The organism is Limnothrix sp. PR1529, from assembly GCF_002742025.1.
Classification (GTDB): domain Bacteria; phylum Cyanobacteriota; class Cyanobacteriia; order CACIAM-69d; family CACIAM-69d; genus CACIAM-69d.
On record NZ_LIRO01000036.1, the window covers coordinates 1 to 56,893 of the forward strand.

55 protein-coding genes (1 of these 55 cut by a window edge) are annotated in these 56,893 nt (G+C 54.5%); 29 read left to right on the forward strand and 26 right to left on the reverse strand.

Annotation, left to right across the window (positions count from 1 at the left end; all coding sequences use genetic code 11):
• Together AMR42_RS20265 and groL are read left to right on the forward strand one after the other, a co-directional pair.
• Positions 1-420 (forward strand): hypothetical protein (locus tag AMR42_RS20265; protein ID WP_099532485.1); only part of this gene is annotated, 420 nt, incomplete at its 5' end.
• 240 nt (positions 421-660) lie between these two features.
• Complete coding sequence (groL, locus tag AMR42_RS05625) at positions 661-2,367, forward strand: chaperonin GroEL (RefSeq protein WP_099532486.1); 1,707 nt, start codon at positions 661-663, stop codon at positions 2,365-2,367.
• Positions 2,368-2,712: 345 nt separating this feature from the next.
• Here groL and AMR42_RS05630 read toward each other — a convergent pair whose 3' ends face one another.
• Positions 2,713-3,474, reverse strand: coding sequence for a phycobilisome rod-core linker polypeptide (locus AMR42_RS05630; RefSeq protein ID WP_099532487.1), 762 nt, complete (start codon positions 3,472-3,474; stop codon positions 2,713-2,715).
• Between the two features lie 453 nt (positions 3,475-3,927).
• Positions 3,928-4,545, reverse strand: coding sequence for a phycobiliprotein lyase (locus AMR42_RS05635; protein WP_099532488.1), 618 nt, complete (start codon positions 4,543-4,545; stop codon positions 3,928-3,930).
• 305 nt (positions 4,546-4,850) lie between these two features.
• Between AMR42_RS05635 and AMR42_RS05645 the strand changes: the two genes are divergently transcribed.
• Positions 4,851-5,891 carry a hypothetical protein gene (locus tag AMR42_RS05645; protein WP_099532490.1) on the forward strand — a complete coding sequence of 347 codons (1,041 nt, stop codon included), beginning with the start codon at positions 4,851-4,853 and terminating at the stop codon, positions 5,889-5,891.
• A 154-nt stretch (positions 5,892-6,045) separates the two neighbouring features.
• Complete coding sequence (locus AMR42_RS05650) at positions 6,046-7,434, forward strand: LCP family protein (protein ID WP_099532491.1); 1,389 nt, start codon at positions 6,046-6,048, stop codon at positions 7,432-7,434.
• Positions 7,435-7,443: 9 nt separating this feature from the next.
• On the opposite strand, the gene AMR42_RS21575 is transcribed toward AMR42_RS05650, so the two are convergent.
• The 3 genes from AMR42_RS21575 to AMR42_RS05665 form a co-directional block, all read right to left on the reverse strand.
• The gene (locus AMR42_RS21575) at positions 7,444-7,731 is read right to left on the reverse strand and encodes a KGK domain-containing protein (RefSeq protein ID WP_158234375.1); all 288 of its coding nucleotides are present in this window, start codon (positions 7,729-7,731) and stop codon (positions 7,444-7,446) included.
• Between the two features lie 84 nt (positions 7,732-7,815).
• Positions 7,816-8,265 (reverse strand): KGK domain-containing protein, encoded by a 450-nt coding sequence (locus AMR42_RS05660; RefSeq protein WP_143472950.1) that lies wholly within the window; start codon positions 8,263-8,265, stop codon positions 7,816-7,818.
• Positions 8,266-8,309: 44 nt separating this feature from the next.
• A complete protein-coding gene (locus tag AMR42_RS05665; RefSeq protein WP_242027906.1) occupies positions 8,310-10,274 on the reverse strand; it encodes a DICT sensory domain-containing protein in 1,965 nt (654 codons plus the stop codon).
• A gap of 82 nt (positions 10,275-10,356) precedes the next feature.
• On the opposite strand from AMR42_RS05665, the gene AMR42_RS21350 reads away from it, so the two are divergent.
• Positions 10,357-10,482, forward strand: a complete 126-nt coding sequence (locus AMR42_RS21350; RefSeq protein ID WP_255407529.1) for a hypothetical protein — start codon at positions 10,357-10,359, stop codon at positions 10,480-10,482.
• A 115-nt stretch (positions 10,483-10,597) separates the two neighbouring features.
• Here AMR42_RS21350 and AMR42_RS05670 read toward each other — a convergent pair whose 3' ends face one another.
• From AMR42_RS05670 to AMR42_RS05680, 3 genes are all read right to left on the reverse strand, one after another.
• The gene (locus tag AMR42_RS05670; protein ID WP_099532574.1) at positions 10,598-11,473 is read right to left on the reverse strand and encodes a glycosyltransferase family 2 protein; all 876 of its coding nucleotides are present in this window, start codon (positions 11,471-11,473) and stop codon (positions 10,598-10,600) included.
• Between the two features lie 366 nt (positions 11,474-11,839).
• On the reverse strand, positions 11,840-12,613 hold the full coding sequence (locus tag AMR42_RS05675) for an HpsJ family protein (protein WP_099532494.1): 774 nt from the start codon (positions 12,611-12,613) through the stop codon (positions 11,840-11,842).
• 147 nt (positions 12,614-12,760) lie between these two features.
• Positions 12,761-13,573, reverse strand: a complete 813-nt coding sequence (locus tag AMR42_RS05680) for an HpsJ family protein (protein WP_143472951.1) — start codon at positions 13,571-13,573, stop codon at positions 12,761-12,763.
• A gap of 453 nt (positions 13,574-14,026) precedes the next feature.
• Between AMR42_RS05680 and pgl the strand changes: the two genes are divergently transcribed.
• From pgl to argH, 8 genes are all read left to right on the forward strand, one after another.
• Positions 14,027-14,908, forward strand: a complete 882-nt coding sequence (gene pgl, locus AMR42_RS05685) for a 6-phosphogluconolactonase (protein WP_099532496.1) — start codon at positions 14,027-14,029, stop codon at positions 14,906-14,908.
• A gap of 137 nt (positions 14,909-15,045) precedes the next feature.
• The gene (locus AMR42_RS05690; RefSeq protein WP_099532497.1) at positions 15,046-15,792 is read left to right on the forward strand and encodes an FHA domain-containing protein; all 747 of its coding nucleotides are present in this window, start codon (positions 15,046-15,048) and stop codon (positions 15,790-15,792) included.
• A gap of 155 nt (positions 15,793-15,947) precedes the next feature.
• Positions 15,948-16,325: a single-stranded DNA-binding protein gene (locus AMR42_RS05695; RefSeq protein ID WP_099532498.1), complete on the forward strand. Its 378-nt coding sequence runs from the start codon at positions 15,948-15,950 to the stop codon at positions 16,323-16,325.
• 612 nt (positions 16,326-16,937) lie between these two features.
• Positions 16,938-17,576, forward strand: a complete 639-nt coding sequence (gene nusB / locus AMR42_RS05700) for a transcription antitermination factor NusB (RefSeq protein WP_099532575.1) — start codon at positions 16,938-16,940, stop codon at positions 17,574-17,576.
• Positions 17,577-17,651: 75 nt separating this feature from the next.
• Positions 17,652-19,406, forward strand: a complete 1,755-nt coding sequence (gene ftsY, locus AMR42_RS05705; RefSeq protein WP_099532499.1) for a signal recognition particle-docking protein FtsY — start codon at positions 17,652-17,654, stop codon at positions 19,404-19,406.
• 195 nt (positions 19,407-19,601) lie between these two features.
• A complete protein-coding gene (locus tag AMR42_RS05710; RefSeq protein ID WP_099532500.1) occupies positions 19,602-21,110 on the forward strand; it encodes a PP2C family protein-serine/threonine phosphatase in 1,509 nt (502 codons plus the stop codon).
• Between the two features lie 235 nt (positions 21,111-21,345).
• On the forward strand, positions 21,346-21,693 hold the full coding sequence (locus AMR42_RS05715; RefSeq protein WP_143472952.1) for a hypothetical protein: 348 nt from the start codon (positions 21,346-21,348) through the stop codon (positions 21,691-21,693).
• 145 nt (positions 21,694-21,838) lie between these two features.
• Positions 21,839-23,254 (forward strand): argininosuccinate lyase, encoded by a 1,416-nt coding sequence (gene argH, locus AMR42_RS05720; protein ID WP_099532502.1) that lies wholly within the window; start codon positions 21,839-21,841, stop codon positions 23,252-23,254.
• A 33-nt stretch (positions 23,255-23,287) separates the two neighbouring features.
• Here argH and AMR42_RS05725 read toward each other — a convergent pair whose 3' ends face one another.
• Positions 23,288-23,761 (reverse strand): DUF4079 domain-containing protein, encoded by a 474-nt coding sequence (locus tag AMR42_RS05725; RefSeq protein WP_099532503.1) that lies wholly within the window; start codon positions 23,759-23,761, stop codon positions 23,288-23,290.
• Between the two features lie 298 nt (positions 23,762-24,059).
• Positions 24,060-24,419, reverse strand: coding sequence for a DUF1830 domain-containing protein (locus AMR42_RS05730; RefSeq protein WP_099532504.1), 360 nt, complete (start codon positions 24,417-24,419; stop codon positions 24,060-24,062).
• Positions 24,420-25,100: 681 nt separating this feature from the next.
• On the opposite strand from AMR42_RS05730, the gene AMR42_RS05735 reads away from it, so the two are divergent.
• Both AMR42_RS05735 and AMR42_RS05740 read left to right on the forward strand, forming a co-directional pair.
• A complete protein-coding gene (locus AMR42_RS05735) occupies positions 25,101-26,678 on the forward strand; it encodes a photosystem II high light acclimation radical SAM protein (RefSeq protein WP_099532576.1) in 1,578 nt (525 codons plus the stop codon).
• A gap of 42 nt (positions 26,679-26,720) precedes the next feature.
• Positions 26,721-27,101 (forward strand): hypothetical protein, encoded by a 381-nt coding sequence (locus tag AMR42_RS05740; RefSeq protein ID WP_199858098.1) that lies wholly within the window; start codon positions 26,721-26,723, stop codon positions 27,099-27,101.
• Positions 27,102-27,237: 136 nt separating this feature from the next.
• Here AMR42_RS05740 and AMR42_RS05745 read toward each other — a convergent pair whose 3' ends face one another.
• A complete protein-coding gene (locus AMR42_RS05745; RefSeq protein ID WP_143472953.1) occupies positions 27,238-27,933 on the reverse strand; it encodes a DUF3747 domain-containing protein in 696 nt (231 codons plus the stop codon).
• A 143-nt stretch (positions 27,934-28,076) separates the two neighbouring features.
• Here AMR42_RS05745 and AMR42_RS19755 point away from each other — a divergent pair, with 143 nt between their 5' ends.
• Positions 28,077-28,340, forward strand: coding sequence for a hypothetical protein (locus tag AMR42_RS19755; protein ID WP_143472954.1), 264 nt, complete (start codon positions 28,077-28,079; stop codon positions 28,338-28,340).
• Here AMR42_RS19755 and AMR42_RS05755 read toward each other — a convergent pair.
• The 3 genes from AMR42_RS05755 to AMR42_RS05765 all read right to left on the reverse strand — a co-directional run bounded on the left by AMR42_RS05755 (position 28,337) and on the right by AMR42_RS05765 (position 29,895).
• On the reverse strand, positions 28,337-28,822 hold the full coding sequence (locus AMR42_RS05755) for a glutathione peroxidase (RefSeq protein WP_347278330.1): 486 nt from the start codon (positions 28,820-28,822) through the stop codon (positions 28,337-28,339). The two genes, AMR42_RS19755 and AMR42_RS05755, sit on opposite strands and share 4 nt — an antisense overlap.
• An 85-nt stretch (positions 28,823-28,907) precedes the next feature.
• Positions 28,908-29,363 carry a peroxiredoxin gene (locus AMR42_RS05760; protein ID WP_099532508.1) on the reverse strand — a complete coding sequence of 152 codons (456 nt, stop codon included), beginning with the start codon at positions 29,361-29,363 and terminating at the stop codon, positions 28,908-28,910.
• Positions 29,364-29,481: 118 nt separating this feature from the next.
• Positions 29,482-29,895: a hypothetical protein gene (locus AMR42_RS05765; RefSeq protein WP_143472955.1), complete on the reverse strand. Its 414-nt coding sequence runs from the start codon at positions 29,893-29,895 to the stop codon at positions 29,482-29,484.
• A 1,666-nt stretch (positions 29,896-31,561) separates the two neighbouring features.
• Here AMR42_RS05765 and psbM point away from each other — a divergent pair.
• Both psbM and AMR42_RS05775 read left to right on the forward strand, forming a co-directional pair.
• Positions 31,562-31,675: a photosystem II reaction center protein PsbM gene (gene psbM / locus AMR42_RS05770; RefSeq protein WP_099532510.1), complete on the forward strand. Its 114-nt coding sequence runs from the start codon at positions 31,562-31,564 to the stop codon at positions 31,673-31,675.
• Positions 31,676-31,837: 162 nt separating this feature from the next.
• On the forward strand, positions 31,838-32,047 hold the full coding sequence (locus AMR42_RS05775; protein WP_143472956.1) for a hypothetical protein: 210 nt from the start codon (positions 31,838-31,840) through the stop codon (positions 32,045-32,047).
• Positions 32,048-32,097: 50 nt separating this feature from the next.
• Here AMR42_RS05775 and AMR42_RS19760 read toward each other — a convergent pair whose 3' ends face one another.
• Complete coding sequence (locus tag AMR42_RS19760) at positions 32,098-32,298, reverse strand: hypothetical protein (RefSeq protein WP_143472957.1); 201 nt, start codon at positions 32,296-32,298, stop codon at positions 32,098-32,100.
• 8 nt (positions 32,299-32,306) lie between these two features.
• Here AMR42_RS19760 and AMR42_RS05780 point away from each other — a divergent pair, with 8 nt between their 5' ends.
• The 6 genes from AMR42_RS05780 (at position 32,307) to AMR42_RS05805 (ending at position 40,921) form a co-directional block, all read left to right on the forward strand.
• Positions 32,307-33,452: an alanine--glyoxylate aminotransferase family protein gene (locus tag AMR42_RS05780; RefSeq protein ID WP_099532512.1), complete on the forward strand. Its 1,146-nt coding sequence runs from the start codon at positions 32,307-32,309 to the stop codon at positions 33,450-33,452.
• A gap of 156 nt (positions 33,453-33,608) precedes the next feature.
• Entirely contained in the window at positions 33,609-35,732 is a 2,124-nt protein-coding gene (locus AMR42_RS05785; RefSeq protein ID WP_158234377.1) for an alpha/beta fold hydrolase, read from the forward strand.
• Between the two features lie 64 nt (positions 35,733-35,796).
• On the forward strand, positions 35,797-36,750 hold the full coding sequence (locus AMR42_RS05790) for a polysaccharide pyruvyl transferase family protein (protein WP_099532514.1): 954 nt from the start codon (positions 35,797-35,799) through the stop codon (positions 36,748-36,750).
• Positions 36,751-36,816: 66 nt separating this feature from the next.
• The gene (gene alaS, locus AMR42_RS05795) at positions 36,817-39,453 is read left to right on the forward strand and encodes an alanine--tRNA ligase (RefSeq protein WP_099532515.1); all 2,637 of its coding nucleotides are present in this window, start codon (positions 36,817-36,819) and stop codon (positions 39,451-39,453) included.
• 157 nt (positions 39,454-39,610) lie between these two features.
• Positions 39,611-40,066 carry a hypothetical protein gene (locus AMR42_RS05800; protein ID WP_099532516.1) on the forward strand — a complete coding sequence of 152 codons (456 nt, stop codon included), beginning with the start codon at positions 39,611-39,613 and terminating at the stop codon, positions 40,064-40,066.
• Between the two features lie 195 nt (positions 40,067-40,261).
• Complete coding sequence (locus AMR42_RS05805) at positions 40,262-40,921, forward strand: Uma2 family endonuclease (RefSeq protein WP_099532517.1); 660 nt, start codon at positions 40,262-40,264, stop codon at positions 40,919-40,921.
• 71 nt (positions 40,922-40,992) lie between these two features.
• Here the strand turns inward: AMR42_RS05805 and dmeF are convergent, their stop codons facing one another.
• Entirely contained in the window at positions 40,993-41,934 is a 942-nt protein-coding gene (gene dmeF / locus AMR42_RS05810) for a CDF family Co(II)/Ni(II) efflux transporter DmeF (RefSeq protein WP_099532518.1), read from the reverse strand.
• 142 nt (positions 41,935-42,076) lie between these two features.
• Positions 42,077-42,595, reverse strand: coding sequence for a DUF2199 domain-containing protein (locus AMR42_RS05815; RefSeq protein WP_099532519.1), 519 nt, complete (start codon positions 42,593-42,595; stop codon positions 42,077-42,079).
• A 114-nt stretch (positions 42,596-42,709) separates the two neighbouring features.
• Between AMR42_RS05815 and AMR42_RS05820 the strand changes: the two genes are divergently transcribed.
• Positions 42,710-42,967 (forward strand): hypothetical protein, encoded by a 258-nt coding sequence (locus AMR42_RS05820; RefSeq protein ID WP_143472958.1) that lies wholly within the window; start codon positions 42,710-42,712, stop codon positions 42,965-42,967.
• Positions 42,968-43,001: 34 nt separating this feature from the next.
• On the opposite strand, the gene AMR42_RS05825 is transcribed toward AMR42_RS05820, so the two are convergent.
• The 8 genes from AMR42_RS05825 to AMR42_RS05860 all read right to left on the reverse strand — a co-directional run bounded on the left by AMR42_RS05825 (position 43,002) and on the right by AMR42_RS05860 (position 52,126).
• On the reverse strand, positions 43,002-43,280 hold the full coding sequence (locus AMR42_RS05825; protein WP_234406670.1) for a DUF86 domain-containing protein: 279 nt from the start codon (positions 43,278-43,280) through the stop codon (positions 43,002-43,004).
• Between the two features lie 19 nt (positions 43,281-43,299).
• Positions 43,300-43,635 carry a nucleotidyltransferase family protein gene (locus tag AMR42_RS05830; protein ID WP_099532522.1) on the reverse strand — a complete coding sequence of 112 codons (336 nt, stop codon included), beginning with the start codon at positions 43,633-43,635 and terminating at the stop codon, positions 43,300-43,302.
• Between the two features lie 184 nt (positions 43,636-43,819).
• Positions 43,820-44,803, reverse strand: coding sequence for a PIN domain-containing protein (locus AMR42_RS05835; RefSeq protein ID WP_099532523.1), 984 nt, complete (start codon positions 44,801-44,803; stop codon positions 43,820-43,822).
• A gap of 190 nt (positions 44,804-44,993) precedes the next feature.
• Positions 44,994-46,925 (reverse strand): tRNA uridine-5-carboxymethylaminomethyl(34) synthesis enzyme MnmG, encoded by a 1,932-nt coding sequence (mnmG, locus tag AMR42_RS05840; protein ID WP_099532524.1) that lies wholly within the window; start codon positions 46,923-46,925, stop codon positions 44,994-44,996.
• 174 nt (positions 46,926-47,099) lie between these two features.
• Positions 47,100-47,981, reverse strand: a complete 882-nt coding sequence (locus tag AMR42_RS05845) for a CPBP family intramembrane glutamic endopeptidase (protein ID WP_099532525.1) — start codon at positions 47,979-47,981, stop codon at positions 47,100-47,102.
• A gap of 940 nt (positions 47,982-48,921) precedes the next feature.
• Positions 48,922-49,662 carry a calcium-binding protein gene (locus tag AMR42_RS05850; RefSeq protein WP_099532526.1) on the reverse strand — a complete coding sequence of 247 codons (741 nt, stop codon included), beginning with the start codon at positions 49,660-49,662 and terminating at the stop codon, positions 48,922-48,924.
• Between the two features lie 216 nt (positions 49,663-49,878).
• Positions 49,879-50,841, reverse strand: a complete 963-nt coding sequence (locus AMR42_RS05855) for a glycosyltransferase family A protein (RefSeq protein WP_099532527.1) — start codon at positions 50,839-50,841, stop codon at positions 49,879-49,881.
• Positions 50,842-51,169: 328 nt separating this feature from the next.
• Positions 51,170-52,126, reverse strand: a complete 957-nt coding sequence (locus AMR42_RS05860) for an RNA polymerase sigma factor, RpoD/SigA family (RefSeq protein ID WP_099532528.1) — start codon at positions 52,124-52,126, stop codon at positions 51,170-51,172.
• 477 nt (positions 52,127-52,603) lie between these two features.
• Between AMR42_RS05860 and glgA the strand changes: the two genes are divergently transcribed.
• From glgA to AMR42_RS05885, 4 genes are all read left to right on the forward strand, one after another.
• Positions 52,604-54,055 carry a glycogen synthase GlgA gene (glgA, locus tag AMR42_RS05870; RefSeq protein ID WP_099532530.1) on the forward strand — a complete coding sequence of 484 codons (1,452 nt, stop codon included), beginning with the start codon at positions 52,604-52,606 and terminating at the stop codon, positions 54,053-54,055.
• Positions 54,056-54,390: 335 nt separating this feature from the next.
• Positions 54,391-54,627 (forward strand): photosystem II protein, Psb35-related, encoded by a 237-nt coding sequence (locus AMR42_RS05875; protein WP_099532531.1) that lies wholly within the window; start codon positions 54,391-54,393, stop codon positions 54,625-54,627.
• 284 nt (positions 54,628-54,911) lie between these two features.
• Positions 54,912-55,925, forward strand: coding sequence for a hypothetical protein (locus AMR42_RS05880; RefSeq protein ID WP_199858099.1), 1,014 nt, complete (start codon positions 54,912-54,914; stop codon positions 55,923-55,925).
• Between the two features lie 117 nt (positions 55,926-56,042).
• Positions 56,043-56,744: a diacylglycerol/polyprenol kinase family protein gene (locus AMR42_RS05885; RefSeq protein ID WP_099532532.1), complete on the forward strand. Its 702-nt coding sequence runs from the start codon at positions 56,043-56,045 to the stop codon at positions 56,742-56,744.
• A 57-nt stretch (positions 56,745-56,801) separates the two neighbouring features.
• Here AMR42_RS05885 and AMR42_RS05890 read toward each other — a convergent pair whose 3' ends face one another.
• A protein-coding gene (locus tag AMR42_RS05890) for a Mo-dependent nitrogenase C-terminal domain-containing protein (RefSeq protein WP_099532533.1) crosses the window boundary here: on the reverse strand, positions 56,802-56,893 show its 3' portion. It continues 169 nt past the right edge of the window; only the last 92 of its 261 coding nucleotides appear in the window; its start codon lies off the right edge, out of view — the gene reads right to left on this strand; the stop codon is at positions 56,802-56,804.

A 56,893-nucleotide genomic window follows, 5' to 3' on the forward strand; every position in this document is an offset into this window, starting at 1 on the left:
AGCCAGCCCAGCGCCCCCAACGTCCTCAATATTCTGCGCGGGTTGCCCCAACCGACCACCGCCCCCGCCAACCGGCCCGCCATCTTTGCGGCCAATGCCTACGGCCAGCAAAGCCTGAACTTCCAGAGCAAATCCAACGCAGAAGCCGCCATCCAGTTCTATCGCCAAGCGCTCGGCCGCCTGGGCTACACCGAACGCACCACCAACACCACGATCGGGCAATGGGGGTTCAGCATTGTTTTTGACCCGCCGGCCAGCTTGGGCCTCAAACCCAGCAGCACCGCCCCGCGGAACACCCTGGAAGTGGGCGACCAAGTGACGGTTCAAGGCAGCGGCAGCCCCTCGGTGGTGTTGGTGTTGCAAGGAACGATGCTGTCTCCTGACACCATGAACACCAACATTCGCTTTGAGGAAATTTAGGGCGCGATCGGGCAAACAAGTTGAGAGATGGGACTTGAGGGAGGGCCTGAAGGACTAATGGCCGCTTTAACCCTGCGAATAATCCTGCAAACGCCACGCGATCGAGTGAGCGATCGGGAAAGCTGGGCAATTAATGGCAAGCCATAGGTTCGGTTAGCACTCCCTTTCCGAGAGTGCCAAATTTGCATACAGTCTTGGGGTGAACCATTGGTAAATCACGGATAGCGACCCCACACCCCTATGGTTAAGATCGTCTCCTTCAGCGACGAATCGCGCCGCGCCCTCGAAAACGGTGTTAACGCCTTGGCCGATGCCGTGCGCGTCACGCTGGGCCCTAAAGGCCGAAACGTTTTGCTGGAAAAGAAATTTGGCATTCCCAGCATCGTGAATGACGGCATCACGATCGCGAAAGAAATTGAACTGGAAAGCCCCCTGGAGAATACGGGTGCTCGCCTGGTGCGCGAAGTGGCCACCAAAACCAAAGATATTGCTGGTGACGGAACCACGACGGCCACCGTGTTGGCCCAAGCCCTGGTGCGTGAGGGCATGAAAAATGTGACCGCCGGTACAAACCCCGTGGCCCTGCGGCGCGGGATTGACAAAACCGTTGCCCGGTTGGTGGCGGAAATTAACGAGCTGGCGCAACCGATCAGCAGCAACGAGGCGATCGCCCAAATTGCCGCCGTGGCCGCCGGTAGCGACCCAGAAATCGGCAGCACGATCGCTAACGCCTTCGATCGGGTCACCCAAAACGGCGTGATCACCGTGGAGGAGTCGAAATCCTTGACCACCGAAGTGGATGTGGTGGAAGGGATGCAGTTCGATCGCGGCTACACCTCGCCCTACTTCGTGACCGATTCCGAGCGGATGATCACGGAGTTGCACAACGTGGCTGTGCTGCTGACAGACGGCAAAATCAATAGCCTCGCGGAAATTGTGAGCATTCTGGAAGGAGTGGTGCGCGATGGCAAATCGCTGTTGATCATTGCCCAGGATATTGAAGGCGACGCACTTTCCACCTTGGTGATCAACAAACTGCGGGGCGTGCTGAACGTGGCCGCTGTGAAAGCTCCGGGCTTTGGCGAGCGCCGCAAGTTCATGCTTGAAGATATCGCCCTCGTGGTCGATGGCCAGGTGGTGAGCGAAGAGACGGGCACGAAGCTCGAATCCTGTGATACCAGCGTTTTGGGATATGCCCAAAAGGTGACGATCACCAAGGACTCGACCACGATCGTGGCGGGCGATCGGGCAGATCAAGCCGCCATTGCCGCGCGTGTGCAACAGCTCAAGGACGAACTGGCCGCCACCGACAGCGACTACGACACTGAAAAGCTGCAAGAGCGGATCGCCCGCTTGGTGGGCGGTGTGGCTGTGATTAAAGTGGGCGCGGCCACCGAAACCGAATTGAAAGAACGGAAGCTGCGCATTGAAGATGCCGTGAACGCCACCAAAGCCGCGATCGCGGAAGGGGTGGTGGCCGGTGGTGGGGCAACCCTGATGCGCCTGGCTAAGCTGGCCGAAAGCTTCAAGGCCACCCTGAACGCGGAAGAGGCGATCGGGGCCGGTATTGTGGCCCAAGCCTTGACCACGCCCCTCAGCCAAATTGCCGAAAACGCCGGTTACGAAGGCGCTGTGGTGGTTGAAAAGGTGCGTAACCAGGGCGATCACATCGGCTTCAACGCGCTGACCGGAGCCTACGAAGACACCCAAGCGGCGGGGATCATTGACCCGGCCAAGGTGTTGCGGACGGCCCTGCAAAATGCCGCCTCGATCGCCGGTTTGGTGCTGACCACCGAGGCGATCGTGGTTGACAAACCCGAACCGAAACCCGCTGCTCCCGCTGGTGGTGATCCCATGGGCGGCATGGGCGGCATGGGTGGCATGGGCGGTATGGGTATGGGTGGCATGGGTATGGGCGGTATGGGTATGGGCGGTTTCGGGATGTAATTCCTGGCTCGATCGCCCGTTCCAGTTTCCCTAGCTGCGATTGGGCCCATGAAGATGGGCCCCACCGCAATTCCCATCACCCAAAAGCTTGTCAGCGCCCCAGCTCAAATACTGAATCAGCGATCGCATTGGCAATCGCATCAGCAATTGAGTTGTAGTTACTGAGTCTCGATTGCTGAGACGTTGAGGCAAACGCAAAAACAGAGGGCCGGGAATTATCCCGGCCCTCTGTTGCATTGTGGTGAGTTGTTGAGCTTCGTCCTGCAAAACCCAGGAACCGAGCAATGACTAGGGGCCCCAAGACCCTGACAGTCATCGCCCGATCGCCCCACTTAGCACTTGCGATTAGCGCTTGCGATAGGGCACAGCGGTAGCGATGTTGATGTTGGCCAACGGCGTGCGGGACACCACCGGCAGCGAGGGGGTCACCGCACGAGCCATGCCGAGGAACCCAGCGGGGCTGCCAGCGCCAACCTTCTTCTCTTGGGGAGTGAAGCGACGCACCGAGTTTTGCCACACCACTTGCGGGAAGCCCAGTTGGCTGCGGTGGTAAGCCTCGTAGCGAGGAGTCTTCAGGTTGAAGGGGGTTTCGCCTTCGGTGCGCTGGGGCAGCACACGACGACGCTGGTAAGGAACCGTGTTGTCGCCAAAGTTAGCGGCGTATTCTTCGCTATCCACCAGTGCATCGATAAAACCTTGCAGGCCCTTGGTGGGCAGCAGGATCGACCAAGCAATTTTTTCCCGCTCGCTATACACGTCGCGGCCCAAAATCCGCTGGACGCAGATTTCCACGAAGCGATAGTTGCTGTTGGTGTCCAGGTTCAGGCGGCGGAAGCTATCCGACGTGGCCAAGCCCCGGATGAAATCCTTAACGGTGATTTGACCGTAGCGGAGTTGCGATTCCAGGAAGGTTTGGCGGTTGTTAGCGATGTTTTGGTGCTCGCTGAAGACCTGGCGATAGGCCGCCCAGATCAGCTCGTCCATGTCACCGCCAGAGAAGACGTTTTCGATTGCGTAAATTTTCGGTTGCTCTTCACTGCCCACTTCGTAACCAGCCACACGTTGGTTTTGCGAAGAAGGGGAGAAGCTCAATACAGGAATAGCCACGTCAGAATCTCCGTAGTCTCGGTAGTCTCAAAAAGTCACGGGCTTTGTTAACGTGCGCTTGTTAAAGGCACATCGGCTGGCAGGAACCAACAAGGTGACGCTGCCAAATTTGCCATTTTTCAGGTTACGAGATTGCCGCGAGGGCAAGCACGGTTCCTGAAAAACGCTTAATAAAGCTTGACATGCACGGGGAGCCGCGCATGGTTCGCTGTGGGAATGGTGCGATCGCGCCTGTGTTGGCCGGATGGGGCCAGGCGTTGATCGCCCGGTCAGCAGAAGCGCCGAAGCACTCCACTGTTTAAAAGCATTGCTAGCTATCGCAAATTGTACCAAAGCGTTTCGCGTCGCTGGTGGTTCTTCACGAACCAAGTCGGATTCTGAGGAATTTGGCGGGCGATCGCCCCTCGATGGCCAACCCGGGATTGGCTAACCCGATCGTGACCCACTCAGGCATTACCAACCCAGGGCCGAGATTGCCTGCTCCCGATCGCCCCCGGCCGCCACCGCCGATTGATCACAACCCACCCGCACTTCCGTGCAGAACGTGGCCGTGTTGAAACCGCCAAACCGCTTCAGCACACTGGTGCGCATCCGTAAATCCGGATTGGGAAACCAAAAACGCTCCACGGAACTCATGGTTTCGTATTCCGTGGTTAAAACCATGCCCCCTTCCTCGTCCAGGTGATATTCACCGGCTACGGGAGCCGTTTCCGCATAGCCCCGTTCCCGCAGCAGCTTGCCCCGGCGATCGTCCGTGGCATCCGGCACAATCACCATCACCGTTTGTCCCTCGTGGTTGTCTTCTTCGGAAGCATCCCAGGCCATCAAGCTTTTCCAGGTCACCAGGGCCCCACCGGCCGCGGCGGCAGGGTCAATGTCATACATCTGGCAAATTTCGGCCAAACGCGGATCGGTGACCTCTAGCATTTCCACCTGAATTTCCGATTCGCCCACTTCGGCCCGCCGAAAGGCCAGGTGGTGGGTGACCCGCTGGGATTGCCATTGACCGGCGCTTTGGCGGAAATAGTCGAGGGCGCTGGTGAGCTGAGATGCGGTGCTGGTGGCGGTCATAGGATTGGTTTGCAAAGGTTAATTAACAGGTTGAGACCGGTTTGAAGTCGCTTGGGCAGCGGGCCAAAGTGGGATTCTTGAAGACGCGAAAGCGCGGTGGCAGAATTTCGGGTAAATGAATCGGCTAGCGAATGGGCTGATGAATGGTTTGATTAATCGTTAATTTTGAAACAGGTGGCGACCAGCAGGAAACCCCACTTTGGATTTTGCCGGAAATCTTGGGCTGAATCTCGGGATGATTGTCCGAATGGTTTTCTGAATCAACGGACGAATTTGGAATCAAGTTGGACAGTTGGTGAAAGACCATGCCCGATCGCCCCGTTGCTCGATCGACCCATGTTGTTGCTCCGGAAGGCTTGCCCATTCACTACCAACCGGCAACCCGATCGCGCCGGTTTTGGTGGGGAGCGGCCTTGGGGGCGATCGCCCTTCACGGGTTAGCCCTCTGGAGTGTGGGGCGATCGGGGGCCCAAGCGGGGCCGACGGCGGGGCCCTTGCCGGTGGTGCGGGTGACCTTGCCAGCGGCCGGTGGCTCGGCAACTTCAACGGGGCTGATCGCCCCTAATAATCCCGCTAATCCTGTTCCCGCTAATCCCGCGAGTGCTGTGGCGGCTAATCCGGCTGCTTCCGGTGCTCCTCCGGTCAATCCCACTGCGGGGCAACCGTTGCGGCCGTTGGCTCCCTTGCGGCAAGTGGATCCGGGTCAACTGCAAGGCTCGGGGGCCGCCAGCCAACCCCGCTGGCCCGGCGAGCCGACTGGTGGGGCCCCGATTCCCGATCGGCCCTTCAACCCCGACCCGATCGATCCGAACATGCCCCCGGACTATGCCGCTCCCGGTTGGCAAAATGCGCCCCCAAATCGCCCAATCGCCCCCAACCCTGCTCCCAATGGCACGGGGCCGAATCCCAATCGCCCGCCCGCTCCCAATGCCGGGAATTCTGGCGGCCCAAGCACCAACCCCAATCCAGGCCAGGGGGGAAACCAAGCATTCGGCCTGGCGATTGTTGGGTTAGAACTAACCACACCGGGAGATGGCAGCCCGATCGTCCAAGCGGCCGACCTGAGCCGCCTGCCCCAGTTGCAATCCGCGCCGCCGAGTTTGAACTTGCGAGACTACCCAGAGTTAGCCAATTGGGCCGATCGAGCGGTGGATTTACGGTTAGCCGTAATGGCCGATGGCTCCGTTGGCTTTGCGGGATTGCTGACCCCGGGTTTAAGTGCGACAACCCAACAGGCCCTCGAAGCCCGCGCCGCTCAACTGCGATTTTTGCCGGCTCTCACTGCCACAGGTCAGCCGATCGCCATCTATTTACGGCTTACAATGCGCTTGTTGCCCAAGACGTGAGCGCGATCGGCTAGAAAACTCATCCAAAGAGCAGGAAAAAGAACCAGAAATCACATTTTCTTATTAGTCCCAAATTCCAAATCCTAAATCTCAAATCTCAAATTCCATTTCCATTTCGTAAATTTCAATTCGTAATTAGGATCCAAGGTCAGCGTTGAGTCAGTTTTCTCCCTTCTCCTCCCCCACGGATCAACCGGTTCAGCCGCCCGCCACTCCCTATCCCGATCGGTTGGGGCGGTGGATGGCTGCCGATTGGCAACAACCGCGATCGGGCTGGTTGGCCCGCTTGCTGTTTTGGGGCATGGCCGGCGTGGCGATCGGCACGATTTCAGCCACCTTGGGAGCCGCCGCCGCCCTGTTCATGCCCCTGGATCCGGCCGTGATGCCCCTCATGCGCCACGAGACCCTAGAGCATCTGTGGCGCAGCGGGTTGCAATATCGCCTCCTGCAACCGCTCACCATTTTGGTTTTGGGGGTGGAGCCTTCGCCCGGAATTCCCCTGGGTGCGCCGGAAGCCTTGAATGGTCATGCGGATGCCATTTGGCTGGCCCGATTTGATCCCACCGATGACACTGTGACGGTGATGTCGTTGCCTCGGGATACGCGGGTGGTGTTTCCCAGCGGAGCCGTAGGCGCATTGCACGAAGCGGACAGCATCGGCGGTACGGCCCTGGTGCAGCAGTCCGTGAGCAACACCCTGGGCGGGTTGCGGATCGATCGCACCGTGCGGTTGAACCCCGAAGGCTTGCGAGAATTGGTCGATCTGCTGGGTGGGGTGGAACTGTCTGTGCCCCAGGCGATGCGCTACCGCGATCGGGCGGGACAACTCAAAATTCAACTGGATGGCGGTTGGCAAAGCTTGGATGGCAGTGCTGCGGAACAATTCGCCCGCTACCGAGTGGATAGTGCTTGGGGCGAACTCGATCGGGTGCAGCGGTTGCAATTGCTGTTACGGGCCCTGCGAGATCGGGCCCTCAGCCCCAGTGTGTTGCCCCAATTGCCCCAAATTGCCCAACGGGTTCACAAATACCTGCGCACGGATCTGGCGCGCCCGGAGGTGCTGGCCCTCGTTCACCTGTTGATTCAGCAGGAACCGGAGCAGGTGCGTCTGTTGCTGTTGCCGGGTCAGATGGATGCCAGCAACTTTTGGAACCCCGATCCCAAGGCCGTTGCCCGCCTGTTGGAAAGCTACTTTCCGCCCGATCGACCCGGCGTTGGTCGGCGCACCAAACTCCTCAGCGCCAGTGCCCGCGATCAATATGGTCAAACCTTCAGCCGCATTTCCGTGCAAAATGCCAGCGGCGATCCGGCCCGATTGGCGGCCGCGATCGCCCAATTGCGGCGGGCGGGGTTCCAGCAAGTGCGAGCGATCGATGCTTGGCCCCAAGTGCAACGGGACACCCAAATCATTGTCCAGGGCGGCGATCTGGATCTGGCTGAGTTGGTGCAACGGCGGCTAGGCTACGGTTCCTTGGATCGATCGGCGACGGGCGATTTAGGTTCCGATATTACGGTGCGCCTGGGCAGTGATGCCGCGCCCTAGTGTTGAGCGCTACTCGTCAGCCAACTTGCGAATTGCATCAAGTGGCGACTCATCAGGTTCATCCTCCATGAGCTGAGGCACATTGTCTGTATTGGTTGCAATTTCCAAATAAAACCTGACTTTTCCGCTCACCCAGTTTTTAGAACCTGGCCGCAGAATTCTGCATTCCAATCCATCCTTGAAAATATTCCACTCTTGACAATGCTCAGAGAAGCGGTTTCTTTGAGAAATTAATAGATCTTCAATTAGGCAAGTGTTACCGCCAACGAAAGGCAATTTCCCTTTATCGACTCGCAAAATATCGCCATTGTCTAGTCGATAAAATCTATGTGATTCAAAATCTATGTGATTCTGGCAACTTTTCTTCAGAAGTCATAAGAATTAACCATTGGCTAAACGACGAAGTTCATCGAGTGAAGATGACTGATTGGTCTCTACTTCTGAATCAATCTCCTGGGCCAGATCCAAGTGTAGTTCCAAGACGAAACGCAATTTGCCTGATAACCAGCTTTTATCACCAGGACGCAAAATCACACATTCAATACCTTGGGAGAAAATTTGATGACATGCATCTGTTGCACCGTACATGAAAAGCCGCTTGAGAACGACATCTTTCAGATCAGTCGCAAGACAAGTTTGTTCATTAATGAAGGGTAACTTGCCCTCCTCTTGACGGATAACATCACCTTCATCAACGATATAAATTTTAGCTGGACTCATGATTGTTTCCTTTTGCTGATCAACTTCAGCCTTGATACAGCCTTTACCTAAAATAATTGGCACGTCATATCGCAAATGCCATGAATCAACGGTTCGGTGGGCAGTGCCCACCCTACAGGCAACTGAAATTTATTGGGATTTAAGAGTCCTAAGGTTTAACCGATCAAGTCGCTGAGGGAACTGGGTCGATCGCCCTCAAAAACCGGGATTGTGAAGTGGAATTGGCTGCCGCGATCTTTGCCATCTGACTCGGCCCAAATTTGCCCGCCCAGACCGAGGATAATTTGCCGACAGATCGCCAGACCCAGGCCGGTTCCGCCCACGGTGCGCCGGAGGGAGCCTTCCTCTTGATAGAACCGATCGAACACGGTTTCCAGGCGGTTCGGTTCAATGCCGCGCCCCGTGTCCGTGATCACCACCTCGATCGCCCCGTCCAGGGTGGGGCCCGCCTCAATGGTCACGGCTCCTTCGGGCTGGGTGAACTTACAGGCATTGTCCAGCAGCTTGGACAGCACTTCCACCAACCATTCCCCATCGGCCCGCACGGGGGGCAACGCTTCAGACACTTGCGAGGCAATGCGGGGCAGTCGATCACGGGGCACGCGGGCCCGAACACTGCTGAGGGCCAGTTCCACACATTCCGTGAGCGGCAAGGCTTCCAGGTTCCAATTAACGCGCCCGCTTTCCAGGTGAGACAAGGTGAGAAAATCCTGCACCAGCACGCGCATTCGCTCCGCATCGCCCAAGGCCGTATCCAACATCACTTGGCGCAATTCCAGGGGCATATCCGGTTCTGAAGCCAAGCTTTCAAGGCAAACCTGGATCGTGGAAAGGGGCGTGCGCAGTTCGTGGCCGGTGATCGCAATCAGGTTGCTACGGGTGCGATCGAGCGCTTCCAATTGCTGATTGAGATCTTCAAGATCGGCGTAGGTTTGGGCCTGCATCAGGGCCGCACCCAACTGAGTGGCAACCGCATCCATCAACCCCGTTTCATCGGCAGACCAAAGGCGCGGCAAACTCCCGCAGTGATGCAGCTCGATCGCCCCCAACAGTTTGTCCCGATAGCACACGGGCACGATCGACCAGGAAGCGATCGCATACTGTTCCGCGATCGCCTGCACCAAGCCCGGTTGGGGTTCCTCATTCAGATCCAGAACGCAAACTCCGCCATGGTTCTGAAGGGCCGATTGAAAACAGTCCTGACTGATCAGCGGCCAGGATTGTCCCAACAGGGAGGGCACAGTGGCTCCCAGCATTTCATACTGCACCGTGGCCGTAGCATCTCCGTCCTTGCAGCGGTAAGCAATGCAGCGACAGGAGCGGAGAGCTTGGCCCAACTGGCGCACGGCCACCCCCATCACCTCTGAAGGATCCAAAGATTGGCGGATGGCTGAGGTGATCAGGTTAATTAACCGCTCCTTGCGCTCTTGGGTGGAAATGGAGCGATAGGCTTTCAGAAGCTTGTATTGCCCCGCTTGCAGATAGGTAACGAGCCGGTGGGCAAAGGGTTCTGGGTCAATTTCGGGCAGGGTGGGGCCGCCACCTTCGGAAAACTCGGCCAGGGTGCGATCGATCTTGTCACCCAACTCGGGGCGATAGGTGCGAATTCGCTCCAACAAGAGGCTGGCGGCCACCTGGGTGGCCTGTCGATCGAACGTCCAGACCCCCTCAAACCGCCGCACCCGATCATCTGCGCCAAAGCTGCCGGCCCGATCGGCCTGGGACTCACCGCCCTGGCGCTCCGCACAGATCAAACAGGCCGCGTACCGATCGCCCAACACCACCAAGTGCCACTCGTTGGCCAACGCATCGGTGGGTTCAAAGGCCACCGTTTCGTATTCCCCCGACGCACTGCGAAACTCCGCCTCCGGGGCCGAGAGCACATAGACCCGATCGCTCTGGTGCGCAATCCGATGGTAGCGGCGGGCTTCCTGACGATAGAACCGTTCTCGCTGAAAGCTGGCAATCACTAAGGGGCGATCGCCCGGCCCCGCCAACACCAAATCCTCGATCGCGTGGGAAAGGGCCGTCAGGGACGCTTTGAAATAGCTTTGGGTGCGCAGTTGCGGCAATTGGCCCAACAGCAGATCCAGAATTGACGCGGTTTTGACCCCAGCCAACCGCTGAGGCCCACCCGCCCGCTTCGAGGATCTGGAACGGCGGGCACGATTGATTGAAGAACCCACAGGAGGAGCGCCTTCCATGCGATCCGTTTCAGACATTGCTTTAGGACTTGGGCAGGGGCAAGGGGGCCGCAACCGCCGTTTCACCATTCTGCCATTGCCCGAGCGCCGGATTCGTGATTTTTGGGAATTTGCCGGGAATTGAATCCGGCATCAGTTTGGTGCTGATCCAGGCGATCGACCCCGAGTCTGCTGCTGGGCGATCGGCTGTTTACAGGCCGGCTGCTCACAGGCTGGCCGCTGAGAGCCGTTGACTAACCCTATTTTTTGCGTAATTTCTTGCCTAGGCGCGGGGTCGATCGGGATGTGGTTGTGCCATAGCGCATCTCCCAAGCCTTCAGCACAATCAGGTACTCGTAAAAGCTCTGGAGCACACACCAGGCAAATCCCCCGCGTCCATCCAAACAGCCCCCCAGCACAAAATACATATACACAAATCGCACCAGGGGGCGACAGGGCAACCGCAGGGACAAATTCTTGAGGGCCCGCCGCCTTGCCACCTCCGTTTTACCGAAAAATAAGTCGCGCCAAGACACGTTGCCCCGCGTCAGTTGGGCCAAGGTTTCCTGGGCCTCATCGGTGGAGTAGCGGTTGTGCTTATCCAGCCAGCGGCTCAGGCCCTTGCTGCAAGTGAAGTGGGGATAGGTTTCTTCTAAAAAACCCGTGGTTCCTTGCACCACCTCCCGCTCCGTGTGGCCGTAGTCATCGAACCGGACGGCATCTTTCCGAAACAGTCGCAATTGGTAGCGGGGATATTGGGTGCTGCGGCGAATCCATTGCCCCATGAACATCACCCGTTCGGCCACGTAGTAGGCCTCATGGTGGGCCCGTTGGATGGTTTGGCAACATTCCTGAAAGAGTTCAGGGGTCATCCGTTCGTCGGCTTCCAGGATGTAAACCCAGTCATGGCGCGTGGGAATGTGATCGAGCATCCAGGTGCGCTGTTTGCCGTGGCTTTCAAAGGCATGTTGCACCAACCGCACGGGCGATCGCTGGGCGTAGTCTTGCACAATTTCCACGGTGCGATCGGTGCTGAGGGAGTCAACGACGATGATGTCGTCGGACAGCAATGCAGACTCGATGCAATCTGCAATATCGATTTCTTCGTTGTGGGTGAGGATATAGATCGAAAACATGGTGATTTGAATCGGTGGGCGATCGAGCGGTGATGGCCGATCGAGTCGATGCACCGTTAATTCCGTTATGACTTTCCCAACAATTGCTGTAATTCGCTAACGAGTACTGCAATCAGGATGCTTCCTGTTATGGCGTGGCGAAGTCGGCTTTGTCTGTAAGTTGGTCTGTAAGTGGGGTGGATCATGATCAGGCTGGCCGCTTTTGGAAGATTGATCGCGGTGTTCAAGTCGCGATCAATCTCCAATCCACTCTCTCCAATTCAAAATCAACCTGAACTGAATTCAAACTGAATCCAATGGGCGAGGCGAGTCAGTTGGTTGAGTCGGTCAGTTAAGCCGGTCAGTTCAGCCAGTCAAAAGATTGCCCTAGCTGGCTCGGCTGGCCGGACGTGCGCGGGAGCCGCGTTTCGTGTAGCCCATCCAGCTCATGAACAAATAACCGACACCCAAAACCAGGCTGCTGAGACCTGTGCGGAGGGTGGTTTTCATGGAGCCGGTTTTGGTGCGCTGCACAAGCTCGGTCTTCCGCTTGTCAATTTCCTGTTGCCGTTCTTGCTTGAATTGGTTGAATTGAGAATCCAAAACGGCCGGGTTCGATCGCGCTTGTTCGAGTTGTTGCACCACTTGCGGCGGCACTTGACCGCTCTTGATCAACCGATCGAGTTCTTGGGGATTTTTCAGCAGGGTTTTCAGCCGATCGCGAAATTGCTCCGCCGGCTCTCCTAGCTGATCCAGGGCGGCCTTGGCTTGAGCTTCGATGTTTTCCACTTCCTTGGCGCTGGCCTTGTTCACGCCGTTGATGTAAATCGGTGATAGCACCAGGAACAACACACCCAAGGCGCTCGACAAAATCAAAACCCAAAGCCGAGGATTCATCAGCGATGTTTTCTTGGCGGAGGGCAAGCCCGATCGGGAATTCATCCACAGCCCCGCAAACAGGAAGCAAATTCCAACCATGGGCACAATGCCACGGCCCACAATTTCAGAAATGGTGTTGAGCAACCATTGAGGATTTTGCAAATCCGGCGGGAAGATCAGAATTAAATAGTCCAGCAGCGAGGAAATGACTAACACGGTTCCAACCACAATGGCAATCAGGGCGGCCAAAGGGGGCGAGGGGCGTTTACCAGCTTTCGTCATAGTCTTAAACTCTCAAACTCTCGGGTTGCGCAGAACGTCTGGATCGGAATGGTCAAGAAGGGCCAAAAAGGGCCAAAACAAGGGTCAAAAGATTGAGGTTCGCATCGAAATATTGGGTCGAAATGTTGAGTCGAACCGAAGGCGAACTTAAGCCGATCGACGGCGGCGCGGGGCAGGACGACCACCCGATCCCCCCAGCCCTAACCAGGCGATCGCCAGGTAGGCCACCGATAGGGCAATGCCGCTGGTTCCTGTTTGCACGCCCAACCGCAGGGCCGTGGTTCTGGCGCGGGTTTCTAGCTCCTGCCGCCGCGATCGAATGCGGGCCAGCAATTGCAGGGGAAAATCATTCACCCGCTGGCGAATCACCGTTTCCAAGTCAGCCGGATTTGCCTTCAGCCGCCGCATGAACTCCTTCTGGCGTTCATCAAACTGCGGGCTGTTAATAAATTCATTAAACCGAGCATCGTCTTGCAGCAAAAACTGCATCTGCTCCCGAAAAACCTGTTGCTGGCGCTGCAAACTGTTTTTAAATTCGGGTGTATCAATTTGTTTTTCGGCTTCCCGCGATTGGCGGGTAATGGCGGCGAGGGTGGATTGGGCTTCGGCCCGCACAGACAGCAGGTGCGTGGGGGCCATCACCAAAAACAACAGTCCCATCAGCGCCGAAAATGCCAGGGTCGCAACACCCACACCCCTACGCCAAGACCGGCTGACACCGGATTTGATTTCAATCCAGAAGCCCCAAAACAGGAGGCTGACACCCATGGCTGGCACGATGCCCCGATCGATCAATTGGCGGGTGGTGTCAATCACCCAGCCTCGGTTGGCAAAATCGAATGGAACGGCAACGGAAAGGAAATCAATTAATCCAAGGGCGATCGCCACTGCGCCCCCGATTTGCAGCACAACGGCCGCTATGGGGGCGGAAGTCTGGGAGGAATGTGTACTAGTCGTCATGGAGCGTCCTTAGGAAGCGCTGTTACAGAAGGGGATTACAAGAGCCGGCAGCCAAATCAGGAGGCGATCGAACCGGCTACCATTGCGCCAGGCCAACGGGCGATCGCAATGGGTTGCGAGCCACGATTGAGATCGAATGAGATCAAAAATTGCAGCCAAAGTTTTTGAGCCAAGGTCGGTCAAAGTTTGCGGTCAAAATTTGAAGTCAGCGTTTCATGGCTTTTCCCGTGCCCTATTGTTTCAGCAACTTAGGATAATCGCCCGCTGATTTCGATGAAATTTTACACTTCCAATTTTGGCTCCCAATTTTGGCTTCGAACTTTGGTGGATCTTAATTTTGGTGGATCTTGGGCGGGTCTTTCGATTAGCTGTTATTGAATTTCCGATCAATCGGTTAGGCTAGGGGAGTTGACCGGGCCGGGTGGCGGCTCGGGTCTTTAGCATTTTTCGATCATGACCTCAGCGTTCCCAGATCCTGCCAGTGGGGCAACGGATGCGGCTTCCGGGGCCGATGCCCGATCGGAGTCGGTGAATTCGTCTAGTCCATCATTCCCATTTCCTGCTGAATCGCTTCCGGCCCAACTGCCGACGGTGGAAATTTGGCCCGATCGCCCTGAGCTAATTGAGCGGGCTGTGGAAGTGGTTTTGAGTCAAATTGACCATGCCCTGAAGCGATCGGGCCGTTGCACCATGGCTCTGGCCGGCGGCAGCACCCCTAAGCCACTCTATGAACAGTTGGCGCAAGCGGATTTGGATTGGTCAAAGCTCTTTATCTTTTGGGGAGATGAGCGCTATGTGCCGCCCACCAGCCCAGACAGTAACCAGCGGATGGCCCGGGAGGCTTGGCTCGATCGGGTGCCCATTCCCGCCGTCAACTGTTGGCCCATGCCCACCGACGGAGCCAGCCCAGCGGAGGATGCGGCGCGGTATGAGGCTCAATTGCGGGCCTTGTTTTGCGACCAGTGGGGGCTAGAGGAAGACTTTCCCAGCCTGGATCTGGTGTTGCTGGGTTTGGGAGATGATGGACATACGGCTTCCTTGTTTCCCAACACCGCTGCTTTGGCCGTGCGCGATCGGTGGGTGACGGTGGGCAATCGGGGTGACGATCCCCGCATTACCCTGACCGTGCCGGTGTTGAACCAGGCAAGCTGTACGATTTTCTTGGTCTCGGGGGAAAGCAAGCAACCCGCGATCGCCCAGGTGTTTGCACCTTGTGACGATCCCACCTTGGCGGCTTTGCTAGACCAAACCTATCCAGCCCGATTGGTGCGCCCGGTGTCGGGGGAACTGTGGTGGCTGTTTGATCAATCGGCTGGAGAGCGACTGGAGTTCTAGGCGCTGGCTGATCGGTTCATCAGCGATCAAGCCCGGTGGTCTGGAGTCCGAAATCATCCGAACTCGTCCGTAATTGACTGAACGACTGAATTTTGGTTCCTTTGCTCCTTTGCAAGCGCCCAGGCGCGATCGGCTCCATGGTTAATTGTCCTAATTGCAATCACGCCAACCCCGATGATGCAGTAACTTGTGAAGCCTGCTTCACGGCTCTTCCCACTCTGCAAAGCTGTCCCCGTTGCGGTGCGCCGGTTCTGAGTGATGCCAACTTCTGTGGGCAATGTGGTCACAATCTTCAGGCGGCTCCCTCGATCGCGCCCTTGCCGGCCCCCAGCCCCGTGGCGGCTCCGCCTCCCTTGCCAGCGCCGCCTGCGCACCCCGACAGTGACGAAGAGATCACCGATCTCACACAGCCGATCGGGGCATCGCTGTTTCCAGTCAGTCCCGAAATCGAGCCGATCGGGTCTTTGGGCGATCCCGCCGAGCCGCCCACGGCCTTGATGGGAGCTACCCCCGAAGCAGCGCCCATCCCGGGAGCTGTGACGCAATTGCAGCGGACGATCGCCCGATTGGTGCATGTTCATAGCGGCGCGGTTGTGATGTTACCGGAGCAGATCAGTCTTATCCATTTGGGCAAACCCAACGATCGCGTACCGCCGGACATTGATGTTTCAGGATTTCCCCACGCGGAAGTGGTGTCTCGGATCCATGCGGACATTCGAGTGGAGGGCGATGCCCATTATTTGGAGGATACGGGCAGTGCTAATGGAACCTATGTCAACGGGTTGTTTTTGGCTCCGGGCAATCGGCATCGGCTGCGGCCGGGCGATCGCATTGCCTTAGGCAAGCATGATCTGGTGTCGTTTTGGTTCCAACTGGGCAGTTAAGCCTGCGATTAATCTTTTAATCTTTCTCGGTTGTCCCTACAAATTGCCTAGGATTTGCCTAGCATGTGCTGAGTATTTGCTGAGTATTCATCAGTATTCAGTTGAATTGGCTGTCGCAAGTTGCTTGAATGAAATGGCTGTAATCGGTAGTTACCATGAGCATCAATGTTGTCAATCTGGTGGGCCGCGCTGGCAGTGATCCCGATGTGCGCTATTTCGAGTCTGGATCGGTGAAATGTCGCTTGACCCTGGCAGTGAACCGCCCTTCACGCAATCGCGATGATGGGCCCGATTGGTTCAATTTGGAAATTTGGGGCAAAACCGCTGAGGTGGCCGCCAACTATGTGCGCAAGGGCAAGGAAATTGCAGTGCAAGGCAGCCTCAAAATTGATACCTGGACCGATCGCCAGTCTGGGGCCCAGCGGACTAGTCCCGTGGTGGTGGTGCGAGATTTGCAGCTTTTGGGTTCCAAGCGGGATGCCAGTGAAGGGGGCGGCAATGGTGGCGGCTATAGCGACTACGACGAATTTTGATCTGCAAATTAGTTTTTGCAAATTAATGGGGAATTGACCTGCAATTGGTCTGGGATTGATCTGAAGCATTAGCCATAAGCAGCGGTTGGTTAACATGCAATTCGGCGCTGCGACTGCTGATTAAGAAGGCTGTTTGAAACTTCAAATCTGACTATCCAAAATCGATCCTTTACTAACTCCAACAGTCAAAAAAGACAAGGGGCTTAAGCCCCTTGTCCCTCACGATCGCCCAATCAGAACATCAAGATTGAAGGCAATTTAAGGCGATTTGATGATGTGGTTTCGGCTCCCTTTCCTGAGGGTTGCTGGCCTTGGGTTTGACATCGCAAAATTTGACATCGCAAAAATCGCAAAAGACGTTGCAAGGGGCCCCTGAACAGGCGATCAAAACCAGCGCTCGAAACCAGCGATCGGAACAACGCTAAAACTCGTTAGGGCGCGTGATCGCTTGGTGGGTGAGTTCCGTACCTTGTCGGCGGTTCCGACCGGTGCAACACTTGAGAGCAATTAGCCGCCCTTGATGGTGCTGGCCGCGTGACGGATCGCTGTGCGGCAAAGAGCGCTATCCTGGGCGATCGCGCTTCTTTCACCCTGCATTTTCCCTTCAACCCCATGCAAGCTCGCCGAATTGCCCGTGAACTGGCTCTCCTCAGCATTAGCCAGCTCCCCAATAAACCTGAAAAACTCCAAGACCGCGATCTAAAAGATCTGTTGCAAGCGGCCGTGCGTACCCTGATGGCTGAGGTGCGAGAAACCCTGGAGATGGCCAGCTCAGAATTGCAACGGGGCAATGAGCGTTTGCTCAAAACGGAACTGTTGCGGGAGGAAATTCGGGCCAGCGATGCTCAGCGATCGGTGGCCATGGTGAAGGAGGCGATCGAGTTCACTCAATCTGCAATCAATCGCTTGGGCATGGCCGTGGAACTGCCGGAAATGCTGCAAGCGGCGGGACAACTGAACGTACAAGATTACGCTCTGGATTTGGTGACAAAGGTGGCTCGCTACCAGGCGGAGATTGACCAAACCTTGACGGACAGCATGGTGGATTGGCAATTAAGCCGATTGGCACGGATCGATCGGGATATTTTGCGCATGGCGATCGCGGAAATTTGTTATCTGAAAACGCCACCGCAAGTGGCGGTTAACGAAGCAGTGGAGCTGGCCAAGCGCTACAGTGAGGCCGACAGCTACCGATTCATTAACGGTGTGTTGCGCCGGGCGATCGACCAAATGAAGGCCACCCGTGCCTAGGGGCCGCGCTACTCTGTCTTTAACTTTTTGTTTCCTGGCTCCTTTGCCTTCCTGTCACTGCTAAGGTCGCGATCGATGGTTTTTAACTGGTTCCAACGTCAGTTTTCCCAAGAGAAGTTTTACGTTGAGTTTGACTCCGACAAGCCCACGGATGCCCAGCCCACGGAAACAGCCACGGAAACGACCCCCACGGCTCCAGAAGGGGAAGCGGAACCCGACCCTGAGCCTCAGTCCGAGCCAGAACCGGAGCCGGTCGCGGTTGAGGCGCTGACGGTGGAGTTGACCCCGGAGCCGGAACCGGAACCGATCGCTGCTTTGGAATCGGAGCCAGAACCGGAGCCGGAGTCGATCGCCCCAGAGTCGATCGCCCCAGAGCCAGAAGTAACCGAACCAGAATTACCGGAACCAACCGAGCCAGAATCAACACCGGAGCCGGAACCGATCGCCGCACCGGTTGCGCCCGTGGCTGCTCCCCGGTTGGTGGCTGAAGCGCCGGAACCCGCCCCAGAGCCGGAACCAGTGATAACGGCTCCTTCCAACGCGGATGAGTTGTTGCAGTGGGCCAAAGCGGCTTACCAAAACCTTCAGCAACCGCCAGTTACCCCAGAGCCGGAACCGGAACCCGTTGAGCCAACGGAGCCGATCGCGGCAGCTAGCCCCACCCTTCCGGAGTCGGCTTCCTTGCTGGAGCGGGCCGAGGCTGATCGCGCGGAACGGCTGGAACGGGTCAAGGCCGAGGCGATTGTGGAACCGGAACCGGAGCCGGAACCCTTGGCCGAAGCGGAACCGGCAGCCCTGCCACCGGGGGCGATCGTTTTTGATGAAAACTTCCTGTGGTCGGCGGAAATTTTGGCGGCCCAGGGTCGTCGCCCGGAAGACATTTCCGCCGAGGAAATTGAGTGGCTCACCCGTTTGCGCCAAGGGCTAGACAAAACCCGCCGCGGCCTGGTGAATCAGCTCAAGTCCTTGGTTGGTCAGGGGCCGCTGAATGCGGATGCGGTTGAAGAAATCGAAGCCCTGCTGCTCCAGGCCGATGCGGGCGTGGAAGCGACGGATGCGATCATTGGCGCTTTGCAAGACAAGGTGCGCGAAGAAGCCCTGCCCCCCGAAGCGGCGATCGCCTACTTGAAACAGATCTTGCGGGATTTGCTCGATCGCCCCATCCGTGAGGCGGGCGCAGATACCTTGCCCCTATTGGCTCCCGAAAAAGGCAAGCTGAATATTTGGCTGATTGTGGGTGTGAATGGCGCAGGCAAAACCACCACAATCGGGAAGTTGGCCCGCCTGGGCAGCAAGTCCGGTTACCGCTGTCTGATTGCGGCGGGGGACACCTTCCGGGCCGCCGCCGTGGAGCAGGTGAAAGTTTGGGGCGATCGAGCCGGTGTGGAAACGATCGCCAACCCCGGCAAAAACACCGACCCCGCCGCCGTGGTTTTCGATGCGATTACCGCCGCCACTGCCCGCGAAACGGAATTGCTGTTGGTGGACACCGCTGGCCGTCTGCAAAACAAAAAGAATTTGATGGATGAGCTGGCTAAAATTCGCCGGATCATCGACAAGCAGGCCCCCGGCGCGATCGTGGAGTCGCTGTTGGTTTTGGATGCCACCCAAGGACAAAACGGCCTTCAGCAAGCTAAGGTCTTTGCAGAAGCTGCTAAACTGAGCGGCGTAGTCCTCACTAAACTCGACAGCACCGCTAAGGGGGGGATTGCCCTGGCGATCGCCCAGCAGCTCAATCTCCCCATCCGGTTCATTGGTGCGGGGGAAAGCATTGAAGCGCTGCGCCCCTTCTCTAGCTACGAATTTGTAGAGGCGCTGCTCAACGGTTAGGCGATGGTTAGTCAACGGGTAGTCCGTGGCAATTGGGGGGGTGGGATTGACCAACAAAACCCAACACCCGATCGAACAGTCCTACTGACAAGCCCTCTCTGAATTCTGTTGTTTTGTTGGCAGTCCAGTGATTTGGCGCTACCATAGCTAACTCAAAACTGGGCGCTCTGGCACGATCGCTCATCGATCCTTGAAATGTCCGCTGCCCCTGCCCCTCACACCTCATCGCAACCTCCTGACCCGGCTGATCTGTTAGCGGCGGGCGACAATACCCCTGTCTTTGCCCTGAAGGAACTGGTTGCCCGTCTCAACCGCGAACAATACAAAGTCCAAGACCTGCTCAGTTCCCTGGGGTTTGCCCTCCGGAGCTTCAAAAATCTGAATCAGTTTCTGGAACTGATTCCCTTGATTGCCACCCGAGTTGCCGATGCGGACGGCGGGGCTTTGGTGCTGTTTCGGCCCAATGGGCAAGTGCGCCTAGAACAGTTGCACTGTCAGGAGTTAGGGGATCACCGCTGTCAGGTGCGGCCCATCCGGCGGGCCCTGGAGTTGGCCACGCGCAAGGTGACAGGGGTGCTGACGGCCAATGCCACCAAGGATCACAAGGTGGAATTTGATCCCGGCGCGATCGCCCTGTTGGATCAAACCGTGGCCGATTCCTTGGGAGCCGGTGTGCGGGTTTTTGGGGCATCCATTTTGGTGAACGAGGTGGAGCGGGGCCGGCTCTATGCCTTCTGTTGTGCGCCGGATTTTGCCTGGACTTCCAAGCGCCAAAAACTGGTGCGATTGGTGGCAGATCAAACGGCCGTGGCGATCGACAATGCCGACTTAACCGTCGAGCTGCGGAAAAAGGAACGGCTCGATCGGGAATTGGAAATTGGGGCCGAAATTCAACTGCGGTTGCTGCCGCGCCAATATCCCAAAATCCAAGGTGTTGATCTGGCGGCCCGTTGCGAAACGGCCGATCGGGTGGGTGGCGATTATTACGACTTCATCCCCGTTTGTCGCAATGGCTCCCCCAGCCTGGGTCGCAACGCTCAAACAAAACTCGGCGGCACGGAAACCACCCCCTGGAGCATCGCGATCGGGGATGTGATGGGCAAAGGCGTGCCCGCTGGCCTGATCATGACCATGACCCGGGGCATGTTGCGGGCTGAGGTGCTGAACGGCCATTCCCCCGCACGAATTTTGCACCATCTGAATCGGGTGATGTATGCGGACTTGGAAAATTCCCACCGGTTCGTCACCCTGTTTTATTCGGAATATGACCCGAAAACGCGGATTTTGTCCTACAGCAACGCGGCCCATAACCCACCGCTGCTTTGGCAATCGCGATCGGATCAAATCGTGGCTCTAGATACCGAAGGCATGTTGATTGGCCTAGATGCCAACAGTGAATTCAACGATGCCCAAATTCAGCTTTATCCGGGCGACACGATCATCTTTTTCACCGATGGCTTCACCGATGCGGCTGATCCCCGTGGCCAACGGTTTGAGGAAGATCGCCTGCGGGATGGGTTTTATTGGGCTTGCCACAACTACGACAACGCCCAAGGAATTCTGAATCACTTGTTCGATCGGGTGCAGGAGTTCATCGGCTCCGAAAATCGCAATTCCGACGACATGACCGGCATTGTTCTGCGCATTACCCAGGAACCGCAACTGCCAGACTTACCGCGATCGACCGCCATGCAGTTAGTCTGAGGCAAGATTCAGGAATATTTTGGAGAGTTAATCAACTTTGCTAAAGAGCAGCGTTTGCTGAAGAGCAGCGAGTATTTCCCAGGCAGATTGCCCACTGGGTTTGCAGGTCAGGCTCCCCAGCCAGAACTCCTGACGATTGACCAAATCGGTTGAATTTTCTCGCAAACTGGTTACTGTGGAAGCACTCAACCCGAGGGGGGTGCCCTGAAGGATCGTTGTCGCAGAGGTAGTGATTATGCGTCATCCCATGGATTATGAAACGTCTTCCCAACCGCCCGTTAATTCCACTGGGCGACGGCGCTGGCTGCGGTTCGATCGACGATCGAGCTGGGTCAGCACCTTGCTTTGGGCTGTGATTGGCTGCTTAGTGGTGTTCCTGCTGGGCAGCTTGGCCCAAGGGGCGATGGCCGGCGGCCCCAGCCTGGCCCATCCCACCCTGTTTGCGGCTCAGTTTGAAACTCCCGATTTCATGGGTCAAATCCAGCGATTTTGGTCTCATTTTGTGCAAACGGGGCAAATTTGGGCCCTGTTGATCGGTCTCGTGTTGGGATACATCATTCGCCAAGCCACCACCTACGGCTAAGGAAGATGGCGCTTCGATGGCGGGCAGCAAGCTTTGGATTGTCGTCGCAATAAGCACATTTCCTTAACGTTGGCATGGGATACTGATTGCCGTTCCTGATTGCCACTTTTGACTGTCGTGAGCGGCGGTCGATCCTTTGCCCACCATGAGCAATTCCAGCCAAACCCAAACCTGGAGTCAACGTTTTGAAAGCGCGTTGCATCCGGCGATCGCCCGTTTTAATGCCAGTATCGGGTTTGATATTGAACTAATTGAATATGACTTGACCGGTTCCCAGGCCCATGCCCGGATGTTGGGTCACCAGGGGATTATTGCCCCCGAGGAAGCCGAGCAAATTGTGGCGGGTTTAGAGCAAATTCGCCAGGAATATCGCGCCGGTCAGTTCAACCCGGGTGTGGAAGCGGAGGATGTCCACTTTGCGGTGGAACGACGGCTCACGGAACTGATTGGCGATGCGGGCAAAAAGCTGCACACGGCTCGATCGCGCAATGATCAGGTGGGAACCGATACGCGCCTGTATTTGCGAAACCAAATTGACCAAATTCGCCAGCAATTGCTTGATTTCCAAGGATCCCTGCTGACTTTGGCGGAAACCTATGTGGAAACGCCGATTCCGGGCTATACCCATCTGCAACGGGCCCAACCGGTGAGCCTCGCCCATCACCTGCTGGCCTATGTGGAAATGACGGCTCGCGACTGGGAACGGTTGGGCGAAATTCGCCGCCGCACCAATCTTTGTCCCTTGGGAAGCGGGGCCCTGGCGGGCACAACGTTCCCGATCGACCGCCACTACACCGCCCAACTGCTGGGGTTCGATCGCCCCTACGCCAATAGCCTCGATGGGGTGAGCGATCGGGACTTTGCCGTGGAGTTCCTCTGCGCCGCCAGCCTGATCATGGTTCACTTGTCGCGCCTCTCCGAGGAAGTGATCCTCTGGTGTTCTGAAGAATTTGGGTTTGTGAAACTGGGCGACACCTGCTCCACCGGTTCCAGCATCATGCCCCAAAAGAAAAACCCTGACGTGCCGGAGTTGGTGCGCGGCAAAACCGGGCGCGTGTTTGGCCATCTCCAAGCCCTGTTGGTGCTGATGAAGGGCTTGCCCCTGGCCTACAACAAAGACCTGCAAGAGGATAAAGAAGCGCTCTTTGACACGGTGAAGACGGTTCAAGGCTGCTTGGAAGCCATGACCATTCTGTTCTCCGAAGGATTGAGCTTCCGCACGGCTCGGTTGGAAGCGGCCGTCAGCGAAGATTTCTCGAATGCGACGGATGTGGCTGATTACTTGGCCGCCAAGGGCGTACCCTTCCGGGAAGCTTACAACCTGGTGGGCAAGGTGGTGCGCACCTGTTTGGAAGCGGGCAAGCTGCTGAAGGATCTGACCCTCGAAGAATGGCAGGCGCTGCACCCGGCGTTTGAGGCCGATATCTATGGGGCGATCGCGCCTCAGCAGGTGATTGCCGCCCGCAATAGCTTTGGGGGAACGGGGTTTGCGCAGGTGCGAGAGGCCTTGACCGCCGCCCGCGATCGACATCAGACTGCGATCGCTGCTCCACAGGGTTAATCAAGGGTTCATTCATTAAGGGTTAATCAAGGGCTAGGGCAGGTACTTCTGCACCACAGTCCAACCGGTTCCCAATACCCACAGCAAGGCCAAGCACAAAACCAAATTGGTGCGCCAATGGAGCGATCGGGCCCAGGGGCGCTCGATCGCAATCCGACTCGCGCTCCAAGCCGACAAGCCCACCAGCCCCACCACGGTCAACCCCGCCAGCAGGTGGGGCGAGTGGCCCAAGCGGCCAAAATGCCCCAGCGTGCCGACAATTCCCACCCCCAGCAACAGCAACACCAACGCCACCAACCCAATGCCCAGGGTGATGTGCAGCGGCCGCAGCCAGCTTGGAAGGGTCGTTGCCATAGTCGTTGTCATAGCTAAGGCGCGATCGCTAGACCCTAAGCGATCGCGCCTCAACACCACTCCCGTCACACCCAGCAAACTATAGGCCGTCAGCGTCAGGCCCATTGACCATGCGGCAATTCGCCACAGCCACAAAAAATCCGGCAGGTTCAAATCAATTCGCTCAAGTTGCTCAAGACTGAAGTGACAAGATGAGATGGAGCACCCGATGAATTAACAATCAGTTAACAAAATGTCACAGCATTTCTTAACCATCGGAGATCCATAACAGCGCTTCCATCGAGCCTAACATCTACGCTGCCTGTCTCGCGCTGCTCATCTAGTGCCATGGCCTCAGAACTCAGCACCACCTTCAGCGTCGTATCCATCACACCCAGCCCAATCCGAGCTGTCCCCCCTGACCGCCTCATTACTCCTCTGGGCGGTCTTTGGACCAGCAACTAATGGGTCACTAGGCCCCAACCGAAACGGCCGGTTCCGGATCCGAACGGGTTTCGGTTTCCCGATTAACGGTTTCATTCGCACGATCGGGCGAGTCAACTAGACTCTCCATGTCTTCCTCAAAAGACAATTCCGAACAGGGAATTCGATCAGAAAGAATTGAGCTAGCCATCATGCCCGTGTGAATTTCCAGTTGTGCTTCTGGCAGCGCTTCAAAAACCAAGCGTTGTCCCGGAAAAACCACCCGTTCAAAGTACCAATTCGCAATGTTCGTGATCCGAGCAACTTGAATCTTGCTCGTGGCATTGACGTAGCAGCAAAGGAGCTTTTGCCGATCGTCATTGGGAATGGGATCGATAATTTGTGCCATGGTTGCAGGGATAGGAGCCAAGGGTAGATCAAGGGAATAGAACGATTTTGCTACGCTAACACCCCCTTTGCCGACAAGCTGTAAACCCGATTACCAACGAGCGGCTTTTCAATTTTCGAATCTTTAAGAAAATCTAACGAACATCAATTTTCCAAATCAAGATCCTGACAAGACTCGGACAAAGCTCGATTAAGGATCAACCAAATCTCAACTAAAACGGGTCTCAATTGAGCTGAAAGTGGCGGCTCAATAGCAATCTCCCACAACCCAAGCTCTATTGGGTACAGGTCTTGAAAAGAACCTAATTTTTCTGAAAAATTCAAATAAAATCTCCCTCAAACTTCCTTGAATTTCTTGTGAAGTTCTCTGCAAATTCTATGAATTTGATCAACTCTTACCAATTGGTTCAATTGCCAGTTGATCTATTCTTTCATGCTAGCTCAAGGCTCCCGAAATCGTGGGAGCTTGACGATTCAAGGTGTGGAATCGTCACCATTTGCTAACGGACAAGACCCACCCGCTACGATCTGGAGACTCCAGGGACGACTCTTGCGGGCCCAATTTTTGAAGAAAATTAGCCCGAAATGGTGGCTCGGGTGAAATCCGGTCAAGGTCTGATGCTATCGTTAACTTATATGAACAAGCCTTAATGATCCGTTGCGACAGTTAGGGAAGTGGATGATGGCCGATCGCATTTTGTACGTCCGACTGCCCTGTAACCCCATCTTCCCGATCGGGGTGGTTTATCTCGCTGACCACGTACACAAGCAGTTTCCCGCGATCGAGCAGCGGCTTTTTGACCTGGGAACCGTGCCGCCCTTGGACTTCAAAGCGGCCCTTGATGCGGAAATCGATGCCTTCCGGCCCACCCTGCTGGTTTTTTCCTGGCGCGACATTCAGATCTATGCACCCGTGGGCGGCCGCGGTGGCAATCCGCTGCAAAATGCCTTCGAGTTTTATTACGCCAAAAACCCCTTAATCAAGCTTCGGGGAGCCTTGGGTGGTTTGCGGGTCACCAGCGCCTACTATGCGGAACTTTGGCGCAATCAGGGCCTGATTCGGCGGGGACTGCGCCGGGCCCGACGCTACAATTCCAGCGCCCGGGCGGTGGTGGGCGGCGGGGCCGTCAGTGTGTTTTATGAACAGTTGCAGCGATCGCTTCCCAAGGGCACGATCGTCTCCGTTGGGGAAGGGGAAACCCTGCTGGAAAAACTGCTGCGAGGCGAGTCCTTAGACCAGGAACGCTGTTACATTGCCGGGGAAACGAAGCCCCGGGCGGGTCTGGTGCATGAACCACCTGCGCCCTTGGAAAAAACCGCCTGTAACTACGCCTACATTCAAACAATCTGGCCTGCCTTTAGCTACTATTTCCGCGATCGGGACTTTTATATCGGTGTGCAAACCAAGCGCGGTTGCCCCCATAACTGCTGCTATTGCGTCTATACCGTCATTGAGGGTAAGCAAGTTCGGATTAATCCGGCCGTTGAAGTGGTTGCAGAAATGCAGCAGCTTTATCAATTGGGTGTTCGCAACTTTTGGTTCACCGATGCCCAATTTATCCCGGCTCGGCGCTTCATTGAAGATGCCAAGGAATTGCTCAGAAATGTCCTGGCGGCTGGCATGACGGATATTCATTGGGCTGCCTATATTCGCGCCGATAACCTTGATCCAGAACTCTGTGATCTGATGGTGAAAACGGGCATGAACTATTTTGAAATTGGGATTACTAGCGGATCCCAAGAACTGGTGCGCAAAATGCGAATGGGCTATAACTTGCGCACGGTTCTGCAAAATTGTCGTGACCTAAAAGCGGCTGGTTTTGAGGATGTGGTTTCGGTTAATTACTCCTTCAATGTGATTGATGAAACCTATGAAACCATTCGCCAAACCATCGCCTATCATCGGGCCCTGGAGGAAGTTTTTGGGGCTGACAAGGTGGAGCCAGCAATTTTCTTCATTGGTTTGCAACCCCATACTCACCTGGAAGAATATGCCCTCAAGAAGGAAATTCTGAAACCCGGTTATGACCCCATGAGCCTGATGCCTTGGACGGCGCGGAAGCTGCTCTGGAATCCGGAACCGTTGGGGTCGTTTTTTGGGGAAGTGTGCCTGGAAGCTTGGCGCAGCAACAGCAATGATTTCGGCCGGGAAGTGATGCGAATTTTGGAGCGTCGGTTGGGCCGCAGCTCGTTGGAGGCGGCCCTTTCGGCCCCGATCGCCCCAAAAACCCAGAGCCGCGAGCTGATCAAAACGCCCTAGGGATGTTTGAGCGGTTGCTTTTTCACTTCACCCCCCCGAGCCATGGAGCCTTCAACCCCCGAGCCGATCTCCCTGCGTCCTTTGGCCCCCTATGAAGACCGGTTGCTGTCGGCGTTGGCTTTTTTCCGAACCCAACGCAGCCGCAACAATCAAGCTCATCACTGCTTGTCGATGTATTTGCGACAGTCGGAAGGGCGAATTATGGCCGAAGTGGGGTTCTATGCCCGGGCGATCGGTCAAGATCCTGGGGCCTTGCTGGAACTGATTTACACCAATCCCGATCGGGCAGAATCCCTGATTGCGGAGTGGTCTGGGTCTCAAATTTCTCAGGTTTTTGAGCCTGAGTTGTCAACCCAATCGGAATCGGAAATCGGGTCACCGGAAATCGGGCGATCGGGAATCGAACCCGAGACCGCACCATAATTGCCCCATCAATTGCACCATCGCGATCACCATTGAGGCGGACAAGAAGGCGATCGAAATTGACCGTGCAATTGGCAGCGAAATTGACAGCGATCGCCCATGAACAGAATTGAGCCTTATTGAGCCTTGCTTCGGTTCAATTGACCGCAGGCTGAGGCTTCTCAGGCGATCGCTCCGGGTTGTCCTTGGGGGTCACCGCCGAATCAAAAGAATCGTTGGTGAAGTAAACATGGCCCAAGGGGCGGCCTTGATAGGAGCGTTTGGTAAATCGCCATCCGGGAAAAAGTTGCAGCTTCAAAAATCCAGAAGTGAATCCTCGGGTGCTGGCAATGTCCATCACCGGGCCACCATTGGCACCGAAGGGCACTCCTTGCAACACCACTGAATTAAATCGGCGGCTGAGACGGAGGGAATATTGCAGCCCTAAATCACGTTTGGCTACTCGCACAGAGAAGCCATTGCTATCAATGCTGCGTCCACAAATGCCCGTGAAATTGAAGTTAACCAGCAATGGATCAACCACTACGGGGTAGCTTCCACTTTCGGCCCAGCAAAGCCGCTGGTTAGACACTTGCTCCAAAACCAAGAGCTTAAAAGAATCCGTACCGAGGGGCTGCGCAATCGCAATGAAGCGCGATTGGTCAACTTCCTGTTGATCAAATGTAGTGGATTTAGGCGTGGCTGGGGTGGGTATTGCGGCCCATGATCCCATCGCTCCCATTGTTCCCAAACCAAGACCCAAAGCCAATGAGAGGATCCCTAGCCCAGGGTTGCTAAGGGAGTAGTTCCGAGAATTTGGAGCCATAGGATTGTCCTTGGATTGACCAATCATCAACGACCAGTGCAAACAGTCATTAAGCAGAGTAGGGTTAGCCGGAATGCTCAGCGGGCGATCGGGAAAAGTGCAAACAAACGCTTAGAGATGGTCTTGGAGAATGCTGAAGAAGCTGGTTGCGATTGGATTCGTTCCGAGGGATGGCGATCAATGGCTCAAGAATGGCTAAATCAGGAGCAGCTCAACGGGCGATCGAGAGATTACATCAAGAGATCACAGAGAAGGATAGGGACTATCGAAAAAGTTCCTATCCTCACTGTAATGTCCATCAAAAAGTAATGCCCATCAAAAATCAAACCGTAGCAATCAAGCAGCGGCAATCAAGCAGCAAAATCAAGCATGAGGCATCAAGAATCAAGCAATCACAAAGCTTGAATGAAGCACTCAATTCAGATCTGATTTAGGCAGCCAGGGCCTGCTCGATCGCGCCGATCAATTCAGCCGAATCCGGTGCGATGCGGCTGGGGAAACGACCCAGAATTTCGCCATTTTTACCAATCAGAAACTTTTCAAAGTTCCAGGCCACATCCCCAGTCGGCTCGGCTCCCGAGGTCAGGCGGGCATAGAGCGGGTGTTGCTCGGCTCCCTTGGCATGTACCTTGTCAAACAGCTCAAAAGTCACGCTGTAGCGCGTTGAGCAGAAGGTCTTAATTTGGTCATTGGTTCCGGGTTCTTGGGAACCAAAATCGTTGCAAGGAAAGGCCAAAATCCGCAGACCTTGGGCGCTATATTTTTCATGCAAGGCCTGAAGTCCTTGATATTGCGGCGTGTAGCCACAATAGGAAGCCACGTTCACAATCAAAAGCACCTGCCCTTGATAACTGCTGAGGGCACGGTCTTCGCCGTCAATGGTTTTGACTGAGAGATCGGTGATGGTTGCCATGATGAGTGTGCTTGTCGTGTCGCCGGTGATGGTTGTCTAGGATAGCGGTTTGGGATGGAAATGATCCCGGGGGTGACCCTTCGGGGGGCTAGCCCAACCCTTGCACAATTTTGAGCGCTTCGGTCACGTGGCCCTTGGCATTCAACAGATCGTTGAACTGGTGGCGCACAATGCCCGCTTTGTCGATGACGTAGGTAACCCGGCCCGGAACCACAAACAGCGTGTTTGGGACACCGTAGGCCTTGCGCAGGGCCCCATCGCGATCGCTCACGAGGGCGAAGGGCAGACTATATTTTTCCGCGAACGTTTTGTGGGAATCCACGGAGTCGCTGCTCACGCCGATCACTGCTGCGCCGGCCCCTTGAAAGGCTTCGTAGCTATCGCGGAAAGCACAGGCTTCGATCGTGCAACCGGGCGTGTCGTCTTTGGGGTAAAAGTAGAGCACGACAGGTTGCTTACCCGCAAACTGACTCAGGGTAATGGTTTCGCCCGTTTGAGCTGGCAGGGAAAAATCCGGCGCGCGATCGCCCACTTGAATAGCCATAGGAACCTAAGGAAATCATTGCGATTTGTGAACCATGGCTAATGCTACCGCAGGGCCCATGGCGGCTGACCGATCGGCCCAAGGAAGCAGCGGGTGGCGGAGCAATTTTCAGGATTGCCTAGGGCAGGCCGTCCCCTTCTTCAAAGTCGGGCTGACTGGGGCGATCGGGCTGCCACCGCACCGGCCGCTGATTGAGGGGCACGCGGCCCGTTTCCGCTTCAACGGTGGCTCGATTGCGTGCGGGGTCAAAGTTTTGGGTCATTTCCGATCGCAAGGTTTGCACTCGGGTTTCCACCAGGCGCACTTCCGCTTGCAGTTGCCGTAATTCTGCCCGACGGGTGGCATAGAGCGGGATCCACTGCACCAGCGCCGCGATCGCAATGAGCGCCAACAGGCTGTTAACGGACAGCTTGAACAGGCTTTCCAGGGCGATCGACCGATAGGACGCAGACTTCGGCAGTTGCTTGGGACGCAACCTGGGTCGGCGTTGTACCGGTGGATCAGGACGGTGCTGGGGCTGGAAAGCGTTCATCAAAACCAGTGAGTGAGCGCAGTTAAGCAGAAATGGATAGTTGAGCTAGTGGGCTGCACCCTGATACACGATGTGATCCCCCAGCATGGTCTGGGTTTCAGGAAACCCAAATCCCCCAAGGTTCTAGCAATTTGCTTGTGATTCGGCAATGTGCTAGGGGCAGCAGGGAGGATTACCCCTCTCCGTAAAACTGGTGCAATGGGGGTGACTTTTTTAACGATGGCAGAACTGAAATTCGTGACCCTCAAAATCAGAGAAAATCAGCAACAATCGATCGTTGAGTCTGGCGGCTGCCCATAGTTAGTTCATCCAGAATGGGGGATCAGATCCGGATGAATTTCTAACGACTCATAAATCAATGAATTGAGTAATCAAACAGACTAATTAGACTAGCTCGTTAGCCAGACGATTAATCAATTTATTAATCAATTCATTAATTGCCCTTGTTAATTGCCCTTGAATTACATCACCCTTGAATGGCGCATGGTTTGCCTGGGAAGTAAACCAGCCTACCGCAAGCCAATCTATTTTGAAGCCGATGCAAACCTATCTTGAAATCCTGAGTAACAGGCAATTGGTCGGTTGAACGCGACATTTTCAGCAGCATTTTTGCATCAATGTCTCTAAATGCCTCTAGAGGGCTGTTGAATCCTGTTGAGATTCCTGGCTCTTTGGCATCAATGCAATTGCAACGCAATTAAAGCAAGCGAAAGTCTATGATCCTTAAGCTTTTGGAGGTGTTGTCAATCCTGCGGAAGGACTTGATCAAGATGATGTTTGGTGCTGAGAAAATCTTTTGAGAATTTCTGAGAAAGGCTTTGAGGGCTAATTCTTTGGGGGCTAATTGAAGAATGATTCAGAGGATTCAGATCTTGAGTTTGGGCATGGTTAATCATGATCAGCAGCAACAGCAGTGTTAGTTCAGAAAATTTCACTCGAATTTAAGTGGGTGATCTTCTTGAACAAACGCTGTGAGATCAAAAGACTTTGACGGAGTAACTAACCCTAAGCTGACAGCTTTAAAACCATCGGCTGGGGGTTGAGACTTTGGGTCAGAGCCTTCAGGATGTTACCGCTAAAATGCCCAAACACGGCATGAAGAGAGCACCCGCAGGGGTTAAGTCTTGGTTAATGGCGGATTGTCCGCAACCACCCCGCCTAGTCCTAGCACGCGATCGCCCCTGAAGCAAGGCAATCGGGCTGAATAATGAGTGGTTCCGTGTTGGCCGGGGTTAGTGGGGTATTATTCGGTACTCGCGCAGCCGTCGATTGATCGGCGATTTCTTGTTGATTGACCGCCAATTTGCAGTCGCCCAATCAGCGCTTGCTTCGTGTGCTTGCGGGAATGCCCCTGATTTGAGATCATCCCGCGATCGGGTCGAGCACCGTCAAGCGCCATCAATCGCCATCAAGCGTCATTAATCGCCATCAATCACCGCAAATTAGCCCGGTGTATCCTCAAAACCGTGCAGGAATGTGCCTGGGAAACCGCTGCCCGATCGCCCTGGGCCAATCCGGCCGACTTCCAGCCAATGGAGCGAGCAGCCTTTGGTAGACTGGACAGCATCTATCAACCCCAGCCATCAATTTGGCGGCTTGGGTCTCAGCTCCCTGCCCTAGCGCGGGGTCAACCAACACTTCAAAAGACACCTAGAGGCATCATTCCATGCAAGTTAATGATCTCGGCTTCATTGCCAGCATTCTGTTTGTGGCAATTCCTGCTGCCTTTTTGCTGATTCTTTACATCCAAACCGCCAGCCGCGAAAACAGCAAGGGCTAATTGGCCAAAGCTCGCTTGGGGCTAATCAACAGTTGAGTCGTGATCGTTTTCAACTCGCCAGTTCTGATCTGTTGTGATCGGGGGTGGCGCTGAGGCGGTGAGCAAGGAAAGTTTTTTAAAATCCGTTTGGGAGAGGGTCTGGCGCTGCCGGGCCCTTTCTTTATGGAGGTTATTGGGTTGGTTGAGTGGCGGTTTGTGCGCGATCGGGATTGCCTGGGATTGCTGGTTGAGGGTCGATCGCCTGGTTGCGGAGTGGTTGGCAATGGCGGTTTGTGCGCGATCGGTGGGCGGGAAGGATGGGATGGGGATGGGATGATGCCATGCTCGATCGAGCAAATCCGATCGAGCAAATCCGATCGAGCAAATCCGTAAGCAAAAGCTGACTTATTGGCGCTGTTCGATCGCAAGTTCCCACTCCGGCTCTACACTAATGGTCTCTCGGATGGTCTCTCGCGTGGATCCAACTTATTCACGACGTAGTGATGACACAGGCGACAAGGCAATGGCAACCGGGCGATCGCGTCCCCCCAGCCGATCGCCCGGCGATGAACCGTGACTGATGAGCCGCGACCGGTCGGCAACCCGGCCAACTGAGTAACCACCCCTTTTTTGTAGCGAATCAATCCGGCTGATGGATAACAAATTGATGCTGATGATTCCGGGGCCCACCCCGGTTCCGGAACCCGTGCTGCTGGCCCAGGCCAAACACCCGATCGGTCACCGGAGCGGCGACTTTGGCAAGATTATGGCCGAAGTGACCGAAAACCTGAAATGGCTGCACCAAACCCAAAATGATGTGCTGATCTTGGCTTCGAGCGGCACGGGGGCCATGGAAGCCGGCATCATCAACTTCCTGAGCGCGGGCGATCGCGTGTTGGTGGGCACAAATGGTAAGTTTGGCGAACGCTGGGCCGAGGTGGCCGAGGCCTATGGGCTAACGGTGGAAACCCTGACGGCGGATTGGGGCAAACCTTTGGATCCCCAAGCCTTTGCCGATCGCCTGAGTGCCGACAGCGACAAGAGCATCAAGGCGGTGATTGTCACCCACAGCGAAACCTCCACGGGGGTGATCAACGACCTGCAAGCGATCAATGGCCATGTGAAGGCTCACGGTGCGCTGATGATGGTGGATGCGGTCACCAGCTTGGGTGCAACCAGCGTCCCGATCGATGAGTGGGGCCTGGACGTGGTGGCTTCCGGCTCCCAAAAGGGCTACATGATTCCGCCCGGTTTGGGCTTTGTGGCCGTCAGTCCCAAGGCTTGGGAAGCTTACAAAACCGCAACCCTGCCCAAGTACTACTTGGATTTGGGCAAATATCGCAAGGATGCCGCCAAGAACAGCACCCCCTTCACGCCCCCTGTGAACCTGTTCTACGCGCTGCAAGAGGCCTTGCGGTTGATGAAGAAAGAAGGGCTAGACAACATTTTTGCGCGTCATGCTCGGTTGCGGGCCGCGACCCGGGCGGCCGTGGCGGCCCTGAATTTGCCGCTCTATGCACCCGATGATTGCGCCAGCCCGGCGATCACGGCGGTGATGCCCCAGTCCGTGGATGCGGAACAGGTGCGATCGGTGATGCGCAAGAAGTACGACATCGCCTTGGCCGGTGGTCAGGATGCGCTGAAGGGCAAGATCTTCCGCATTGGTCACTTGGGCTTTGTGAGCGATCGGGACGTGCTGACGGCGATCGCCGCTCTGGAAGCCACTTTGATTGAGTTGGGGGCTGAAGTGACCTCCGGCGCTGGGGTGGCAGCAGCGGCCAAGCATCTGATCGGCTAATTCCAGCGGGTTAGTGCAATTCTGGATTGGGGTGTACGACCGTACACCCCTACAAGATTCGCGCCCCCAACGAGAAAATTTCTAAACCAAATTTCTACAGTAGTAGCGCGGCTGCCTTAACTCATGGGGTCAACGTTGCGGAGTCAATACAAAAACATGACGACTTCAGGGGTGAGAACGCGGCGATCGCGCAATTGGCATCGGCGGTTGGTGATGTTGTTGGCCGCCTGTGCCACAACGATCACAACGTTGCCCATGGCTTCTCGATCGTTGGCCCAAGAGGCGGGTCAAACGATTCAGGCGATCGAGCCGCTGCTGCAACCCAATGCTCCGGCTGCACCCCCGATCGCGCCAGATTCCAGCGGCCCTGACCTAAATTCCGCCCCCAATTCCACACCCAACTCCAGCGCTAATTCCAGCTTCGCGCCCACTTTCGAGCCGAACAATTGCCCCTTTACCCTGCCGCCGGAGTTTGCCCGAGAAACGGTGCGCTGCGGCATGGTGACCGTGCCCGAGCGGCACAGTAATCCCACCGGAAAAACCATTCGTCTGGGGGTGGCAATCTTAAAAAGCAAGAGTGCCAACCCGCAACCGGATCCGCTGGTGATGGCCCAAGGGGGGCCGGGTGGATCAATGTTGGAGTTGTTGCCGGCCTTTTTGCCCTCGTTAGCGGGAATGCGCGATCGGGACATTATTTTGTTCGATCAACGGGGCACACGCTATTCAGAACCCTTTTTGTTTTGCCAAGAAGTCTATGATTTCAAGGTGCAAAATGCGCGGTTTCCCGACTCACTGGCCCTGCGCGATCGCTATCAAGCGGCCGTGGCGGGCTGTCGCGATCGGCTCAAGAATTCCGGCGTGGATTTGGCGGCCTACAACAGCCTAGAAAGTGCGGCGGATGTGCCCTTGGTGGTGCAGGCGGCGGGCTACGGGGGGCAGTTCAATTTCTATGGGGTGTCCTACGGGACGATGTTGGCCCAGCACCTGATGCGCGATTTTCCCGATCGCCTGCGATCGGTGATTTTGGATTCCGTTGCGCCCCTGGATACCAGCTTCATTGTGCATTTACCGCGCAATACCGATCGGGCCCTGCGGCGGTTTTTTGAAGCTTGTCGGCGCGATCGCCTTTGTGGTCCCACCTACACCACCCTTGAACAGGACTTTTTGGGAGCCGTGGCCAAGCTGCGGGCGCGCCCCCAGGTGATTCAGTTGCCCAACTATGGGGAGCTTCAGGATTTGTTGGAAGGCCGGCTCTCGATCGAGAATTTGGATCCGAATCGGCTGGCGGTTCCCGTGTTGTTGGATGGGGATGGGTTCATTTCTGCTGTCAGCACGGCGTTTTATTCCTCCGCCAGCATTCCCAAGTTGCCCCAGGCCCTGCGGGAAACTCGCCAAAACAGCTATGCGGGAATTTTGCGCGTGTTGCCGCTGTTGCTGTTTAGCAAAAGCCAGGCCGATGGGGTTTATAACTCCGTGATGTGTTCGGAAGATGGCGGATTTACCTTGGCGGAAGTGGATGCCAGCGGTGTATATCCGGAAATTGCCCCGGCCCTGCTCCAAGCGCCTGAGGAACTGTTGCGCACCTGTCAAACCTGGCAAGTGCCGGCCCTGGCTCCTAAGGCGAATCAACCGGTGCGCAGCTCTGTGCCCTCGTTGCTGTTGTCTGGGGAGTTGGATCAGGTCACGCCGCCGGAGTTTGCGGAACGGGTGGCCCGGGGGTTGGATCGCCACTATCGCTACGTGCTGCCGGGTCTGAGTCACGCGGTGTTCGGGAGTTCCGATTGCGTGAGCCAAATTATGGGAGGGTTTTTGCAAGCGCCTGATCGTGCCCCCAATGCGACCTGTGTGTCGCAAATGCGGACGCAATTTGAAGTGCCCAAGACCCTGCGGTTCACGCCGGCCACAGCCAACAATCTCGGGATCAGTATGGTGATTCCAGCGGGTTGGCGCTTGAGTATGCAAGGGCTGGCTCCGGTTTGGAGTGAGGTGGATGGCAGCGGGTTTGCCACGGGGCGGGTGTTGGCGGTGTCGGTGGCCCAACAGTCCACGGCGGAAGTGTTGCGATCGCTCCCTTACCCCACCCGATCGCTTGGAGAACGACGCTATCGGAACCGGCGCTGGCAACTGTATACGATCGATAATCCATCCCTGGCTTCGATCGTTGCCCTGTACACGCGCCAGGGCAAAACCTACGTGGTGGCGATCGACAGCGATTCCCTTTGGCATCGGGATGCGGTTTTGGAAGGGGTGCTCAGTAATTTCCGAATTCAGTCCCGCTAGGTGGGGGCCGCTTTGGAAAATGGGAATCATCCCTTCACGGAGTTACGGCAGCCGCCCGGAGCCTATGGATACCCCTGTTGCTGATGCTTGGCAGTTACTCAATTGGCATGTCATTGACCCTAAAAATATTGGTGATTTGCTCGCGGCTCCGAGTCGTTATTTGACCCTAGCCGCCGATCAACAGGCGATCGATCTGCGCCGCTTAGATCCAGAAACCCGCGACCAAACCCAAGCAGAATTATTATTCGGTGATCGCCCGATCGTGCATGTGGTGGGTGGAGGCGGCCTATTGTTCGATCGCTTTCAAAAGGCAATCCAAGCCCTGGTTCAGCAACGACAACAATCGCCCGATCGAAACAAACTAATTGCCTGGGGCCCCGGTCAGCAGATTTACGGCAAATTTACACCCCAACAAATTCAAAATTTTGACTATCGAACCTATCTGGATGGGTTTGATTTAGTGGGGTTGCGGGATGCCCATGTGGAGAATTTGGGCTTGGGTTACCATTGGCTGCCCTGTGCCAGTTGCCTGCATCCCGCCTTTGACCAACCGAGGCTGATTCGCCATGAATTTGTGGTGTTTTCCCACAAAAAATTCCAGATTGATTTCCCCGATTTTCCCCGCATGACCAACGAGGAAACGGATTTTGAAACGGTTCTCAATTTCCTCGGATCCGGCGAAACCATTCTCACCAGTTCCTACCATGGAGCCTATTGGGGAACATTGTTGGGGCGGAGGGTTTTGGCCTTTCCGTTCACCAGCAAAACCCACACCCTGAAACATCAGCCGGGCATTTTCCCGATCGAGCGGTGGCGGCCCGCCGGTTGGCAACTGAAATTACTGGGAAAAACCTGGATCGATCGTCGTCGGTACGATCGCTTCACCTGCGATGTGACGGGCTGGCAACGCTTTTTAAAACAATGCCGCACCTATCCCGAAAGTTTGCAGGAAACGCGCGATCGTAACCATTGGTTTTATCAACGAGTCCTGGAGTTAACCAGCGTCGCCCCGACTTGAGTTAAACTCATAGACTGGTTTTCGCAACTATTTCCCGTCCCCGATCGCCCTGCTTACCCCCGCCCTATGCCGTCGCCAGCCCCCCTCAGCGGTTCCCAAATTCGCGAAAAATTCCTGGCTTTCTTCGAGGCCCAGGCCCACAAGCGCCTGCCCAGCGCCTCCCTGGTTCCGGAAGATCCGACGGTGTTGCTGACGATCGCCGGGATGTTGCCCTTCAAACCGATCTTTTTGGGCCAGCAAGCGCCCGCCACACCCCGCGCCACGACTTCCCAAAAATGCATCCGCACCAACGACATTGAAAACGTGGGCCGCACCAAGCGCCACCACACTTTCTTTGAAATGTTGGGCAACTTTAGCTTCGGGGACTATTTCAAAAAAGAGGCGATCGCCTGGGCTTGGCAACTCTCCACCGATCCCGAAGTGGGCTTTGGTTTAGATCCCAAAAACATCGCCGTTAGTGTGTTTGAAAGTGACGACGAAGCCTTTGCGATCTGGCGCGATCAAGTCGGTGTGCCCGAACATCGGATTAAGCGGATGGGCGAGGCCGATAACTTTTGGGTCTCTGGCCCCACCGGCCCTTGTGGCCCTTGTTCGGAACTCTACTACGACTTTTTTCCTAACCAAGAAGGCGAAGTTGACCTAGAAGATGATGAGCGGTTCATCGAGTTTTATAACTTGGTGTTCATGCAATATAACCGCGATGCAGACGGCAACCTCACGCCCCTGCAAAACCAAAATATCGACACCGGAATGGGCTTGGAGCGGATGGCCCAAATCCTGCAAAAAGTGCCGAACAACTATGAAACGGATCTGATTTTCCCGATCATCAAAACGGCGGCTGATATTGCCCAGGTGGACTACGCCAAAGCCGATGAAAAAACCAAGGTTTCCCTAAAGGTAATTGGCGATCACGTGCGTGCTGTGGTGCATTTGATTGCTGATGGGGTAACGGCTTCTAACCTCGGTCGGGGCTACATTCTGCGGCGGTTGATTCGGCGGGTAGTGCGTCATGGCCGCCTGATTGGGATTGCCGGTGAATTCACCACAAAAGTGGCCGAAACGGCGATCGTCTTATCGGAAGCGATTTATTCAAATGTGCGCGATCGGGCCGACTACATCAAATCAGAATTGCAACGGGAAGAAGCCCAATTCCTGAAAACCCTGGAACGGGGCGAGAAACTGCTGGCAGAAATTCTGGCGAAAAATCCCCAACAAATTTCGGGAGCCGATGCTTTCGTTCTTTACGACACCTTTGGTTTTCCGCTGGAATTGACCCAGGAAATTGCCGAAGAGCAGGGCATTTCCGTGGATGTGGATGGGTTTGAAGTGGAGATGGAGAAGCAGCGGGAACGGGCCCGCGCCGCCCACGAAACGATCGATTTGACTGTCCAAGGCTCGATCGACTCCCTCGCCGAAAAAGTCCAAAAAACCGAATTTTTGGGCTACCAAAACAGCGCTAGCACCGCCCAAGTGGAAGCGCTCTTGGTAGCGGGCAAAGTAGTAGAAACTGCCAGCGCCGGGGACGAGGTGCAAATTCTGCTCGATCGCACGCCTTTCTATGCGGAATCGGGGGGACAAATTGGCGATCGCGGCTACTTCAGCGGCGATGATTTGTTGGTGCGAATCACCGATGTCAAAAAAGAATCGGACTTTTTTGTGCATTTCGGGCGAGTCGAGCGCGGAACCCTGAAAGCGGGCCAAACCCTCTCCGCCACGATCGATCAAGCCTGCCGCCGCCGGGCCCAAGCCAACCACAGCGCCACCCACCTGTTGCAAGCGGCCCTGAAGGCGCTGATTGACCCCAGCATTTCCCAAGCCGGTTCGCTGGTGGACTTCGATCGACTGCGGTTTGACTTCAACTGCCCCCGCCCCCTGACCGCCGATGAGGTGGCCCAGGTGGAAAGCCAAGTGAACACCTGGATTGCGGAAGCCCACGGCGCGGTGGTGGCGGAAATGCTGATCGCCGATGCCAAGGCCAAGGGCGCAACGGCCATGTTCGGCGAGAAATATGGCGATGTGGTGCGCGTGGTGGACTTCCCCGGCGTGTCCATGGAGCTGTGCGGCGGCACTCACGTCAGCAACACGGCGGAGATCGGCGCATTCAAGATTATTTCCGAAGCGGGCGTGGCTTCCGGCATCCGACGGATTGAGGCGGTGTCGGGCCCGGCAATTTTGGACTATTTGAACCTGCGCGATCGGGTGGTGCGCGACCTGAGCGATCGGTTCAAGGTCAAGCCCGAGGAAGTGCTCGATCGGGTCAGTACCCTGCAAGAGGAGCTGAAAACCAGCCAAAAGCAACTGGATGCCCTGAAAGCGGAACTGGCGATCGCCAAGTCCGACAGCTTGGCCAGCCAGGCCGAGGCGATCGGCGACTTCCGCATTTTGGTGGCGCGGTTGGATGGGGTCGATGCGGCTTCCCTGACCACTGCGGGCGATCGGCTGGCCCAAAAGCTGGGCGACGGCGCAGCGGTGGTGCTGGCTTCGGCTACCGATGACGGCAAAGTGAGCCTGGTGGCAGCCTTCGGCAAAGCGACGATCGCCAAGGGCCTGCAAGCGGGCAAATTCATCGGGTCGATCGCCAAACTCTGCGGCGGCGGCGGTGGCGGCAAACCCAACCTGGCCCAAGCGGGCGGCCGCGATGCCAGCAAACTGGACGAGGCGATCGCCGCCGCGAAAACCCAACTGAAAGGGGCGATCAGGTAACGCGATCGCGATTTGCCTCAAAACTCGTTAACCAGCAGATGCCGATCGCTCCTAGGTCGGCATCTGTACTTTTATGCTGACCCCATGGGATCAGCGATACTGGAGCTAGGCACTTCTGGTCAGAGTTGTGCTTGGACTATTAACTGGAACTCCTTAAATGCAAGCAGATTTGGTTGTGCGCGGTGCAGATGGGCGTTTGGTGCTGATGGTTGAAGTCAAACGCTACCGCCAAAAATCGCCTAGTTGGGTTGCTCAGTTTCGCCAGAATCTGTTAGCCCATGGCGATCAGCCCAACGTGCCTTATTTCCTATTTGCATTCTTAGATCATTTTTATCTTTGGTGTGATGCAGAGTCTATCCCATCGCTCCGAGAACCTGATTACATCATCAACGCAGAGTCAATTCTTCAGCCCTACTTTGATCGTGCCAATATTTCTAAAGATCAAGTCGCTGGGCAAAGCCTGGTCTTAATTGTTTCCACTTGGTTGGCAACACTAATCTATGCCAATCCAGAGCCGAGTGACTTGGATGAGTCTCAAAGCTGGATTCTGGAATCGGGGCTTTATTCAGCTATTCAAGGAGGAAAAATTGAGCATGAGGTTCTGGTTGCATGATCAGTGTCTATGTTGAGACTAACTTTTTTCTAGAGTTGGTTTTTCAGCAGGAAGAATATAAATTTTGTAAAGTAATAGCTTATCAATTCACAGCTATCAGCTTAGAACCTTGTTCTTGGTCAAGAAGTCCAATCTAGATGCATTAAAGTCTTGAGTCATAATCAAATAAGGCGATCGCACTGAGGCTAACAATCCATGATCGATCTTGCAACGATCGCACCGAACCCAATCGCTGCTTCCTTGGACGAAGGCTGGCTGGCTGGCTCCTGGACAGATTTTCGCCAGCAAGCCGATCACCCCGAACCCGCAGCGGCTCGATGCTTTTATCACGATGGTTGGTTTTTGATTGATATGTCACCAGTTGGGCCACTGCACGGACGAGATAACACATTGCTGAGTGCAATCATTTTGTTGTATGCCATGCAGCAAGGCATACGAGTTCATGGTTACACAAACACAAGCTTCCAGAAACCAGGAGAACGGGAAGCCCAGCCGGACATTGCATTTTATTTGGGGGCCGATCGCCGCTTGCCACCGGCCAATAATGCGATCGTCGATCTGGATCAGTATGCGCCGCCCACGTTGGTGATCGAAATTGCCGCCAGTTCCCTCAATACAGACTTGGGATTTAAGCGACTGTTGTATGAACAGTTAGGAATTCAGGAATATTGGGTGGTGGATTCGGTGCAATCCCAAGTGATGGCATTTGGGATTGATCAAGGTCGTAGCGGCATGATTGAAACGTCCGCAGTCTTACCCAACTTGTCGATCGCCCTGGTTTCCGAATCCTTGCAACGAAGCCAACAGGAGAGCCAAGGGGAAACAATGCAATGGCTGATGCAACAGTGGACTTAGATTGGTTTCTGAACAGCCATTGCGTTGCAATATTGCGATGCAATGCGATGAAAAACTGCCACTTTCTTATCTTAGTCTGAGCAAAGCTCATCCTGGCATTGGTTTACTTCAACCACAACATGGGATAGAGCAGAAATATGGCTTAGTAAGTTCTTATAATGCTCCGGCTGCTGAGGATGATGAGTGACGAGCGAAATGGTCACTGCTAAATGTTGCTGACTGAGATTCCAAACATGCAAATCGGTAACTCGGTTGTCTAAGTTTTGCTCGATCGCATCAATAATGGCTAATTTAACTTCTTTGTCTGGCGAGCCATCTAACAAAATCAAACCAGTATCTTTCACCAATCCATAGGCCCACTTGGTAATGACGACAGCACCAACTAAGCCCATTACCGCATCTAGCCAAATCCAATCTAAAAACTTACCAGCTAGCAAAGCAATAATGGCAAGCACGGAAGTTAAGGCATCAGCTAGTACGTGTATGTAAGCAGCACGGAGATTGTAATCGTGATGGTGATGATCATGATCATGATGATAGTGATCATGGGAATGTTGATGATGGTCTTGTAATAACATTGCACTCAAAAGGTTGATCAGTAGCCCAAAGATTGCTACATAGATAGCTTCATCAAAATGAATTGTTTGAGGTTGCCATAGACGTATTGATGATTCAATGATCATTAATAAAGCAATGACAGATAATGCAATAGCGCTAGTAAAACCACCCAAAATACTGACTTTACCAGTGCCAAAAGTATACTTGGGATTGTTGGCATTCTTGCGAGCATACTGATAGGCAAAGACCGTGATTCCAAACGCTGCGGCATGGGTTGCCATATGCCAACCGTCAGCCAGAAGTGCCATTGAGCCGAAAACTAGTCCAGCAATAACTTCGGCTGCCATGGTGATTGTAGTCAGCAGCAAGACAATTTTTGTATTTTTTTCGGCTTGATTATGATCAACCAAAAAGTTGTGAGTGTGTTGCCACTTGTCCAATGTGTGCATGTGCATGGAGAATAGTTTTCGATATTTTTGATGAACCGATTTTACATGATGCACTTTAATCTGAAAAGATATTCATATTTGTTTGAATCTTTATTCATCGTTGATTCATTATTGCTATTTTCTACGTGACTTGACATACCTTGATATTTTAAAGCTTATGCAAAAGCTTTTCGGTTAGGAATTGGGCGCGATCGACTGGAATTCCTTGCTGCTGATCGATGAATAGTTGATCAATTTCTTGCTTAGGCTGATGAAGCAGGACTTTGGGGCGCTGCTGACCTATTTGGATGTAAACATCGCCCGATCGCATCGACTCCACGGGATATTCAGGAATGCGATTTGAGATCCACCCAAAGAAACCATCGCCCTCAATCGGGTCATCAAACGTGGCAACATAGCGATCAAAGCTCTGCTCACTTGCTGAGACCCAAATTCCCCAGAGAAAGGGGCGATCAATGCCATGAATGGGGACTTCCAGCACTGCTCGGACAAATCGATCGACTGTGCCATTTTCATAGCGAATCACGCATAGATCATCGGTCAGCGAAGCGATCGACTGCTTCTGTTCCTCGCTAAGTGCCACGTAGGGATCGGGCGCTGTGAACCCAAAGCTTGGTGATCCTTCATGCACTTCATGACAGTAGGTACATTGAAACGAAAAGTCCATTTGATCTATGAATCTTGAACTTGGGGACACAATCCTGAGCTGAGTTTCGCTACATTGGAGAAGCAGATCAGGACTTAACGCCCGATCGTCCACCTATTATTGTCCGGTGAACCGATGAAGATGCAACCTGATGATCTTAATCCAAACCAGAACTTGACGACTTGGCAGCGATTTTGGGGCGGCACTGTTCTGGGGCTTTTGGGACTGGCTTTCGCTGCGCTCTACTGCTATGGCGTGGCAGATGTGCCTTGGCCAGTGGGTGGTTGGTTTTTGGGTTTAGCGGCTAGTGGTTTGTTGGGTCTGGTGGCGGTGAAGCTGAAAGCCGATCCAGGCCGAATGTTGACTGCTTTGCTGGATTCGCTACCCGGTTGAGCACAACCAACGCGATCGAGTTAACCCCTGGAAATTAGGTAATGGCTTGTTCTACGGCAGTGATTAGCCCCGGCAATGCGACTTCGAGATCGATCGCATCATATTCATGAATCAGGCGATTTCGCATCCCAATCACTTTAGCCCAAGGAATGCTCGGAATAGCTGCTTGAGTTTCAGTAGAAATTCCACGAGCGGCTTCACCAATGATCTCAAGCTGACGAATGACCGCAGCTTGGCGCATTAAATCTTGTTCAAATACTTCCCAGTCAATACCCTGCACAAAGCTTTGCGCCAATTGTGCAGCGTTTAGCATATCTCGTAGGTAGTTTGGTTCACGAGGCTGCATAAATCACTTGGGCAGAATCTAGGATGGCTTGACGGCGTTGCTCATTGCGGCTGCGCTCTAGTCCTCGGCGACTGATTAGATCAACTTTTCGTTGGAAAATTTGTTGAATTTCATCTTCCATATCTGCCCAGTCGAACAGTGTCCAATGCGCATCCGGGGAAAACGAAATAAGCACATCAATATCACTACTTTCGGGTTGGAAATCGTCTCTTAGGACTGACCCAAACAATGAAAATTCCGTGATTTTCCAGCGCTGGCAGAAGGCTGAGATTTGGTTCTCATTGATCGCAACTTTTGAGGCGCTGACTCGAAAGCTTTGCATGAGTAAATCTCCATTGACCACTGACAAAAAGCTAGTAGGGTGGGCATTGCCCACCACCCTCTAGCCCAGGTGTTATCTATCTTCCAATCCATGATGACCCTCTGCCAAAGGTGATCGGATGTGCAGAACGATAGATTATGAGGTGGGCAGTTCCCACCCTACTGCTACTAGCTAGTAACGCTAGCTAAAATGGGAAAAAGTCATCGTCCTCAAAAGGATCTTTAAGAAAAGAATTTAAACGATCTAAATATTCTCTATTTAAATCATTGTCTCGTCCTTTAATTATTCTGAGGCAAAAATTTTTGACATCTGAGTCTCTAATGATTCGGTATATTTGATCATTTGAGATTGCAGAAAAAATCATTGAATCAACTTCTTCATTAGTGAAGTCAGAATATTGATTTAAATTTTCAATAATTTCATGAGTTTCTTTAAAACAAGAGCTTTCAGAAAGTCTTTGAATCAGAATCTCTCTATCTAATTCAGAAGCTAAACGAATGTCTGGAAAATTCTTCTTGAAAAAATCTGAAAGCTTTGTATAGTAAACAAGATCTGATTGTTTGGCTTGCTTCCATTCTTCAAGTAAATAAGAATTAAATCGATCCTTGCCAATTGGCGAAGAGAAGTCTCTATCTCTACTTATAAAGTGTAGAGGTTCATCACTTGAAACTTCTTGTAACAGCGATTCCCAATTAATTGCATCTCCTAGAGAACCGTTTTTCCCAGGAGGATTTCCCAGTGCAACGCGTAATTTAGAGCTTTCCACAATACTTGAATGTTGTAATATTTTAATACCCTTATTGAATAGCTCTTGAATTATTTTATCTGCTGCCAAATTTCTACTTTGAATATCTTCTTCAACTTTTTTCAAAAGATCCCTATGCAGGATGGAGTATTTCTTCTGTAGCTCTCTCATTTCATTCCATTCACTGTATTCTCGAATAAATGCAGGGAATGCAAAGTCTAGTCTCTGCTTCTTGAATTCATCCACAGCTTCTGCAATTTTGTTGTCACGATTTCGGTCAAATTCACTAACTACCTGTTCTGGAATATAGAGCTTGATCGTATCTTTTACCAAAAGAGCACTTAATTTCCTTAATTCCTCGATATCGTCGTCTGAAAGACGATAAAAAGACAGAAAGACATTGGTATCTAAGAAAATGTTCATTGTATTTTGATTCAAGGGATTGAGTATCAGAGACAATCTAATATAAGATACGTCCCATAATTTAATGGAAATTTCTTACTAAAATCGAGAAAATGGGTTGAAGTATGAGACCCAAAAAAATCTCTCAGTATTCAGTAGGCTGGGTTGAGGTACGAAACCCAACACCAACCTTCTAAGTTTACTCCAATCACTAAGCTGTGATTGTGGTTGCCGGTTGCCGATCGCGCAGTTCCAGATAAATCAATAGCGCATTGATATCCGCTGGGTTTACGCCGCCAATTCGCGATGCTTGCCCCACCGTGAGGGGACGCACCTTTGCTAGCTTTTCGCGCGATTCCTTCGAGAGTGTGTCGATCGCCTGGTAATCCAAATTTTCCGGCAAGCGGCGATTTTCTTGGCGGGCGATCGCCTCGATTTGTCGTTGTTGGCGTTGGATGTAACCGGAATATTTGATTTCGATTTCTGCCCCTTCCGCTTCGGCGCGATCGAGGTCAGAATTGCCTAACCCAAACTCCGCCAATTGTTCGTAGTGGAAGCCCGGCCGCTTCAGCAATTCCGCCAGGGTTACGGAGCCTTTGATCGGGCCGCCTGTGGCCGCCACGATCGCCGGAGCTGACGGGTCGTTTTCCTTAACCCGCGAGGTTTGCAGCCGTTCCTGTTCAGCGGCAATATTCGCCTGTTTGGTTTGGAACAGATCCCAGCGGCGATCGTCAATCAAGCCAATTTCGCGACCCAAGGGCGTTAACCGGCGATCGGCATTGTCCGATCGCAACAACAGCCGATATTCCGATCGCGAGGTCAGCATTCGGTAGGGTTCGCGCAATTCTTTCGTGCACAAATCATCGAGCAGCGTGCCAATATAGCTGCTTTCACGCGGCAAAATAATCGGCGGTTTTTGTTGTGCCAAACGAGCTGCGTTGATGCCCGCGACTAACCCTTGGGCGGCTGCTTCTTCGTAACCCGTCGTGCCGTTAATTTGTCCCGCACAAAACAGGCCTTCCACGGTTTTGGTCATCATCGTGGGATAGCACTGGGTGGCGGGCAAATAGTCATATTCCACCGCGTAGGCCGGGCGCAACATTGTGCAATTTTCCAGTCCCGGCAGCGATCGCAACATGGCAATTTGCAAGCGTTCCGGCAAGCCCGTTGAGAAGCCTTGAATGTAGAGTTCCGGGATTTCTCGCCCTTCCGGTTCAATGAAAATTTGGTGCGATTCCTTGTCGGCAAAGCGCACGATTTTATCCTCAATGCTGGGGCAATAGCGCGGGCCCTTGGCATCGACCCAGCCGCCATAGACCGGCGACAAATGCAGGTTTTCTTGAATTAGGCGATGGGTTTCGGCGGTGGTGCGGGTCAAATAGCAATTCATTTGATCCCGCTCAATGTGAGCTGCTGGGTCGAAGCTAAACCAGCGGTTATCGGGGTCGGGCGGTTGGGGTTCCATTTTGCTGAAGTCCACCGATCGCCGATCGACCCGGGCGGGCGTGCCGGTTTTCAGGCGATCGGTCTCGAAGCCCAACCGTTTCAGGGTGTCCGTCAGCCCCACGGCGGCGAATTCCCCGGCGCGACCGGCGGGCATCGACTTGTTGCCCACCCAGATGATCCCGCCCAGGAACGTGCCCGTGGTCAGCACCACTGATCGACAGCGGAACGCCACGCCAAAATAGGTTTCTACGCCGATGATTTCGTCGTTGTTTCCCAAAATCAGATCCGTGACCATCGCCTCCCGGATCAGCAAGTTGGGCTGATTTTCCACCACCTGTTTCATTTCGGCGGCATATTCGCGCTTGTCCGTTTGGGCTCGCAGCGCCCAGACCGCCGGGCCGCGGGAGGCATTCAACACCCGCTTTTGCAGATAAGTGCGATCGGCGATTTTGCCAATTTCGCCGCCCAATGCATCGGCTTCATGCACAAGCTGCGACTTGGCTGGGCCGCCCACGGCTGGGTTGCAAGGCTGCCAGGCGATTTTGTCCAAATTCAGGGTAATCAGCAGGGTTTTGCAACCGAGCCGGGCCGCCGCCAAGGCCGCCTCGCAGCCCGCATGGCCGGCTCCCACGACAATCACATCGAAGTCGTCTTGGAAATCGGGTTGAACGGGGCGATCGAGAGCGGCGACAGTCATGGGAAATTTGGGGCGCAAATCAAGGCGTACAGGAATTTTGACATATTTGGCTGAGGTCTTGGATTCGCCATGGGGCTGATCAGAGGATCATTCAGGTGATCAGATGGCGACCAAATCTTGATGAGATCTCAATTAGATTCCCAGGCACTTTTCGACGGATTTTCTAAGCAATTTTTAGTGGATGGGGGGCATGGATTGCCGGTGCGATCGCCAGCGCAACAGCCCAAACACGATCGCCATGAAGGCCAACCCCGACACGCTGGCCAATGGGTTGCCACCAATGCCCGTGAGCCAAGCGGGCACGGCCGGGCTGTAGTGTCCCATGCCGCTGAGGCTCAGAACAGTAATGGTGCAAACCCAACCGCCATGCATCCCGATCGACCAACCCAAACTGCCTGGTTGGGCCCGCCCCAAGGCCCGCGCCTGCACCATGGTCATTCCCAACAGCCACAGGCCCGGCCATTGGGGCCAAGTGGCCAAAACCGCATCCAAAGGCTTCAAAAAATGCAGGGTCGCAAAAATCGCGCTCGTCCAAACGGCCGCTTGTTTCCGGGGCATGGAGTGGCGAAATTCTGCCAAAAACCAACCTCGAAAAAACAGTTCTTCGAGGAACGCAATCCCCACGCCGTTGAGGATGCCATTCAGCCAAATGGTTAACCAGGACTGATTAGGCGGCATTTCCCACCAAAACCAACCCAACAGGTAATAGAGACCATGGAGCAGGGCAAAACTCCCGATCGCGATCGCCACGCCCATCGCCAAATCCTGCACCATGCCCCGGTTCCAAGACCAACCATAGGCGGAGAGGGGCCGTTGCTGACCGCGCACCCGTCGCCCCCACAGCCACAGGGTGGTCAGAATAGCCAAATATAAGGTCAACACCGCCATCAGGTTGGTGAGGTTGTGGCTCCAACCCAGGGACAGCACCAGGGGCCAGCAGGTGAGGGCCGCCACCGGCAACCACAACACCAACAGCACACCGATGAAGCTGGCAATCCGCAAGGGCAGGGGATAGGCCGCGAGCTTGGGAGCTTGGGCCAAGAGGCGATCGAACATGAGCGCTACGGTTTCTCCGTCGTGGCAGGACTAACGCAGTCAACGGCACGGCGCACTCAGGCTGGTGCGGGTGGCTGAAGCTGAGGGCTGCGGTTCCAATGGGTCAGTTTAGAACTAACTCAGAACTAACTGAGAGCCAAATCAGGGTCAACTCAGGGTTCATCAACAGGTCAATTTAGACCTAAATGAAGATGCCTGAGAAGTCACTTGGGGGACTGGCAAAGCGCCAAGAGTCCCGGGTTCAAGGAGCTTCAGCCCCGGGTCTGCGTCGATCGAGGCGATCCACAGGGTAGCAGTTTTGGTTTTTCAAACCTCCTGCCAGCCAAGACGAGGCCAAGACGACCTCACCGGATTTGACGGAGATCGATTATGTGGCAATCATGCGGCAATTTGCTCAATTTCTCACGCCACTAATCAGGAAAATTAGGCGGTTTCTTTGTGATCGAGACTGATTAAACGAAGTCTGGCGATGTTTAAGTGGCCCATCTGTGGCATGGTCATCTGGATTGCCAGAAAGTCAAATTCAGCAGAGCTACTATTCATCTTCAAAAGATAGAAATCAATCAAAGATATAGGAAAAATCGAAGAATGAAAGAAAAAACAAAATAGAACCAGAACAAATTGAATGCTCCGGTTCTATGAAAGATGAAAGTACAGAACTCGATTGACAGCTAGCTGTGAACCGCTTTTAGCAGGCTCTGAAATTGGGGCTGAAATGGAGTGGCCCCAATCAAGAGCAATGCAATGATATAGCCCTTACCTCGCTTACTAAGCACAGAAGCCCATAGGGTGTGTCGGAGTAAGTTCAAGCCATAGTGAAACAGTTGATTTTTCTCCCATGAACCCGAACTGGATCGCCACTCAACTGAATAAACAATTAATTGGTGTAGCGACAATCGTCTGATTGAAAAAGAGGCGATCACTCCACATAATTTGCTAATTAGCGAGTGATAAAGTCGGCTGCCGTCAAGCTTGCTGGAGTGACAGGAAGGAGAGGGCTAGGCCTCTGGTCGATGACAGCGAGAGTACGCCCAGTTGAGCGAACTCGCAATAGAATTTGTTGATCAGCACCCGCACAGATTGAACAAAATGTGGAGAAAGGTTCAAACTGTCTCTCAACAAACCTAGGATTGACTTGTGCCTCTCTTAGCGTACTCAGTTGAAGATCAGCGAAGGTTAAGCCTGCTGGTAGGGAAATTTTATCTTCTCCGGAAATGAAGTCATCAATGAAGTCATAAGTATCGGTAGCGATTTCCTCTTGCAAAACGAAGACATCCCGACCCGCACCCCCAAACAACACATCAAACCCCAAATCTCCCGAGAGGGTATCGTCTCCGAGTCCACCATCTAACAGATCACCATCGCGCCCACCAAACAATTGATCATTGCCGCGATCGCCGGTTAAAACATCAATGCCTAAGTTACCAAACAAAACATCATCATCTAAACCCCCGTCAATGGTGTCAGCATCTTGACCGCCATAAATGGTGTCAAACCCACTTTCACCACTCAGGGTATCGCGCCCTAAGTTGCCAAACAGCTCATCATTACCGCCTCTACCGCTAATCTGGTCATTTCCCGCCAAGCCCAATGTGCGTCGGGGCGCATCCGTATCAAGAATAAAGTCGTCTTCGGGTGTGCCTTGGGCGTTGGGGTTTGTAGCAATCTCAATTCTAGCCATGGTCTAAAACCTACTTCTTTGAAATATCGATGTGCTTGAGAAATTCTTTCGCCTATCACAACAGCGCTGATACAGCCTTTACCTTGCTTGCTAAGCACAGTGATCGGTAAGGTAGATAAAACCCACTGAATAGCTACCTCGCAATATCTGCAATATGAAGTGCTACTCGCTTTAGGTAAAGGCTGTATGAAAGCCTAGGCAGCAACGTTGAAGAGATTAAGCACTTACCGGGTTCAACACCTTGCGAGGTCGGTACTGCTCTCCTTTCAGTTGATTGCGCAGTTGATTCAATAGGCTATAGAAGGTGGGCAACTGTCCAGCGATCGAGAAAACAGCTTTTTGGGGAGTTGACAGGTAGTAATAAACCAATTCTTTAACCCGCTGTTGCATTCGCCAATCACCGCTCATAATTGCCTTGCTCATCATGGTTTTGCCCAGCTCCATGAAGATTGATTGGCTGATTTGATAGTGATCGCGGTGCTTCAAAAAGACCCGAAACTTAGCGGTTAAGCGCTGTTCGTTGGCATGGGCAGTGCGGGAGTAGCTGGCAGGATTGCTGCATCGATACAGGCTGGAAGGCACGGGATCGTAAGCCCAGGTTTGGCCATGAATGACCCGCAAAACCAATTCTAAATCCTCTGCACCGGATGCTTTTTCATCAAACCCACCAACGGCTTGCAGGTGCGATCGACGGGCGGCCAAACTCGACAGTTCCAAGATGCCATGCTTGCGATAAAGCTGGAAATAAGTGGCGTGATCTAGTTGCCCCGTTGGCTCTGAAAATGGGCCCGTATCGGACATGGAAACCACTCGATCGGCACTGATGGAATAGTGCTCAGCGGCAGCCAAATAAAGCACATCGTCCGAGTTGCCAACTAAGTCTTGAATGCGTTCTAAGTGGTTTGGTTTCCACCAATCATCGGCATCTAAAAAAGCAACCCAATCACCAGTGGCGGCGGCAATTCCTGCATTTCTGGCTCCTCCGGGGCCCAGATTGGGTGTGCGCAAAATTTTGGTTGGCACTGGGCTGCGACGGAGGCACTCGATCGAGCGATCGGTAGAACCATCATCAACCACAATGACTTCGCTAGCTGGAATGGTTTGTTCGGCAATGCTTTGCAAAGCCTGATTGATCCATTGTTCGGCGTTATAGCAGGGGATAACAACTGAGAATTTCATGAAGAGTCACCAAATGAAGACGTAGAAGAACATTTGGTTAAGTACCGCTTGATCCCAATCATAGATTTTGAGACCTTTTTCGCCTAGTCTCTTCATCAACACTTCATAATGGCGATTTAGATTATGAAAAACTCATGAAGATTTTATATTTCCTCCGGATTTCGCTCCACGCCAAGTCCCCCGAGGCCGTTGATCGCCCCGTTCCCTATAAAGCCAAAAAATACGCCGGATCAAATTGACCCAGCGTACTATAGTAATATAAATGGTCGATTAAGAAACGAACTCAAGTTCAGCAACAGAAGTTCAGCAACAAATGAGCACCAAATCCTTAACTGGCTAGGTATTCACGGATGTCTGCCTTGTGTTTGCGGAGCTTGGTGAGAGCTTCGCGTTCAATTTGGCGGACGCGCTCGCGGCTAATTTGCAGGCGATCGCCAATTTTGGCCAACGTGAGTGCCTGACCGTCACTTAACCCAAAGCGTAGGGAAAGCACTTCCCGCTGTTGGGGGGTCAAGTCGGCCATGATGGTTTCAATGTCGCCGCGCAGGGAAGACTGGGTGGCGAATTCCTCCGGGGATGGCCCTTCGTCTTCGAGCAGCTCACCAAGTTCCGTGTCTTGGTTGTCGCCCACTCGCAAATCCAACGACAGGGGCTGGCGGGCCCGTTCCAGGTAATCCCGAATTTGCTTGGGAGAGAGGCCAATTTCGTCGCCCAACTCGGCGATGGTGGCGCTGCGGCCCAGTTGTTGCGACAGGGTGCGCTGGGCTTTTTTGATTTTGTTCAGTTTCTCGGTGATGTGGATCGGGAGGCGGATGGTGCGCCCCTTTTCCGCGATCGCCCGAGTGATGGCCTGACGGATCCACCAATAGGCATAGGTACTGAACCGATAGCCCTTGGTGGGGTCAAACTTCTCAACGCCGCGCTGCATCCCGATCGTGCCCTCTTGGATCAGATCCAGAAGGTCTACATTTCGCTTGATGTATTTCTTGGCAACGGACACCACGAGGCGCAGGTTTGCTTCCACCATTTTGCGTTTGGCGCGATCGCCCTCGCGAATGGCGGCTTTCAGCTCATCTAGGCTCAAACCGATTGCTGCTGCCCATTCCGCCAAGCCGGGTTCATAGCCCAGGCGCAGGGTCAGCTTGTCTTTTTCCTCTTGCAGAACGTTGAGGCGTTGTACCTGCTTGCCCAAGACGATTTCTTGCTCGTGGGTGAGCAGGGGAACGCGACCAATTTCACGAAGGTAGGCGCGAACGAGATCCGTAGCTGTGGGGTCTTTTTTCATGGCAGTTCGGCTCCGCGAACGACCGCTGGGCAACTGAGGAAACTCTATAGTAACGAATTTTGAAGTCGTTTTGCAGTTTTGACGGCAAATTAGTAAAGAAATATCAAAACTCGAAATCATTGCGTTCTCTAATTTTAGGATACCCACCTTTGGCGAGGTGGTCTGCATCTTGAATCACAAAATCCTGAATTGCCCGTCATTGTGCGGCTGGCCAGGGTTTGACAAAACCAGGGCGATCGGGCAAACCAGCGGCTGAGATCGGGCAAAAATGTGCTGATTTTCGCAATAAGCAAGATGGATGGGCGCACAAAACCCGGTTTGCAAAATTCGTGACTGCCTGATGGGGCCCCACGGGGCGATCGGCTTCAGGGGATCGGTGGGGATCGGCAGCAATAAGCACTCCCAAAACACCGAACCGCTGGTAAAACAGTTACAGCCCTGCATAGCATCTGATCTCTATATAGAAGCGATCGCCCCATGAGAATCCTGTTTGTTTCCGCTGAAGTAGCTCCCCTGGCCAAGGTGGGTGGCATGGGCGATGTGGTTGGTGCGTTGCCCAAGGTGTTGCGGGCCATGGGCCACGACGTGCGGATCTTTATGCCGTTCTATGGCTTCATCGCTGACAAGTTAGTGGACGCGCCCAAGGAGCCAATTTGGTGGAGCGATGCCATGTTTCAGCGGTTTGCCGTCTATGAAACAACCCTGCCGGGAACCGATGTTCCCCTATACCTAATGGGGCATCCGGCATTTTGGCCGCGGCGTATCTATTCTGGGGATGACGAGGATTGGCGGTTTACCCTGTTTGCCAATGCCGCCTCGGAATTTGCCTGGAACTATTGGAAACCTCAGATTATTCACTGCCACGACTGGCACACGGGCATGATTCCGGTTTGGATGCACCAATCGCCGGACATCTCGACGGTCTTTACGATTCACAACCTGGCTTACCAAGGGCCTTGGCGCTGGAAATTGGAGCAAATGACCTGGTGTCCTTGGTATATGCAGGGCCACAACACCTTGGCGGCAGCGGTGCAATATGCCGATCGGGTCACCACGGTGTCGCCCACCTATGCCCACCAAATCCAAACCCCCACCTATGGCGAGCAGTTGGAGGGGTTGATGTCTTGGATTAGCGGCAAGCTGTCGGGAATTGTGAATGGGATTGACACGGAGGTTTACGACCCAGCCACCGATCGCGCTTTGGTCAAACCGTTCACGGCCGAGACGATCGAGAATCGCCGGTTGAACAAGGTGGCCCTGCAAGAGGAGATGGGCTTAGAGATCAATGCCAACACGTTCCTGGTGGGGATGGTGTCGCGGTTGGTGGAACAAAAAGGGGTGGATCTGATCATGCAAACGATCGATCGCTTCTTGGCCTACACCGATTCGCAGTTTGTGCTGCTGGGAACGGGCGATCGCTACTATGAAACCCAGATGTGGGAACTGGCGGCCCGCCATCCTGGCCGCGTTTCAGTCTTTTTGCTATACAACGATGCCCTTTCCCGCCGGATTTATGCCGGGTGCGATGCGTTCCTGATGCCGTCGCGGTTTGAACCTTGCGGAATCAGCCAAATGTTGGCCATGCGCTATGGTTGCATCCCGATCGTGCGGCGAACCGGCGGCCTGGTGGACACAGTGCAACATAACGATCCCGTGGGCCAAGCGGGCACGGGCTATTGTTTTGATCGCTATGAACCGCTGGATTTGTTTACCTGCATGGTGCGGGCTTCGGAAGCCTTCCGGTTCAAGGCGGAATGGCTCAAGTTGCAGCAGCGGGCTATGGGCCAAGATTTCAGTTGGGAAAAATCCGCGATCGAATACGTGAAGCTTTACGGCAACCTGCTGGGAATCCCCGAATCGGAACTGGGGATTCTAACGCCCGTGGCGGAACCGGCCGCCCACGATCGCCTGGAGGCGGCCTTGTCCTAGGGGCTGATTCCGCTTCCCAAGCTTGCAATGTTCTTTAACAATTTGAGCCAGATTCTCAGAATCCGGGCTTTTGTTCCTCAGCGATCGGCCATGGCCGATCGCTTTTTGATGGGCTGCCTTGGGTGGCTCGGGGCAAAAAGCCGGACTTTGGAGGGATCAAACCCGGCCATTAGCGCCGCCAGAAACCCTTGAACGGGCGGGATTAGCTGACTTTGGGCACGGTAAGGCAACGCGAGGAAAACCGTCCCAAGGGATTTGCTTGACAGATCGTAAACATGTTGTTACATTTATTTACATAAGGCAACAAAGCGTTGCGATCACCCCGAGAGGTTGTCATGGTTTTACTCATCGCACTGTTCGCGATCGGCTGGCTCGCAGCCGTCGTCCTCGGAACCCAAGCCTATTTCCTGGGCGAGCAGACCAAACCGATCCACTCGCGCAACTGGAATTCCCAAGAATTTGAAACCCTGGCCCAAGCGATCACGGGTTCCTCGATCGATTACGGCAAGCGCCGCCCCGCCTATGCCTACGCCATGGATGCGTATACCAGCAAGCAGGTGACCCAGCAGTAGGGGCAGGTTTTGAACTGCAAGCTTCAAAAGCCTCTAGCTGAATTTCAGCCGCGTTAATCGTCTCATTTCTTTTCTCCTCTCTCGACGGCTTCAGTCTTTGTGCTGAGCCGTCGTTTTGCTGTTTTGCTGTTTTGAATCCTTGGCCGATCGGGAAGCGATCGGGCGGTGGGGCGATCAGGACTCGTCTGGCCGCAATAGCCGATCATCGGTCATCACTAATTTCCGCCATTGCTAGCCATCCCGAAAGTTTTGTAGAGTCGTGATGGTTGATTGATGTGGTTGCTATGGTTTCTCATCGGTTGTTGGCAGACTCTTTGGCTCCCGTTTGGTCTCAATCGCGATCGGTGGCCCTCCGGCGTTTCACTGTGCTGGCTTTGGCGATTGCCCTGGGGGGTGGTTTGGTGGCCTGCGGTGGTTCCGCCAACAATGCCAACAATGCCAACAGCTCGACGAACAATGGCATCGTCAACCAAAGGGCCGCTGCGCCTGCGGTGGCGGGTAACTATCCCGTGCAACAGGCCAGCTACAACAACAGCACCGGGGAATATACCCTCATGTTGCTGAATGCGCCGCCGGGGATGAGTCCCTACCGGATCAGCAACTTGCAAATGGCTCAGATTCCAGAAGCTGAAGCCAAAGCGGGCAAAACCAGCTATCTGGCCGTCAGCAGCCCCACGAGTTCTCCGGTGTTGCATCTGCTGCCCACTTTCAAAATTGAAATGTTGAGCGGTGAACCGACCCAAGTACAACAGGCGGGATTGCAACCTACCTACTGGCAACCGATGCAGCGCGGTGGGGAGTTGGAAATTGACCTGGATTTTTATCAGCCCTACTACTACGTGCCGCCGCCCTATCGATCGGGATCGGTGCTGACGGGATTTGGCGGCTATGGCGGAACCTATGAGCAGGCCGCCGGGCAATACCAACAGCGCTACAACGCTCCCCCAGCGCCCGTGCAAAATCGCAACTTCCGCACCACCCAAAATTTGCGACCTTCGCCAGCAAACAGCCCCACCCGCAGCCCTAGCCCCAGCCCCACTTCCCGATCGAGTGGCTTTGGTTCCAACACCAGTGGTTCATCTCCGGCCGCAACGCCCAGCACAACCCCTGACTCCACCACAACCGCCACGCCGTCCAGCGCCACCCGTTCCCCCAGCCGCGATCGCAGCCGATCGACCGGGGCCGGCTTTGGCAGCAGTACCTTTCGATCGTCCGGTTCTTCCACGCGGGAGCGATCGCGTAGCTCGGGATCTTCCAGTCGGCGCAGTGGTTTTGGCAGCAGTGGCCGTCGCCGCTAGCTGAGTTGCGAGCGAAGCTGACCGGGCGGCTGGTTAATTCGCAGCCCCCAGCCGGGGAAATCGGGAGCGCCGCAATCCAGGCTAGAGTGGATCGGGTTCGGCTGCGTTGCAACTCCCATGTCTTTTCTTGATCCTCACCTCAACCTCACACCCTCTTTGCTGGGGTCGATCGCCCTAGTGGCCGCCTGGTTGGGAGCCACCATCTTCACCGCCGAATGGCTCTATCGCCGCCAGGTTGCGGGGCCCGAAGTGGGGCGCAAAGTGGTACATATCAGCACCGGCCATGTGTTGCTCTTGGCCTGGTGGTTGCAAATTCCGGCCTGGGTGGGGATCGCGGCTTCTCTGTTGGCCGCCTTGGGAGCTTGGCTGTCCTATCACCTACCCCTGCTCCCCAGCGTGAACGGCGTGGGTCGCCGGAGTTTGGGCACGCTGTTTTATGCCATCAGCATTGGTCTTGTCATTGCCCTTTGCTGGCCGGCCGATCGCCCCCAATATGCAGCGTTGGGCATTTTGGTCATGGCCTGGGGTGATGGGTTGGCCGCCTTGGTGGGGCAGCGGTTTGGCCGCCATCCATATCAATTGGGCGGCATCACCAAAAGTTGGGAAGGCAGTGCCACCATGGCCATCGTTAGTTTTCTGGTGGCCGCCAGTATTTTGTTTAGCACCCAAGGGTTCAGTTGGCCGGCTGGGGCGATCGCCCTGGGAATTGCCGGGTTGGCAACGGGGTTGGAAGCCTTCTCCAAGTGGGGAATCGACAACCTCACCGTGCCCATTGCGAGCAGCGTGATTGCCCTGTTGGGCGATCGGCTATGGCTTTGATTGTTGGCTAGTTGGTGCGCTGGTTAGTTGGTGAACCGTTGATTAGCCCAGCGTTGGTTAACCCAAAGCCAGCAGATCCATGCCGCATTGGTCAACCAAATAGCAAGTGGCGCGGAATCGCAGCCCCATCAACTGTTCATAGAGCGGGT

What these genes read in the sequence shown, in the direction of transcription:
- AMR42_RS05815 (WP_099532519.1), bottom strand. Translation starts at nt 42,595, where the DNA reads ATGGACTTTTCGTTTCAATGTACCTACTGTCATGAAGTGCATGAAGGA.
- mnmG (WP_099532524.1), bottom strand. Translation starts at nt 46,925, where the DNA reads ATGACTGTCGCCGCTCTCGATCGCCCCGTTCAACCCGATTTCCAAGAC.
- dmeF (WP_099532518.1), bottom strand. Translation starts at nt 41,934, where the DNA reads ATGCACATGCACACATTGGACAAGTGGCAACACACTCACAACTTTTTG.
- AMR42_RS19755 (WP_143472954.1), top strand. Translation starts at nt 28,077, where the DNA reads ATGGCGATCAATGGCTCAAGAATGGCTAAATCAGGAGCAGCTCAACGG.
- AMR42_RS05745 (WP_143472953.1), bottom strand. Translation starts at nt 27,933, where the DNA reads ATGATTGGTCAATCCAAGGACAATCCTATGGCTCCAAATTCTCGGAAC.
- AMR42_RS05800 (WP_099532516.1), top strand. Translation starts at nt 39,611, where the DNA reads ATGCAAGCAGATTTGGTTGTGCGCGGTGCAGATGGGCGTTTGGTGCTG.
- pgl (WP_099532496.1), top strand. Translation starts at nt 14,027, where the DNA reads ATGACCTCAGCGTTCCCAGATCCTGCCAGTGGGGCAACGGATGCGGCT.
- AMR42_RS05855 (WP_099532527.1), bottom strand. Translation starts at nt 50,841, where the DNA reads ATGAAATTCTCAGTTGTTATCCCCTGCTATAACGCCGAACAATGGATC.
- AMR42_RS05760 (WP_099532508.1), bottom strand. Translation starts at nt 29,363, where the DNA reads ATGGCTATTCAAGTGGGCGATCGCGCGCCGGATTTTTCCCTGCCAGCT.
- AMR42_RS05785 (WP_158234377.1), top strand. Translation starts at nt 33,609, where the DNA reads ATGACGACTTCAGGGGTGAGAACGCGGCGATCGCGCAATTGGCATCGG.
- AMR42_RS05740 (WP_199858098.1), top strand. Translation starts at nt 26,721, where the DNA reads ATGGAGCCTTCAACCCCCGAGCCGATCTCCCTGCGTCCTTTGGCCCCC.
- AMR42_RS05645 (WP_099532490.1), top strand. Translation starts at nt 4,851, where the DNA reads ATGCCCGATCGCCCCGTTGCTCGATCGACCCATGTTGTTGCTCCGGAA.
- AMR42_RS05845 (WP_099532525.1), bottom strand. Translation starts at nt 47,981, where the DNA reads ATGTTCGATCGCCTCTTGGCCCAAGCTCCCAAGCTCGCGGCCTATCCC.
- AMR42_RS05775 (WP_143472956.1), top strand. Translation starts at nt 31,838, where the DNA reads ATGGAGGTTATTGGGTTGGTTGAGTGGCGGTTTGTGCGCGATCGGGAT.
- AMR42_RS05735 (WP_099532576.1), top strand. Translation starts at nt 25,101, where the DNA reads ATGGCCGATCGCATTTTGTACGTCCGACTGCCCTGTAACCCCATCTTC.
- AMR42_RS05875 (WP_099532531.1), top strand. Translation starts at nt 54,391, where the DNA reads ATGGTTTTACTCATCGCACTGTTCGCGATCGGCTGGCTCGCAGCCGTC.
- AMR42_RS05860 (WP_099532528.1), bottom strand. Translation starts at nt 52,126, where the DNA reads ATGAAAAAAGACCCCACAGCTACGGATCTCGTTCGCGCCTACCTTCGT.
- AMR42_RS05820 (WP_143472958.1), top strand. Translation starts at nt 42,710, where the DNA reads ATGAAGATGCAACCTGATGATCTTAATCCAAACCAGAACTTGACGACT.
- AMR42_RS05695 (WP_099532498.1), top strand. Translation starts at nt 15,948, where the DNA reads ATGAGCATCAATGTTGTCAATCTGGTGGGCCGCGCTGGCAGTGATCCC.
- psbM (WP_099532510.1), top strand. Translation starts at nt 31,562, where the DNA reads ATGCAAGTTAATGATCTCGGCTTCATTGCCAGCATTCTGTTTGTGGCA.
- AMR42_RS05690 (WP_099532497.1), top strand. Translation starts at nt 15,046, where the DNA reads ATGGTTAATTGTCCTAATTGCAATCACGCCAACCCCGATGATGCAGTA.
- ftsY (WP_099532499.1), top strand. Translation starts at nt 17,652, where the DNA reads ATGGTTTTTAACTGGTTCCAACGTCAGTTTTCCCAAGAGAAGTTTTAC.
- AMR42_RS05675 (WP_099532494.1), bottom strand. Translation starts at nt 12,613, where the DNA reads ATGACGAAAGCTGGTAAACGCCCCTCGCCCCCTTTGGCCGCCCTGATT.
- AMR42_RS05710 (WP_099532500.1), top strand. Translation starts at nt 19,602, where the DNA reads ATGTCCGCTGCCCCTGCCCCTCACACCTCATCGCAACCTCCTGACCCG.
- AMR42_RS05730 (WP_099532504.1), bottom strand. Translation starts at nt 24,419, where the DNA reads ATGGCACAAATTATCGATCCCATTCCCAATGACGATCGGCAAAAGCTC.
- AMR42_RS05830 (WP_099532522.1), bottom strand. Translation starts at nt 43,635, where the DNA reads ATGCAAAGCTTTCGAGTCAGCGCCTCAAAAGTTGCGATCAATGAGAAC.
- AMR42_RS05825 (WP_234406670.1), bottom strand. Translation starts at nt 43,280, where the DNA reads ATGCTAAACGCTGCACAATTGGCGCAAAGCTTTGTGCAGGGTATTGAC.
- AMR42_RS05635 (WP_099532488.1), bottom strand. Translation starts at nt 4,545, where the DNA reads ATGACCGCCACCAGCACCGCATCTCAGCTCACCAGCGCCCTCGACTAT.
- AMR42_RS05805 (WP_099532517.1), top strand. Translation starts at nt 40,262, where the DNA reads ATGATCGATCTTGCAACGATCGCACCGAACCCAATCGCTGCTTCCTTG.
- AMR42_RS05715 (WP_143472952.1), top strand. Translation starts at nt 21,346, where the DNA reads ATGCGTCATCCCATGGATTATGAAACGTCTTCCCAACCGCCCGTTAAT.
- AMR42_RS05780 (WP_099532512.1), top strand. Translation starts at nt 32,307, where the DNA reads ATGGATAACAAATTGATGCTGATGATTCCGGGGCCCACCCCGGTTCCG.
- AMR42_RS21350 (WP_255407529.1), top strand. Translation starts at nt 10,357, where the DNA reads ATGCGATCCGTTTCAGACATTGCTTTAGGACTTGGGCAGGGGCAAGGG.
- argH (WP_099532502.1), top strand. Translation starts at nt 21,839, where the DNA reads ATGAGCAATTCCAGCCAAACCCAAACCTGGAGTCAACGTTTTGAAAGC.
- groL (WP_099532486.1), top strand. Translation starts at nt 661, where the DNA reads ATGGTTAAGATCGTCTCCTTCAGCGACGAATCGCGCCGCGCCCTCGAA.
- AMR42_RS05880 (WP_199858099.1), top strand. Translation starts at nt 54,912, where the DNA reads ATGGTTTCTCATCGGTTGTTGGCAGACTCTTTGGCTCCCGTTTGGTCT.
- alaS (WP_099532515.1), top strand. Translation starts at nt 36,817, where the DNA reads ATGCCGTCGCCAGCCCCCCTCAGCGGTTCCCAAATTCGCGAAAAATTC.
- AMR42_RS05835 (WP_099532523.1), bottom strand. Translation starts at nt 44,803, where the DNA reads ATGAACATTTTCTTAGATACCAATGTCTTTCTGTCTTTTTATCGTCTT.
- AMR42_RS05850 (WP_099532526.1), bottom strand. Translation starts at nt 49,662, where the DNA reads ATGGCTAGAATTGAGATTGCTACAAACCCCAACGCCCAAGGCACACCC.
- AMR42_RS05790 (WP_099532514.1), top strand. Translation starts at nt 35,797, where the DNA reads ATGGATACCCCTGTTGCTGATGCTTGGCAGTTACTCAATTGGCATGTC.
- glgA (WP_099532530.1), top strand. Translation starts at nt 52,604, where the DNA reads ATGAGAATCCTGTTTGTTTCCGCTGAAGTAGCTCCCCTGGCCAAGGTG.
- nusB (WP_099532575.1), top strand. Translation starts at nt 16,938, where the DNA reads ATGCAAGCTCGCCGAATTGCCCGTGAACTGGCTCTCCTCAGCATTAGC.
- AMR42_RS05680 (WP_143472951.1), bottom strand. Translation starts at nt 13,573, where the DNA reads ATGACGACTAGTACACATTCCTCCCAGACTTCCGCCCCCATAGCGGCC.
- AMR42_RS05670 (WP_099532574.1), bottom strand. Translation starts at nt 11,473, where the DNA reads ATGTTTTCGATCTATATCCTCACCCACAACGAAGAAATCGATATTGCA.
- AMR42_RS05765 (WP_143472955.1), bottom strand. Translation starts at nt 29,895, where the DNA reads ATGAACGCTTTCCAGCCCCAGCACCGTCCTGATCCACCGGTACAACGC.
- AMR42_RS05885 (WP_099532532.1), top strand. Translation starts at nt 56,043, where the DNA reads ATGTCTTTTCTTGATCCTCACCTCAACCTCACACCCTCTTTGCTGGGG.